Origin of the sequence: Pseudoscardovia radai (genome assembly GCF_002259605.1) — a bacterium.
In the GTDB taxonomy this organism is placed as follows: domain Bacteria; phylum Actinomycetota; class Actinomycetes; order Actinomycetales; family Bifidobacteriaceae; genus Pseudoscardovia; species Pseudoscardovia radai.
In genome coordinates, this window is sequence record NZ_MWWR01000017.1 from 1 (window position 1) to 57,671 (window position 57,671).

The 57,671-nt window shown below is 66.3% G+C and carries 37 protein-coding genes, 2 tRNA genes and 2 pseudogenes; 25 read left to right on the forward strand and 16 right to left on the reverse strand.

Annotation, left to right across the window (positions count from 1 at the left end; genetic code table 11):
• Positions 1–770 (reverse strand): annotated as a pseudogene (locus tag PSRA_RS07450) (hypothetical protein); the annotation flags it as partial.
• A gap of 275 nt (positions 771–1,045) precedes the next feature.
• Between PSRA_RS07450 and PSRA_RS07455 the strand changes: the two are divergent.
• The 3 genes from PSRA_RS07455 to PSRA_RS07465 all read left to right on the forward strand — a co-directional run bounded on the left by PSRA_RS07455 (position 1,046) and on the right by PSRA_RS07465 (position 6,409).
• Positions 1,046–1,342 carry a WhiB family transcriptional regulator gene (locus tag PSRA_RS07455; RefSeq protein ID WP_094661322.1) on the forward strand — a complete coding sequence of 99 codons (297 nt, stop codon included), beginning with the start codon at positions 1,046–1,048 and terminating at the stop codon, positions 1,340–1,342.
• 230 nt (positions 1,343–1,572) lie between these two features.
• Positions 1,573–4,707 carry a glycosyltransferase family protein gene (locus PSRA_RS07460; RefSeq protein WP_094661273.1) on the forward strand — a complete coding sequence of 1,045 codons (3,135 nt, stop codon included), beginning with the start codon at positions 1,573–1,575 and terminating at the stop codon, positions 4,705–4,707.
• Positions 4,700–6,409 (forward strand): DUF5719 family protein, encoded by a 1,710-nt coding sequence (locus PSRA_RS07465; RefSeq protein ID WP_094661274.1) that lies wholly within the window; start codon positions 4,700–4,702, stop codon positions 6,407–6,409. The genes PSRA_RS07460 and PSRA_RS07465 overlap by 8 nt, the downstream gene beginning before the upstream one ends.
• 60 nt (positions 6,410–6,469) lie before the next feature.
• On the opposite strand, the gene PSRA_RS07470 is transcribed toward PSRA_RS07465, so the two are convergent.
• Complete coding sequence (locus PSRA_RS07470) at positions 6,470–7,105, reverse strand: metallopeptidase family protein (RefSeq protein ID WP_338053282.1); 636 nt, start codon at positions 7,103–7,105, stop codon at positions 6,470–6,472.
• A 226-nt stretch (positions 7,106–7,331) separates the two neighbouring features.
• Between PSRA_RS07470 and PSRA_RS07475 the strand changes: the two genes are divergently transcribed.
• Together PSRA_RS07475 and PSRA_RS07480 are read left to right on the forward strand one after the other, a co-directional pair.
• Positions 7,332–8,144, forward strand: a complete 813-nt coding sequence (locus tag PSRA_RS07475; RefSeq protein ID WP_094661275.1) for an HAD-IIB family hydrolase — start codon at positions 7,332–7,334, stop codon at positions 8,142–8,144.
• A 459-nt stretch (positions 8,145–8,603) separates the two neighbouring features.
• Complete coding sequence (locus tag PSRA_RS07480) at positions 8,604–9,248, forward strand: ComF family protein (RefSeq protein WP_094661276.1); 645 nt, start codon at positions 8,604–8,606, stop codon at positions 9,246–9,248.
• 94 nt (positions 9,249–9,342) lie between these two features.
• Here the strand turns inward: PSRA_RS07480 and PSRA_RS07485 are convergent, their stop codons facing one another.
• The 5 genes from PSRA_RS07485 to glgB form a co-directional block, all read right to left on the reverse strand.
• Positions 9,343–10,659: a Y-family DNA polymerase gene (locus PSRA_RS07485; protein ID WP_094661277.1), complete on the reverse strand. Its 1,317-nt coding sequence runs from the start codon at positions 10,657–10,659 to the stop codon at positions 9,343–9,345.
• Entirely contained in the window at positions 10,656–11,183 is a 528-nt protein-coding gene (locus PSRA_RS07490) for a LexA family protein (RefSeq protein WP_094661278.1), read from the reverse strand. The genes PSRA_RS07485 and PSRA_RS07490 overlap by 4 nt, the downstream gene beginning before the upstream one ends.
• Positions 11,184–11,274: 91 nt before the next feature.
• Positions 11,275–12,390: a sensor histidine kinase gene (locus tag PSRA_RS07495; protein ID WP_094661324.1), complete on the reverse strand. Its 1,116-nt coding sequence runs from the start codon at positions 12,388–12,390 to the stop codon at positions 11,275–11,277.
• A gap of 145 nt (positions 12,391–12,535) precedes the next feature.
• Positions 12,536–13,273 carry a response regulator transcription factor gene (locus PSRA_RS07500; protein WP_094661279.1) on the reverse strand — a complete coding sequence of 246 codons (738 nt, stop codon included), beginning with the start codon at positions 13,271–13,273 and terminating at the stop codon, positions 12,536–12,538.
• 209 nt (positions 13,274–13,482) lie between these two features.
• On the reverse strand, positions 13,483–15,738 hold the full coding sequence (gene glgB / locus PSRA_RS07505) for a 1,4-alpha-glucan branching protein GlgB (RefSeq protein WP_094661280.1): 2,256 nt from the start codon (positions 15,736–15,738) through the stop codon (positions 13,483–13,485).
• Between the two features lie 457 nt (positions 15,739–16,195).
• On the opposite strand from glgB, the gene PSRA_RS07510 reads away from it, so the two are divergent.
• Entirely contained in the window at positions 16,196–16,810 is a 615-nt protein-coding gene (locus PSRA_RS07510) for a CarD family transcriptional regulator (protein ID WP_094661281.1), read from the forward strand.
• 56 nt (positions 16,811–16,866) lie between these two features.
• Positions 16,867–17,445, forward strand: coding sequence for a 2-C-methyl-D-erythritol 2,4-cyclodiphosphate synthase (locus PSRA_RS07515; protein WP_094661325.1), 579 nt, complete (start codon positions 16,867–16,869; stop codon positions 17,443–17,445).
• Between the two features lie 19 nt (positions 17,446–17,464).
• Here PSRA_RS07515 and PSRA_RS07520 read toward each other — a convergent pair whose 3' ends face one another.
• The 3 genes from PSRA_RS07520 to PSRA_RS07530 all read right to left on the reverse strand — a co-directional run bounded on the left by PSRA_RS07520 (position 17,465) and on the right by PSRA_RS07530 (position 20,564).
• Positions 17,465–18,295 (reverse strand): metal ABC transporter permease, encoded by an 831-nt coding sequence (locus PSRA_RS07520; protein WP_412155660.1) that lies wholly within the window; start codon positions 18,293–18,295, stop codon positions 17,465–17,467.
• Positions 18,292–19,272: a metal ABC transporter ATP-binding protein gene (locus tag PSRA_RS07525; RefSeq protein WP_094661282.1), complete on the reverse strand. Its 981-nt coding sequence runs from the start codon at positions 19,270–19,272 to the stop codon at positions 18,292–18,294. Before PSRA_RS07525 ends, PSRA_RS07520 begins: the two co-directional genes overlap by 4 nt.
• Before the next feature lie 236 nt (positions 19,273–19,508).
• Positions 19,509–20,564: a metal ABC transporter solute-binding protein, Zn/Mn family gene (locus PSRA_RS07530; protein WP_094661283.1), complete on the reverse strand. Its 1,056-nt coding sequence runs from the start codon at positions 20,562–20,564 to the stop codon at positions 19,509–19,511.
• A gap of 329 nt (positions 20,565–20,893) precedes the next feature.
• Between PSRA_RS07530 and PSRA_RS07535 the strand changes: the two genes are divergently transcribed.
• From PSRA_RS07535 to PSRA_RS07565, 7 genes and pseudogenes are all read left to right on the forward strand, one after another.
• A complete protein-coding gene (locus PSRA_RS07535; protein WP_094661284.1) occupies positions 20,894–21,796 on the forward strand; it encodes a bifunctional methylenetetrahydrofolate dehydrogenase/methenyltetrahydrofolate cyclohydrolase in 903 nt (300 codons plus the stop codon).
• Between the two features lie 163 nt (positions 21,797–21,959).
• Positions 21,960–23,447: a 30S ribosomal protein S1 gene (gene rpsA, locus PSRA_RS07540; RefSeq protein WP_094661285.1), complete on the forward strand. Its 1,488-nt coding sequence runs from the start codon at positions 21,960–21,962 to the stop codon at positions 23,445–23,447.
• A gap of 417 nt (positions 23,448–23,864) precedes the next feature.
• Positions 23,865–24,575, forward strand: coding sequence for a dephospho-CoA kinase (gene coaE / locus PSRA_RS07545; protein WP_245834949.1), 711 nt, complete (start codon positions 23,865–23,867; stop codon positions 24,573–24,575).
• A gap of 240 nt (positions 24,576–24,815) precedes the next feature.
• Positions 24,816–26,927, forward strand: coding sequence for an excinuclease ABC subunit UvrB (uvrB, locus tag PSRA_RS07550; protein WP_094661287.1), 2,112 nt, complete (start codon positions 24,816–24,818; stop codon positions 26,925–26,927).
• 45 nt (positions 26,928–26,972) lie between these two features.
• Positions 26,973–27,938: pseudogene (locus tag PSRA_RS07555) on the forward strand (TerC family protein); the annotation flags it as partial.
• Positions 27,939–28,431: 493 nt separating this feature from the next.
• Positions 28,432–29,877: a pyruvate kinase gene (gene pyk / locus PSRA_RS07560; RefSeq protein ID WP_094661289.1), complete on the forward strand. Its 1,446-nt coding sequence runs from the start codon at positions 28,432–28,434 to the stop codon at positions 29,875–29,877.
• A gap of 1,081 nt (positions 29,878–30,958) precedes the next feature.
• A complete protein-coding gene (locus PSRA_RS07565; RefSeq protein ID WP_094661290.1) occupies positions 30,959–31,378 on the forward strand; it encodes a hypothetical protein in 420 nt (139 codons plus the stop codon).
• 293 nt (positions 31,379–31,671) lie between these two features.
• Here the strand turns inward: PSRA_RS07565 and PSRA_RS07570 are convergent, their stop codons facing one another.
• Positions 31,672–32,334 carry an NUDIX domain-containing protein gene (locus tag PSRA_RS07570; RefSeq protein ID WP_094661291.1) on the reverse strand — a complete coding sequence of 221 codons (663 nt, stop codon included), beginning with the start codon at positions 32,332–32,334 and terminating at the stop codon, positions 31,672–31,674.
• A 1,059-nt stretch (positions 32,335–33,393) separates the two neighbouring features.
• Positions 33,394–33,467: transfer RNA gene (locus PSRA_RS07575), tRNA-Leu, on the reverse strand.
• 397 nt (positions 33,468–33,864) lie between these two features.
• Here PSRA_RS07575 and tnpB point away from each other — a divergent pair.
• The 4 genes from tnpB (at position 33,865) to PSRA_RS07600 (ending at position 38,732) form a co-directional block, all read left to right on the forward strand.
• The gene (tnpB, locus tag PSRA_RS07585) at positions 33,865–35,184 is read left to right on the forward strand and encodes an IS607 family element RNA-guided endonuclease TnpB (protein ID WP_094661293.1); all 1,320 of its coding nucleotides are present in this window, start codon (positions 33,865–33,867) and stop codon (positions 35,182–35,184) included.
• Between the two features lie 58 nt (positions 35,185–35,242).
• On the forward strand, positions 35,243–35,536 hold the full coding sequence (locus tag PSRA_RS07590; RefSeq protein WP_094661294.1) for a hypothetical protein: 294 nt from the start codon (positions 35,243–35,245) through the stop codon (positions 35,534–35,536).
• A gap of 154 nt (positions 35,537–35,690) precedes the next feature.
• Complete coding sequence (locus PSRA_RS07595; RefSeq protein ID WP_094661295.1) at positions 35,691–36,818, forward strand: hypothetical protein; 1,128 nt, start codon at positions 35,691–35,693, stop codon at positions 36,816–36,818.
• Positions 36,819–37,043: 225 nt separating this feature from the next.
• On the forward strand, positions 37,044–38,732 hold the full coding sequence (locus PSRA_RS07600; protein WP_143516414.1) for a hypothetical protein: 1,689 nt from the start codon (positions 37,044–37,046) through the stop codon (positions 38,730–38,732).
• Between the two features lie 361 nt (positions 38,733–39,093).
• On the opposite strand, the gene PSRA_RS07605 is transcribed toward PSRA_RS07600, so the two are convergent.
• The gene (locus tag PSRA_RS07605) at positions 39,094–39,780 is read right to left on the reverse strand and encodes an ANTAR domain-containing response regulator (RefSeq protein WP_094661297.1); all 687 of its coding nucleotides are present in this window, start codon (positions 39,778–39,780) and stop codon (positions 39,094–39,096) included.
• A gap of 515 nt (positions 39,781–40,295) precedes the next feature.
• Between PSRA_RS07605 and polA the strand changes: the two genes are divergently transcribed.
• From polA to glgX, 3 genes are all read left to right on the forward strand, one after another.
• Positions 40,296–43,268: a DNA polymerase I gene (gene polA, locus PSRA_RS07610; RefSeq protein ID WP_420820565.1), complete on the forward strand. Its 2,973-nt coding sequence runs from the start codon at positions 40,296–40,298 to the stop codon at positions 43,266–43,268.
• Between the two features lie 61 nt (positions 43,269–43,329).
• Positions 43,330–44,247, forward strand: coding sequence for a Nif3-like dinuclear metal center hexameric protein (locus tag PSRA_RS07615; RefSeq protein WP_094661299.1), 918 nt, complete (start codon positions 43,330–43,332; stop codon positions 44,245–44,247).
• 195 nt (positions 44,248–44,442) lie between these two features.
• A complete protein-coding gene (gene glgX / locus PSRA_RS07620; protein WP_094661300.1) occupies positions 44,443–46,560 on the forward strand; it encodes a glycogen debranching protein GlgX in 2,118 nt (705 codons plus the stop codon).
• 125 nt (positions 46,561–46,685) lie between these two features.
• Here the strand turns inward: glgX and PSRA_RS07625 are convergent, their stop codons facing one another.
• The gene (locus PSRA_RS07625) at positions 46,686–48,038 is read right to left on the reverse strand and encodes a hypothetical protein (protein WP_094661301.1); all 1,353 of its coding nucleotides are present in this window, start codon (positions 48,036–48,038) and stop codon (positions 46,686–46,688) included.
• A 130-nt stretch (positions 48,039–48,168) separates the two neighbouring features.
• On the opposite strand from PSRA_RS07625, the gene PSRA_RS07630 reads away from it, so the two are divergent.
• The 4 genes from PSRA_RS07630 to hisN all read left to right on the forward strand — a co-directional run bounded on the left by PSRA_RS07630 (position 48,169) and on the right by hisN (position 54,073).
• A tRNA-Pro gene (locus tag PSRA_RS07630) sits at positions 48,169–48,242 on the forward strand.
• A gap of 127 nt (positions 48,243–48,369) precedes the next feature.
• Positions 48,370–50,895, forward strand: a complete 2,526-nt coding sequence (locus PSRA_RS07635; protein ID WP_094661302.1) for an AAA family ATPase — start codon at positions 48,370–48,372, stop codon at positions 50,893–50,895.
• 810 nt (positions 50,896–51,705) lie between these two features.
• Positions 51,706–53,052 carry a 3-phosphoshikimate 1-carboxyvinyltransferase gene (gene aroA, locus PSRA_RS07640; RefSeq protein ID WP_211280512.1) on the forward strand — a complete coding sequence of 449 codons (1,347 nt, stop codon included), beginning with the start codon at positions 51,706–51,708 and terminating at the stop codon, positions 53,050–53,052.
• 193 nt (positions 53,053–53,245) lie between these two features.
• Positions 53,246–54,073, forward strand: coding sequence for a histidinol-phosphatase (hisN, locus tag PSRA_RS07645; RefSeq protein ID WP_094661303.1), 828 nt, complete (start codon positions 53,246–53,248; stop codon positions 54,071–54,073).
• 505 nt (positions 54,074–54,578) lie between these two features.
• Here hisN and PSRA_RS07650 read toward each other — a convergent pair.
• Both PSRA_RS07650 and pta read right to left on the reverse strand, forming a co-directional pair.
• The gene (locus PSRA_RS07650; protein ID WP_094661304.1) at positions 54,579–55,808 is read right to left on the reverse strand and encodes an acetate/propionate family kinase; all 1,230 of its coding nucleotides are present in this window, start codon (positions 55,806–55,808) and stop codon (positions 54,579–54,581) included.
• An 83-nt stretch (positions 55,809–55,891) separates the two neighbouring features.
• Entirely contained in the window at positions 55,892–57,586 is a 1,695-nt protein-coding gene (pta, locus tag PSRA_RS07655) for a phosphate acetyltransferase (RefSeq protein ID WP_094661305.1), read from the reverse strand.
• Positions 57,587–57,671: the final 85 nt, after the last annotated feature.

Here is a 57,671-nt window from a genome sequence, read left to right on the forward strand (position 1 = left end):
GTCTCGCCCCGCAGCTCGTCCGCCTCCCGGCGCAGGGCGTCGGCCTGCTCGCGCAGGGACGCGATGACCCGGAGCAGCTCCTCCACGTCCGCCGCCGAGACCGCCTCCCCGGCCCCGGCGGCCGGCTTGCCGGAGGCCTTTCCCGCCGCCTTCCCGGCAGGCTTTCCCGCCGCCTTGGCGGCGGTCTTCCCCGCGGCCTTGGCGGCAGGCTTTCCCGCCGCCTTCCCGGCAGGCTTTCCCGCGGCCTTGGCGGCGGGCCCTCCGGCCCCTCCCGTCCGCGCGGCGTCGGCCGCGCCGGCGCGCACGGCGCGCCCCGTCACGTCATCCATGGTCGGCTCCTCCAGTCCGCCGGGGTCCCGGCCCTCCAATCCTCTCACGGACCCCGCCGCCGGCGCCACCGGCACGCCGCCCGCCGCGGGAACCCGCCGCGACGGATCCGCACGGTCCACCCACTTGCGCAGCGTCCCGGGAGACGGATACCCCAGGCACCGGCACGTGCGCTGCACGCACCGGCCATGCGTCAGGAAATGCTCCACCGCCGCGCGCCTGAGCCCCTCGGGATACCCGCCCGCCGGCGCCGGCACCCTCGCGGGCGCGACCCTGCCCGGCACGCCCCCGTACCTCTCCAACGCGTACCGGCGGTACCACGCGCGCACCGAATGCCGGCTCGCCGGATACCCCAGCTCCCGCACCACGGCCGTCGCGCTCCGGTCCAGCCGCTCATACAACTCACACGCCCTGAGCCTCTGCTCCCGCGTATAACTAGCCATGACGCCCTCCAGTCAAAAGTCCAAGAAAACGTCACCACCTCGTTGCGGACATTTTTCGGCGGTTGCGGGACTCCGGGGCCCTGTTTTTGTCCGTAAGCCATCACATTGTTCCTGAGGAGATCCCGCGGCGGGATAGTGCCACACGGAAACTGGTTTTCCCTCATAAGTTACGTGGGTGTAGGCTTGAAGACGATGGAATGCTCACGGCGGCGATGCTGCTGCCGGGAACACGCGAGAGACATAAACAAAAACAGAGACAGGGAGACGAATACATCATGCTGGGAGTCCATACCAAAACCGAGGAGGCGGAGCAGTCGCTCATCGAGGAGATTCTGGGGCCTGACGAGCAGAAGGACACATGGCGAGGGGACGCCCTGTGCGCGCAGACCGATCCCGAGGCCTTCTTCCCTGACAAGGGTGGATCCACCCGCGACGCCAAGCGCATCTGCGCGCAGTGCGCGGTGCGTCAGAAGTGCCTGGAATGGGCCGTCGACCACGATGAGCGCTTCGGCATCTGGGGAGGCATGTCGGAACGCGAGCGCCGCCGCTACAAGAAGGAGCGCCGCGCCTGAGGACAGACGATTGCTTTCGTCCGGCGGGGTGAAGAGCCGCTCGCCCCGCCAACCGTGTCGCCGGCTCCGCTCGCCCGCCCGCCGCTCGCCCCGCCTAGATCCGGCGCCCGCCCCGCCAACCGCCCGCCCCGCCGCAATCGGGCGTTCCTCTTACAATGGGTTGCATTGCACAGACGATGGTGCGTCGGCAGATAGCAGATACGAATTGCAAGACGGCGAAGGAACTCTTCATGGATAATGCTCGCAGCGTGCGGCAGGCGATCGATTCGGCGATCATGGGCGCGGGGCTGCGGTCGGACAGGACCGTTGACCCGGAGGTGGCGGCGATCATCACCGTCGAATCCGACCTGCGGTATTTCAAAGACACCGTGACGGCCGTGTTCCGGCAGACGGTGCTCCCGGGAACCGTCATCATCGCCGATTGCGCGGACCGCTCCGGCGTCGTCGACACGCGTCGCATCGCCGTGACGTCCGACGGCCTGCGCTTCGTGCCCATGTCGAAGTCGTCCGCGTCGGCGCAGCCGCCGGCGCCCGAGCTTCCCGAGCGTTCCCTTTCGCGGTCCCGCGCACGCGCCGTGCGCGACATCACCGTGCATATCGTGTCGGTGACGGGCGCCGCGAGCTTCACCGACGCCGTCGGCCGCGCCCTCGATCGCGTGCAGCTTCCGCTCGGCGCCCATCAGATGTGGCTTCTTCACGATGACTCCCGCCCCGCCGACGACACCTGCCTGGCGGAGCTTCTGCGCGTGCGCCGCAATACGCCGACCGTCTCCGTCATCGGCGCCAAGCAGCTGGACTGGGAGGGCACAGCCCTTCACAACGTGGGCTACTACATGGCCCCGCACCATCGCATCGCCAGCCTTGTGGTGGACGGCGAGCCCGACCAGGAGCAGTACGACGCGCGCCAGGACGTGTTCGCCGTCTCGCTGGCCGGCGCCCTCGTCTCAGACACCGAATGGGAGCGCGTCTCCGGCGGCGACCGCCACGTCGGCACCTTCGCCGATTCGCGCGACTTCTGCCGCAGGATCTGCCTGTCGCGCGGCCGCGTCATCGTGGCGCCGAACGCGCGCATCGCGCACCGCCGCGCCCGCTACGAGGGCGTGCGCACGGCGGCCGGCGCCCCCGTCGCCGACGGCACCACCGTCCCCACCTACTCCGCCGTGCGCCGCGCCCGTGACCTGTACCTGTACTCCGACATCTCCCGCCCGTGGTGGGTCGTCGTCTGGCTGTGGCGCCTCCTGGTCGCACTCGTCCTGTTCGTGCGCCTGCTCGTCAACAAGCGCCCCTTCGCCGCCGCCTGCGAATTCATCGCCCCGTGGCGCAACCTCGTCGACGTCGGCTCCTTCTACGCCGTGCGCCGCAACGTCAGCGCCCAAAGCGTCATCTCCCAGCGCGACCTGAGCGTTCTCGCCGCCGACCGCGAGCAGCTCGAATCGTGGAACTCCCGCCGCCGCATCTTCGTCAGCGAGAAAACAACCGAACCCACAAACCAGCTCGTCGAGGATTACCTGCGCCAGCAGGCGCGCATCAAGCACCGCTGGGCCTTCGGCATGACGCTTGTCGCGCTCGTCGCCGGCATCGCCATCAACGGTCGCCTCTGGAGCGGCCTGTTCTCCGGCGCCCAGGTGGTTTCCGACACGCTCCTGCCCACCGGCACCGGCTACGCCGACCTCGCCCGCGCCGCCACAAGCACATGGAGCTTCGCCGGCGGCATGGGAACGAACGCCGCGCCGATGCCGTTCCTCCTCGTCCTGCTCGTGTTCTCCACCATCTGCCTGGGCCACGTCACCGCCGCCATCTGCGGCATCCTCCTGCTCGCCGCGCCGCTGTCCGCGCTCTCGTTCTGGGCCCTGACCGGCATCGTGACGCGCTCGAACCCCGTGCGCGTGCTCGCCGCCCTCTCCTGGGTGGCGCTCGGCGCCATGTCCGGCCTGTACGCCGACGCGAACCTGCCCATGCTCATCGTGTCGATCTTCCTGCCCGCCGGCATCGCCTTCGTTTTCAAGGCCGTCGGCATGTACCGCACCGAGGAGCGCGCGCAGGCCACGCCGTCCGCGCAGTCCGCCGCCTTCTCCGCGCTGTGCCTCGCCTTCGTCGTGGCCGCCGAACCGCAGTACGTGTTCGCGCTCGCGGTGTCGTTCGTGCTGTTCTTCGCGCTCGTGCGCTCCCACCGCAGCGTGCTGCTGCTCGTGCCGCTTCCCGCCGCGTTCGTCATCGCGCCGGCGCTCGCGCGCTCCGTGCTCGGCGTCGCCGACGGCAACTGGCGCCAGCTGTTCGGAGACATCATGCTGCCGACGGCGGCCGGCGAATCCTCCGGGTCGCTGCTGGGCGCCATGCTTCACGAATTCGGCTACGATGCCTCCGACGCGGTGTTGCCGCGCCTGGCGCTGTCGATGGGCCTGGCCGCGCTGCTCATCGTCACGATCCTCGCCATCGCCTCGCTGTGCCTGCCCTCCGTCCTGCGCATCTCGCGCATGATGTGGGTTATCGTCCTCAGCGGCATCGGCCTGGCCGTCGTCTCGCGCGCCGTGCTTATCGGCGTCGACGGCGCGGACGCCGTGCACGGCTCCGTGCTGCCCGGCCTGTTCCTCGCCGTCATGGGCCTTGTGATGTGCACGTGCATGCTCGCCGGAACCGCCGCCGAGCCCTTCGTCCGCTTCGTCAGCTCCGACGCCGAAAGCGTCAGGACCGCGTCCGTCATCGGGCGCGTGTTCCTGTGCGTGCTTCTCGCCCTGTGCACCGCCGCGTGGGGTGCCTCGGGCGCCGCGCTTATCTCCGGAGCGTCCGTGCGTGCCTCGGATGCCCAGCTGCCGATGGTCGTCACCGACTACCTGTCGCGCAGCCCCGAACACCGCGTGCTCACCGTGAAGGCCACGTCCGACACGTCGGTCGACTTCTCCATCATGCACACCTCGCGCGGCGACCTCGTCGACGAATCCGCCGCCGTCAACGTGCAGGAGGCGCTCCACGGCATGAACGACACCGACGCGCGCATCGCCTCCGACGTCTCGCAGCTGCTCGTCGGCTCGAACGCACAGGCCAGCTCCGACCTCGAAGGCCTGGGCTTCGGCGGCGTGTACGTGCTCGACGCCACCGGCGACAGCGGCCTTCAGTTTGTCTCGCACCTGCTGGCCAGCGGCAATACGCAGTCCGTCATCGACAAGGACGGCACCGCCTACGTGCGCTTCACCACCTACGCCGAGGAGGACCAGGGCGTCGATGCCTCCGCGCAGGACGCCGTCATGTCCAGCGGCTGGCGCAAGGCGTGGATCTGCAGCCTTGTTGCGATTCTCGTGATCTACTGCCTCGTGGCGCAGCCCTTCGGCCGCTCGCGCGAGGCGCAAGGAGGGGATATCAGTGAGTGAGCACCGCCGAGAAGGCCACTTCGACGATTCGAAATACGATTTCACCCAGACGATGCCCGCGATCGAGGGTGATTCCCTCGCCGACGCCCGCAGGGCGCGTCGTTCGCGCCGCATGCGCACGGCCACGAAGGCGACGCTCGCCGTGCTGAGCGCCATCGTGCTCGTGGGCGCCTCCGTGTACGGCGCCACGCTCGCCACGGCGCCCTCCGACGTGCAGGCGCAGTCCGGCGTGCATGTCGAGACCGTCGCGCGCAGCGAACTGCAATCGTATTGCCCCGAACGCATGCAGCTGGCCGACACCGCCGCCTACGGCGACAGCCAGTTCCAGGTCAGCGAGGGCAATATCTCCTCGCAGGCCGTGATCGCCGCGTCCGGCGATGTGCAGCTGGCCGCCGCCTCTTCTCTCGACGGCATCACCACCACGCCGCTGTCGGCCGGGACGGGCGCCGGCGCGCTTCTTGTGAACTCGCAGGCCGTCGACTCGGCGTCGCTGCTGGGCGACGCGTTCCTGACCCAGGCCACCGACGGCACGGGCCTGTTCGGCACGAGCGCCTCGTGGGCCACCGAAGGCGATCTGCGCGGCGTGGCGGCCGCGCAATGCGTCGCCACCGCCACGAAGCAGCGCGTCATCACGCCGTCCACCGGCTCGGGCTGGACCGAGCAGCTCGTGCTCGCCAACCCCGGCTCCATCGCCACCACCGTCACGCTTACCGCATGGGGCACATCGCGCGCCGGCTCGCTGAGCCTGGCCACCGCCGCCACCGTCACGGTGCCGGCCCGGGGCGAGACCACGGTGAGCCTCGGCGCGGCCGCCAACGGCGAGAACGCGCTCGTGGTCGACATCGACAGCCAGGCCATCCCCATCGCCGCCGTCGTGCGCTCCGTGTCGGCGGACGGCCTGACGCCGCGCGGCTCCGATTACGCCGTGGCCACGGCCGACGCCTCCACGCAGCTGCTCATTCCTGACGTTGCCTCCCTCGGCGACTCGCAGGCCACGCTGTTCTCCGAATCCGACACGACGGCCACCCTCACATGGCTGACGAAGGACGGCGTGAGCGACGCCACCACCGTGAGCCTGACGGGGCAGCAGGTGAAGGTCGCCGACCTCGGCACCGTGCCCGACGGCGCGTATGCGTTGCGCGTCACGGCCGGTGAGGCGCTGAACGCACAGGTGGTGGGAACGAAAAGCGGCGACGGGCAGTCCGATTTCGCCATCAGCGATGCGGTGGAGACCTCGCATGTGACGGGTCTGGCGATTCCTTCGGATACGCGCGCCACGCTTGTGTTGTCGAATACGTCGTCGTCCGACCAGGTGGCTTCGCTGAGCTGCTACGATGCGAGCGGCGCGCCCCTGGCGACGCATCAGGTGACGGTTCCCGCGAACGGCGCGACGACGGTGGACGTGTCGACGCTGGCCGGCGGGGCGGGGGAGAGCTCCGGTGACGGTGCGACTACCGACGGCACTTCTGGCGACGGCACGGCCCAGACCGCGACGCCCACCGTGGGCGCCATCATCGTGTCGGATTCCGCCGACGCCTCCCAGGCCTCCACGCTGCCTTCTACACTCGGCGTGGCGGCGACGCTGACGCAGCCCGACGTCGATGCGGCGTCGCTGCAGGGCATGTCCGTCATCGCCGGCACATCGCTCGAAGCGCCGTCCTATGACATCGAATCGACGCGCGACCAGCGACTTGTGAGCTGACGGCGCGGGCTGGCGGCCTGTGAGCCGAGCCTGCGCATTTTCCACGACCCGGACGGGCGGCTACATGCCCCAGTCCGGGTCGATGTCTTCGGGGTGCAGGCCGTTGAGATTGGCCAGCTGAAGCACGATTTCGTCGCGGATGAGGAACTCGAGGTCGATGCGGTCATGCGCCCTCGACTGGATCGGCATGCTGTACAGCACGATGCGCGCCGGCATGCCGTCCCGCGCGGGGAACGAGCGCGACAGCGGCACCGCGCGGTCCTCCCACTCCAGCGGATCGGACGGCGGCACGTCCTCGACCGCGCACTCCACATTGCACATGAGCTGTGGCCACGCCTGCTTCATGCGGCGCAGATACGAGACGGCCAGATCGTCGAAAATACCCGACTTCGTGCGGTAGCGCGGCATGCGCAGGCCGAACATCGGCTGGCGCTGCCCGCGTCCGTGGCGGTTGCGGTAGCAACGCCGCTCCCACGGCAGCGTGGAGCCCGGGCCGTAGGGTCGCGCAAAGCCGTAGGCACGCTGCTGAGACTGCTGCGGTTGCTGCGAGGAGGCCGACGATTGCGAGGATGCGGATGCCGGGGAATCCGACGATTCGGATGCCTGCGCCCCCTGGGTCTGCCGGGGCGTATGGGGGCGATGCGGCCGTCCGTCCGACTGCCAGTCCGAGGGGCGCTGCATGTTCGAGGATGTCATGATTCACAGCGTACAACGTCGGCTCGTCCGGGCAAGGGCAATGCGCGGGATTTCCGTGTGACACCGTACAATTGCCATGACCGGGGCGCTGCGCGCACCGTCATGCCGCCGTGCCCCGCACGCACGGCCGTGGCGGGCCCGCACGCCGCCCTATCGTGGTGCATATCGTCAACCAAGCCGCCATGCAGCGCACCTGACGCCGCGGCGGGGCAGCAAAGGAGGGTCCATGGGCGAGCTCACGCCGATGGCATGGGATGGAATCGACTACGGAGAGCTGGCCGCCCGCATCCGCGCCGTCGCCTTCGACCTCGACGGCACGCTGGCCCGCTCCAAGCAGCCCATGGCCCGGCCCATCGCCGGCGCCTTCGCCCGCCTCACGCATCTCATCCCCGTCGCCGTCATCTCCGGCGGGCGCTGGGAACTCGTCGACAGCCAGGTGCTCGCCATGGTGGGCGACGCCTCCGACCGCTCCAACCTCCACCTCATGCCCACGAGCGGCACGCAATACGTGCGTTGGGACGCCGCGGCCGGCAAATGGCACACGGTGTTCCGCCACGAGCTGACGCCCGCGCAGCGCGACGAGGCCATCGCCTCGCTCGAACGCCGCGCCCGCGAGCTCGGCAGCTGGGAGGAAAACACATGGGGCGAGCGCATCGAGGACCGCGGCAGCCAGATCACGTATTCCGCGCTCGGCCAGCAGGCGCCCGTCGACGCCAAGGAGGCGTGGGATCCGGACGGCAGCAAGCGCAAGGCGCTCGCGGAGGCCTGCCAGCGCGACCTGCCCGATCTCAGCGTGCGCGCCGGCGGCTCCACCAGCGTCGACATCTCCCTCAAGGGCATCGACAAGGCGTATGCCGTGCGCAAGCTCGCCTCGATCCTCGGCATCGAGGTGCCGCAGATCTGCTATATCGGCGACCGCATGGGCCCCGAGGGCAACGATTACCCGGCCGTGCAGGCGGGAACCGCGAGCATCCACGTGAACGGGCCGGAGGAAACGATCGAATGCATCGAGCGCCTTTGCGAGCATCTCGCGAAGTAGCGGATGCCCTGAAGCGGTTTTCCTGAAGCTGATTTTCAGCAGCGGATTTTGCCGAAGCAGCGAGGCGGCGGCAGGGCGCGGCGTCTTGTCGGCGCGGCGTGCGTTTGTGCGGCAGGGCGAACACCGCGAAGTTATCCACATTCTCCTGTCCGCCGGCGTGGCGCGCGCCCGATCCGATAGCCTCGGCACATGGGACGATTCATACGATTCTCCGTTTCCTCAGCCATCTCTTCCGCCATCTCCCGTCTGGCGGCGGGTGTCCGTCAGACGGCCGCCGTGGTGCGGGCGCTCGTGCATGAGGTCTCGCTGGTCCTTATGCCGCGCGGATGCGCCGGATGCGGGGCGGCCGACGAAGTGCTGTGCCCGGCGTGCACCGAGCGGTTCTCCGGACCGCAATGGCGGCCCCTTCCCGGATTGGCGACGGGACGCGTCTGGGCGTGCGCGCGGTACGAAGGGACCGTGCGCACCGCAATCCTGAGCTGGAAGGACCACGGCGATGTGGAGGCCGACCGACCTCTGGCCCAGGCCATGCGATCCCTCGTGCGCTTCTGCTGCGAGGACCTGGCGCTTGATGCTTTTTGCAGCGCTGTGGTGGGCGATCCGGCCACGGTGCTCGTCGTGCCCGCGCCATCCTCGGCGTCATCCATACGGCGGCGCGGACGTGTACAGGTCCAGCCCCTGGGGCAGGCCGTGGCTGACGAACTCCTGCGGATGGGCATCGATGCCGTCTATGCCCCGGCCCTTATCATGCGCGGCGTGACGAGGAAATCCGTTATGCGCTCCGGCATCCGCGACCGCGCCGCCCGTGTCCGGGACCACATCGCTGCCCGGCCCGTGCGCGTCCGGCTGGCGGGCGCAGGGCACGGGCGCGGTGGGGGAGCGGCTTGTCGGGTGCGTCGATTGTGTTGGCCGTGGCAGTTGCGGCGGCCACGGCGGTGCGAGATAACGGTCGAGGGGCGCCCCGTGCTGCTTGTCGACGATATCGTGACGACGGGCGCGACACTCGGCGAATGCGCCCGGGCCATCCGCGCCGCCGGCGGGATTCCCGTCGCCGGCCTTGCCCTTGCCCTCGTGCCCCGCCGTGGCCTGGACGAGGACGTCTGACGTCGCCAGTCAGGTTACGGACGGGCGGATTCCGGGTACCCGCACCGGCCAGACTGCACCGGGCAGACTGCGCCGGGCAGACTGGCTCCGGCAGTCAGGCGCGGACAACGGCCATCTCATCCCAACGCGTTGTACACCGGCGCGACATCATGGTCCGCTTCATGGTCCATGACGCTCCCGTGTCATCGTTCCACCGCCCCGTGCCGCGGATTCCGCTGTAGCCGATGCCGACGCGCGCAGGACCGAACTTATGCGTGATGCGTTCCAGCGTATCCCCGAGCCCCGTATCGCGCGTCGCCTCGAAACCCTCGAGCGGCTGGTACGCCTCGGCATCGCATAGGTCGCACAGCATGACGCCCGCCCGCACGTATCTCTCGCCGGGGATCATGCGCCCGCGCACGGCCTGGCAGGCGGCTTTGCAGATAACCACCGGGTCGTCCGACGGATTGTCCAGATGGCACAGGCCGGAGATATGCGTGCGCCCGGTGCCGTCCTCGTTCGTCGGCCCCGTGCCGCAGAACACGACCACCGTCGAGCACAGGCTGCCCTGCCGTGTGAGACGCCGCACGGCCTTCTGCGCATACACCTCCAGCGCCTGGCGCATCGTGGCCTCGTCGGCAACGGGGTGGGAGAACATGCGCGAGCACATGATCTGCGTCGTGCGCGTGCCATTAAGCGCACTGTTCTCGTCCTCGATGCACGGGGTGCCGCGCAGTTCGAGAACCGTGCGCTCGAGCCGCACCGAATACCGCCTCTGGATGGCCGCCGGGTCGCAGTCGCGCAGATCGGCCGCCGTCAGGATGCCGCGGCTCATAAGGCGCGGGGCCAGACGCCGGCCCACGCCCCAGATATCGGCCACATCCACGTCGCGCAGCGGGTCATGGCCCGCACGGTGCACGAGGTCGTCCCATGAGTCGACGCCATGGCGGGCGTCGTGCTTCTTGACCCAGTGGCTCGTGATCTTGGCCAGCGTTTTCGTGGGGGCGATGCCGACCGACACCGGCACGCCCACGCCGTGCAGCACGGCCGAGCGCATGGCGAGGCAGCGGTTAGTGAGCGCGACGTCGACGGGGGAGCGCGTTACGAGGAAGCATTCGTCGATCGAATAGATCTCCTGATGGGCGAAGAACCCAGACATCACCGACATCATGCGCGCCGACAGACTGGCGTACAGCTCGTAGTTCGAGCTGCGCGCCACCACGCCGTCGCGCTCGGCGCGGTCGCGGATCTTGAACCACGGGATGCCCTCGGGAATGCCCAGGGCCTTCGCCTGCGCGCTGCGCGCCACCACGCAGCCGTCGTTATTCGACAGCACCACCATGGGCCGTCCTATAAGCGAGGGGTCGAAAACGCATTCGCAGGACGCGAAGAAGCTGTTCGCGTCGGCGAGGATGAAGGTCGGGGCGCTCATGGCATGTCCCTTCCCGCCGACTGTGCCGCTGCCTGCGTCCTTGACTCCGTGCCAGCCACCGCGGGACGCCCGTACTGCGCGCGGCTGCACTGCCAGTGGTAGTTCCCGATGACGACGCCCCACACCGTCATGTCGTCGCCCGGATCCAGCCGGATATCCGGGTAGGCGGCGTTTTCCGGATGCAGGAACAGCCCTCCCTGCCTGTCCTGCGCCAGACGCTTAACCGTCAGCTCCCCGTCGACGGCCGCGATGACGATGTCATCGGGCCGCGGACGCAGTGACCGGTCGACGATGAGGATGTCGCCGTCGAAGATGCCGGCTCCCTCCATCGAGTCGCCGGCCACGCTGACGACGAATGTGGTGTCGGGGTGGATGATGAGGTTCTCGTCCAGCGAGAAATCACCCGTGAAATAGTCCTGCGCCACGGACGGAAAACCCGCATGGACCGCCTCGAGCGCCGCCGGCACCGGGTGCGGCGACACATCCAGCGGCCGTGGTGCGCTGACGATGCCATATCCAGCCATGGCCCCTCCTTTCGAACGTATGTACCAGTATAGAACACACGTTCGAAATAGGTGACCACTATCGTAAAAACGGCGGAACGACGCGCCTCGCTCAGCGTGTCGCGCCCTCCGCGCTGCCATCGGTCGCACCCTCCGCGTCATCGTGGTGGTGCTTCGGCAGCGTGATCTCGAAATCGGCGCCGCGCGGATCGTCGACCACGCGCACGGAACCGCCGTGCAACTGCGCCGCCCACCTCGCGATCGGCAGGCCCAGGCCCGTGCCGCCGGACTCGGTGCCCGGATGCCCTCCCTTGCCCTTGACGTAGCGGCGGAAGATATCGCCGCGCGCCGACACGGGGATCTGCGAGCCGTAGTTGATGACGTTCACCACCACCGTGTCATGCGGCTTGTCGACGCGCGCCTTGATAAGCACCTCGCTGCCGTCCGCCGAATGCTTGAGCGCGTTCGAGATAATGTTCGTGAAAAGCTGGCGCAGACGGTCGGGGTCGCCCTCCATCTCGATGTCGTCGGGAACGGTCATCGAGATGGTGTGGTTATGCCCTCCGTCGGCGATTTCGAGCGGCTCCGTCGTCTCCTCGATGAAATCCTTCAGGTTGAACGTCGTGATCTCGAGGCTCGCCGCGCCGGCCTCCATGCGCGAGAGATCGAGCAGGAAGGCGATGAGATCGCCCAGGCGCTGCGTTTGCGTAAGGATGCTTTCCAGATTCGCCTCGTTCGGCTCGATGATGCCGTCCGCCATGTTCTCGACCTGCGCCTGGAGTGCGGAGACGGGGGTGCGCAGCTCGTGGCTCACGTTCGCGATGAGGTCACGGCGCATCGTGTCGGAATGTTCCAGCTCCTCGGCCATGAGGTTGAAGGCGCGCGCCAGCTGGCCTATCTCGTCGCGGCTGCGCGTTGCGCCGTGCACGCGCACCTGGTAGTCGCCGTCCGAGACGGCCTCGGCCGCGTCGCGGATCTCGCGCAGCTGCGCCGTCAGGCCGCGGGAGAAGGCGTAGGTGATGGCCAGTGCCACCACCATCGTGATGGGGAAGGCGAACCATTCGCTCAGCCCGCATTTGAGCATGATCCACGACATGATGAAGACGATGATCGTGTCGATGATGATGAGGACGCTGAGCTCCACCTTCAGAGACGACAGCGTTCCGATGAGAACGGCGTGCTGGGCGCCGCGGCGACTGATATTCGACGCGGATGATGCCGTGCGCATGCGCGCGCCGCGTGTTTTCCTCTGCATTCGGTTTCCTCCCATGGCCGTCGGGCCCTCGGCCGCATTCGGCCGTCGTTCACATGGTATCGCGTCGGCGGCGGGGTACGAAAAAGGCGCTCCGACGGGGGAGCGCCTTGGCGTTTGTCTACTTCGCGGAGGGACGTGCTGGGGCACCCTCCGGCGGTTCGAAGGCGTAGCCGACGCCGTGCACGGTGCGGATCATCTCCGGGCCGAGCTTGTGGCGCAGCGCCTTGACATGCGAGTCCACCGTGCGCGTGCCCGAGGCGTCGACCCAGTCCCACACCTCTTCGAGCAGCGTCTCGCGGCTCAGCACCGTCTTGGGCTTGCGTGCGAGCGTGGCCAGAAGGTCGAACTCGGTGGGGGTCAGATGCACCTCCTCGCCGTGCAGCGTCACGATGCGCTGCGTGGGGTCGATGACGAGGTCGCCGTAGTCAAGGACCTTCTCGTTCTCCGAGTTCTTCGCGATGATCTTCGCACGCTCCACGCGGCGCAGAAGCGCCTTGCAGCGCGCGATGAGCTCGCGCATGGAGAACGGCTTGGTCATGTAGTCGTCCGCTCCCGCGCCCAGGCCGATGACCTTGTCGGATTCGTCGTCGCGGGCCGTCAGGATGAGGACGGGCACCGGGCGCGCGGCCGTGATGCGTCGCGTCGCCTCGAGTCCATCCATGACGGGGAGCATGATGTCCATGATCACCAGATCCGGCTTGATCTGGGCGGCCGTCTGCACGGCGCTCTGACCGTCGGCGCATACGCGCGCGGTCCAGCCTTCCGCGGCCAGTCGCTGGGCGATGGCCGTGGCGAGCGTCGGTTCGTCCTCCACCACGAGAACCGTGTAATTCTCTTGCCCGGCAGTAGTGCTCATAAATGTCGTCTTTCTATTTCAGGGCGGTGGCTTTCGCCGACCGCCCTGAAATCCTCATGAAGTCATAAGACCGCGAATGCCGTGCCGCGGGCGGGCGAATGCGATGCGATGTGCATATCGCCCGTCGTGTCAATCCGCCGAATGGCGAATCGGCAATCGTCTCGCCGAATCGTCAATCGTCGGATCTTCCGACCGCCCGCGGCAGGAACTCAGTCTTCCACCGGCTTCAAGAATATCGCACCGAGTGCGGGAACGGTAACCTTCGTGGAGAACGGACGCGAATGGTATTCGCCTGCGTTCGCCTCGATGTCATCGTTGTGGATGTTGGACCCGCCGTAGGCGAGGTCGTCGGTGGTGAGGATCTCCTTCCACTTGCCGCCGCGGGGCAGCGGCACCTGGTAGTCGCTCCAGGCGGTGCCGGAGAAGTTCACGACCACGACGAGCGGGTTGCCGGCCTTGTCGAGGCGCATGTAGCTCAGCGTGTTGTGGTCGGCGTCGTCCGAGGTCAGCCACTGGAAGCCGGCCGGGTCGTTGTCGAGCTCCCACAGCGCCGGGTTCTCGCGGTAGACGCGGTTGAGGTCGCGCACGAGACGCTGCACGCCCTGGTGGTCCTGCCAGTTGAGGGAATCCCAGTCGATGCTCCAGTTCTCGTTCCACTCGCCGAACTGCGCCAGCTCGTTGCCCATGAAGGAGAGCTTCTTGCCCGGATGCGTCCACTGGTAGGCGAACAGCGCGCGCACGCCGGCGAAGCGCTGCCAGTCGTTGCCCGGCATGCGGCCGATGAGGGAGCCCTTGCCGTGCACCACCTCGTCATGCGAGATCGGGAGCACGTAATGCTCGGAGTAGGCGTACACCATCGAGAACGTGATCTCGTCGTGGTGCCACTTGCGGTCGATCGGCGGGTACTGCAGGTACTGCAGCGTATCGTGCATCCAGCCCATGTTCCACTTCAGGCCGAAGCCCAGGCCGTTCGCGCTCGTCGGGGCGGTGACGCCCGGCCACGCGGTGGACTCCTCGGCGATCATCATGATGCCGGGGTAGTTGAGGTAGCACGTGCCCGTGGCCTCCTTGAGGAACTCGATGGCCTCGAGGTTCTCGCGGCCGCCGTAGATGTTCGGGCGCCACTGGCCGGGCTCGCGGCTGTAGTCGAGGTACAGCATGGACGACACGGCGTCGACGCGCAGGCCGTCCACATGGTACTCGTCGAGCCAGTAGCAGGCGTTCGCCACGAGGAAGTTGCGCACCTCGTTGCGGCCGAAGTTGAACACATACGTGCCCCAGTCGGGATGCTCGCCGCGCAGCGGGTCCGGATCTTCGTACAGCGGGGTGCCGTCGAAGCGGCCGAGGGCGAAATCGTCCTTCGGGAAATGGGCGGGGACCCAGTCCATGATGACGCCGATGCCGGCCTTGTGGAAGCGGTCGACCATGTACTTGAAGTCGTCGACGTCGCCGAAGCGGGAGTCGGGGGCGTAGTAGCCGGTCACCTGATAGCCCCAGGATCCGGCGAAGGGGTGCTCGGCGAGCGGCAGGAACTCGACGTGGGTGAAGCCCATGTCCTTGACATAGCGCACCAGTTCATCGGCGAGCTGGCGGTAGGTGTATCCCTGCTTCCACGATCCGGCGTGGACCTCGTAGATGCTCAGCGGACCGGTGTGGGGGTTGGTGGTGGAGCGACGCTGCATCCACTCCTCGTCCTGCCACTGGTAGTGCGAGTCCGACACGATCGACGCGGTCTCCGGCGGGATCTGGTGATGGCGCTCGTACGGGTCGGCCTTCTGCTTCCACTCGTTGTTCGCGTTGAGCAGTTCGAACTTGTATCGGTCGCCGCCCTTGAGGCCCGGGATGAAGATCTCCCAGATGCCGGAGTTGCCCAGTTCGCGCATGGCGTGGGTGCGTCCGCTCCATCCGTTGAAGTCTCCGACAACCCTCACGCAGTGTGCGTTCGGGGCCCAGACCACGAACGAGACGCCCGTGATCGAATCGGCGGACGAGCCGTCGGGGGAGCCCATCGGATCGATGTAGGTGCGCACATGCGCGCCCATGACCTCCCACAGGCGGTAGTGGCGGCCTTCGCCGAACAGGTACATGTCGACGTCACCCACGGTGGGCAGGTAACGGTAGGGATCGTCGAGAACCGTCTCGGACCCGTCCTCGTACGTCGCGTGAATGCGATAGTCGGGGACCGAGTGGGAGCCGTCCTTGGCGGAGGCTGCGGGGACGACGGCCACGAACACGCCGTTCCACTCATGCTTCGCCTCGTATTCCACACCATCGACCGTCACAATCGTGACTTCCTTCGCCATGGGGCGCAGGACGCGGACCGTGGCGTAGCGGTCGTTCGGCGCCGGGTTGAGGTGGGCGCCGAGAATCTGGTGCGGGTCGTAATAGACGCCGTTGCTGACACGGTCGAGTGCGTCGTGGTCGACTTCGATCGGTGTCGCATCTGTGATTACTGTCTTCTCCATATCACGAAGTTTACGAGACACTTTGAGCAAATTGCAACGTGAAACGCTGCCGATGCCGGAAATTGGCCCCATATTTGGACGAAGTCATCCTCTGTTCTGGCGATTCGCGGCGCTGCGGGAGGGGTGGGGTGGGTTTTGGGAGGGGGTGGCGTTCGGCGGGTGTGGCGGCACCCACTTTGGGCAGTTTGGGTGGGTTTGGGGCGTTTGGCGGGCTGGTTTTGGCGTTAAGTGGGTGTGGTGGTACCCGCTTTAGGCAGTTTCGGGCGGTTGGGAACGGTTTTGGGGCCCGAAATGGCGTTGAGTGGGTGTGGTGGCACCCACTTTAGACGATTTGGGGTTGGAATCGTGTTACGCATGCGCGTCGTCGTTCGTTTCGTTCGCTCTGGGAGTATTCGCCGGCAGGTCGAGGGGGCATGGCATACTATGACAGATCGGGCGACTCTGGAGGAATGCATTCATGGCTTATCATATCGGCGATACGGTTGTTTATCCCCGCCACGGCGCGGCGCGAGTGGAGGATATCCAGGACCGCAAGACGCCGGACGGCCAGACCCACACGTATCTCAAGCTCGACGTGCTCTCGACCGATGGACTCGTTATCTTCGTCCCGGAGGAGAACGTCGAAAGCATCGGCGTGCGTGACATCGTCGATGGCAACGACGTGGGCAAGGTCTTCGAGATCCTGCGCACCCCGGTCGAGGAGGAGAAGACGAACTGGTCGCGGCGCTACAAGCTCAACCAGGAGCGCATCTCTTCGGGCGACCTGCCGCAGATTGCGCATGTGGTGCGCGACCTGTCGCAGCGCGATGACGACGATCACGGCCTGTCCGCCGGCGAGAAGCGCATGCTGAGCAAGGCGCGCAAGGTGCTTACGGCAGAGATCTCGCTCTCGGAGAAGCTCTCCGAGGAGGAGACGCAGCGCCTGCTCGACGTCAACCTCGGCTTCGCCGATCCGCAGCCGGGCGACGAGAAGCATCACACGAAGGCTCCGGACGAGCCGGCGAGCGAAACGCTTGCGCGCATCGAGGCCCAGAACGCGAAGACCAAGAAGCGCACGACGAAGAAGAAATGAGCGACGATTCCATGATCGGCGGGTCGGCTGCGGCCGGCGGCGCCGAGTTTCCGGCGATGCGCATCGGGCAGGGGTTCGATGCGCATCGCTTTTGCATACGTGGCGGCGATTCCGCCCTCGGCGAGGCTGACGGCGCTGCGCCCGTGCCCAGCAAGGAGGCGCCTCGCAAGGAGGCATCTTGCGAGGAAGCGCCGCAGCGCGAGTTGTGGCTCGCCTGCATACGATGGACCGATGACGAGGCGCGCGGAGTGGCCGGATTCGAGGGGGATTCCGACGGCGATGTGGCGGCCCACGCCCTGATCGACGCCATGCTGTCGGCATGCGACATGGGGGATATCGGATCGTTTTTCGGCGTCGGCGCATCCAGCCGTGGGGCCGGGCTCCATGGCGCGCCCATGCTGCGGGAGGTGGCCGCCGCCTGCTCGAAGGAAGGGTGGCGTTTCGCGAACGGCTGCGTGACCATCGTGGGAAACGAACCGCATGTGTCGCGCCATCGCGATGATGCGGCGCGCGCGATGTCCGCCGCCGCCGGCTTCCCCGTGCGCATCACCGCCACCACCAGCGACGGCATGGGGTTCACGGGGCGCGGCGAGGGCGCGGCCGCCCTGGCCAGCGTCCTCGCCTATCGCGGGTAACGCCGCACCCCGGGCGCGCCTACCGCTGCGTCCGCCCGGTCGCGATCCGCGCCACGAGCCACAGCACGGTGCTGATCGTGACGATGACGAAGCTCGGCGGGAACGGGAACATGGCGGCGAGCACAAGCCCGCCCCAGATGCTCGCCAGGCACAGCACGCCCGACAGCAGCATCGCGGACATGGGGGAGCGCGTGAGCATGATGGCGGTGGCCGACGGCGTGACGACCAACGCAAACACGAGCAGTGTGCCCACGGCGGGCGCCGCCACGGTGATGACACCGGCCATCAGCGCCATGTACAGCATGCCCATGAGCCCGACCGGCACGCCCTTGGCGCGCGCCACCTGCTCGTTGAGGGAGCTGAACAGCAGCGGACGGTAGATGACGGCGAGCACCAGGAGCAGCACCGCGTCGAACGCGGCGAATCCGATGAGCTGCTCGTGCGAGATGGTCAGGATCGAGCCGAAGAGAATCGACTGCATCTGCTTGGTGGCAGCCGACGACATGCGTGCGAAGAACATGCCCAGGCCCGTGGCGAAGGCCAGTACGGTGCCGGTGGCGATTTCGCGCTGCGACGCGCGCTTGCCGAGCGCGCCGATGATCAGCGCGCCGATCAGCGAGAACAGTCCCATGCCCCAGGATACGGGCAGTCCGAGCAGCACGGCGCCGGTCGCGCCCGGCAGTCCGATGTCGGCGAGCGCGTGGGCGGCGAACGACGAATGCCGGGTGATGGTGAAGTAGCCCATGGCGCCGGCCGCGATGGCGATGAGCAGTCCGGCGACCAGTGCGTTCGACATGAACGAGCCCGTGAGCAGGCCCCACCAATCGTTGTTGAATGTGAAATTCATCATGCCTGCCTTTCCTCGCGCGCCGCGCCGTCCGCGCGATCCGTCCCGTTGCCGTCCCGGTAGTGCCGGCGGAAGAAGCTCGCCGCCTCGTCCGCTGCCAGTGTGCCGGTCCCATGCCCCTCGGGTTCGACGGCCGGGTTCGGCGTGACGAACATGTCGCCCTGCGGCGTCGTGACGATTTCGATGCGCGTGCCGTACAGATGCGTGAGCAGGTCGGAGTCGAGCACGTCGGACATGCCCGAGTAGTGGGGGTGCCCGTCGAGCAGGTACACCGCTCCGGTGAGGATCGGCAGCAGCATGTTGAGGTCGTGCGACACGATCTGGATGGTCATGCCCCACTCGCGGTTAAGCCGCGCGAACAGCTCGACCATCGCGTTCTGGCTGGCCAGGTCGAGGTTGGCGAGAGGCTCGTCGAGAAGCAGCAGCTCGGGATGCCCGACGAGCGCCTGCGCGATGGCCGCGCGCTGGCGCAGGCCGCCCGACAGCTCGCTCAGGCGCATGCGCTCCTTGCCGGCAAGGCCGACGAATTCGATGGCCTCGGCCGCGTCGGCGCGCTGCTCGCGCGTCACGCGGCGCAAGCCGAAGCGCGTGCCCGTCATGCCGAGGAGCACGGACTGGCCCACCGTCACGTTCGAATCGAGGTCGTCCATGTAGTTCTGCGGTACATAGCCGATGCGGCGGTTGTTGGCGCCGGCCGGCGCGCCGAGCACGCGCACGCTGCCGCGCGACAGCTCGAGCAGGCCGAGTTCGACGTCGATGAGCGTGGTTTTGCCCGCGCCGTTGGCTCCCACGATGGCCGTGACGGTTCCGCGCGGGATGGTGAAGGTGCCGTTCGACCAGATGACATGCCCGCCGCGCTCCACCGTGGCGTCGCGCAGTTCGATGCACGGCTGGGCGTCGGCATTCTCGACGATGGCGTCGGCATTCTTTACGATGGCTCCGCCTCTGCGCGCGGCGCCTGGTGCGTTGTGTGCTGTCATTCTCCGGTTCCTCCGATGGCCGGGCGCGCGTCGTGCGGAATGCGACGGCGTGCGTCTGTCTATTGAGAAACATTCTCAACTGACCCATGGACGTTCGGGCGGAGGTGCGATGAGACGGGGATGGGAGGGGCAGAGGCCGGGACGGGAGGCAGGGTCGGGAGGCGCGGAAAACAAACGGCGCCACGATGGTTCCTGCCATCGTGGCGCCGCGGAAAGATGCCAGCGCAATCGTCGTATCAGTTCGACGCGCTCGCGGATGCCGAATCGCTACCGTCGCCTGCGCTCGCCGATGTCGAACCCGGCGCCGACCCGCTCGCGCTCGCCGACGCCGACGCGTTCGCCGCCTTCTGGGCGGCGTCCAGCGCGTCGGATACATCGTCCACATACTGCGAAAGCCACTTATGCAGCGAGTTCTGCGCCAGGGGCATCGTCTCGGTCAGCGCCAGCACCTGCATGCCCTGCACCGTGCCGGCCGCCGCCAGAACCGTGTCGGTCGCGCTTGTCGGGCGCTGCGTATCGTTGAGCAGCAGGCGCGCGGACCCCGTCGTCACCGCCTTGGTCATGGCCGTCACCTGGTCCTCGTCCGGCGTCTGGCCCTTGGTCATGGACTTCGACCAGTCGTCCGGCGTGTCATCGGTCATGCCCGCCTCGGCGAGCAGGTAGTAGGCCGCGGGCGCAGTGGCGAGGTAGTGCGCGTCCTTGTGCTTTGACTTGAGGTCGTCGATCTTGGTGTCGAGCTCGTCCTCGGCGGCTTTCCACTCGTCGAGGTTCTTCTGGAAGATGTCGCTGGAATCCGGCGCCGCCTTCATCAGCGCGTCGGCCACGGCGTCGGCCACTCCGCGGCGCGTGTCGGACGACATCCACAGGAACGGGTTGTCGCCGTCGGTGGCGCCGACCGTGGAGGCGGCGTTGATGACGGTCTGGTCGCGCGTCGTCTGGTCGGAGGCCCAGGTGTCGTAGCCCGCGCCGTCCACGATCACGATCTGCGCGTCGGCGATCTGCGCCTTCTGGTCGGCGGTGGGCGCGAAGGAGGTCATGTCGGTGTCGGAGGAGTCCACGATGGACGTGACCTTCACCTCGTCGCCGCCAATGCTCTCGGCGATCGACCCCCACGTGTTCTCGGCGGCCACCACGGGGATGGGGCCGGACGGGGTGGCCGCGGACTGCTCGGATGCCGATGCCCCGCCGGATGCGGTGCCGGACGCGGGGCCGCATCCCGTGAGTGCGGCGGACAGGAGGACCGCGCAGCTGCACGCGGCGGCGATCCGGGACAAAGCGCTGGACAATGACATGCCTCTCCTCTTTCCGTTGGGAAGCCCCTCCGCCGGACGATTCGTTGAATCCGCGGGATCCGTGGATCCCGGATCGTCCGGCGAAGCATGGGGAAATCGTCGGAAAGCCGCGCCTTGCGCGCGCCTTCCCGGTTTGGTCGCTTCCCCAACCTGTTCTCAGGGTAGCCTAAAATGCGGAAAAGCATGCGGATTGCCGACGCCCGGGCGCGATTATGCGGGCCCGGACGTCGTTCCCCCGGCCGTTCGCACGCCCGACATGGCTTATGCATGGCCACGCGTATACGGCATGACGTATACGGTCATACGGCAACAACACGGCAAGGAGACACATGGCGCTGGTACTCGACGGCAAGGCCGCTGCGGCACAGATCAAGAAGGACCTGGCGGCGCGCGTCGCCAGGCTGCGCGAGGCGGGCCACCCGGTCGGCCTCGGCACGCTTCTGGTGGGGGATGACGCGGGGTCGGCCAAGTATGTGGCCGGCAAGCACCGCGACTGCGCCGAGGTCGGCATCGAATCCATCCGCGAGGACCTTCCCGGCGACGCATCCTTCGACGATATCGCCGCCGCCGTCCGCCGCCTCAACGAGAACCCCGCCTGCACCGGATACATCGTGCAGCTGCCGCTTCCCGACGGCATCGACTCCACGCGAATCGTGGAGATGGTCGACCCCGCCAAGGACGCCGACGGCATGCATCCGTACAACCTCGGCCAGATGGTGCTGCACACGAACGGCGACTCGCGCTACCCGCTGCCATGCACGCCGCGTGGCGTCATCGACCTCATGGAACGCAACGGCATCGGCCTCGACGGCAGGAACGTCGTCGTGCTCGGCCGTGGCGTCACCATCGGCCGCACCATCGGCCTATTGCTGACCAACCGCGGCGTCGACGCCACCGTCACGCTGTGCCACACGCATACGCGCGGCCTGCACGACATCATGCGCCGCGCGGACGTCATCGTGGCTGCGATGGGGCAGGCGCATTTCGTCAAGCCGGAAGACATCAATCCCGACGCCGTGCTCATGGACGTCGGCGTGTCGCGGGTGTATGACGAGCAGGCCGGACGCTGGCGCGTGCTCGGCGACGTGGCCCCCGCCTGTCATGACGTGTGCGCCGCGTATTCGCCGAATCCGGGCGGCGTGGGGCCCATGACGCGCGCCATGCTGCTGAGCAACGTGGTGGAGATGGCGGAGCGCCGCGCAGGTATTGTTTTTGGCGATGCCGAGGAGTAGGATATTGCTCTGTGTGCGTGGCGCAAGCCGCGTGCCACAGCCGCCCGAGTCAGGGAACCGTTCCGCAGTCGTTCGCGCGATGGCGACGGTTCGCGTGAGCCCGCGGTCGAATAACTGAAAAACGATTGTATTGTCCACCCAACTATCAGAAACAACCAACCATATGGCAGAAAACACGAACGAGGTCCCGCAGGTCGCCATCAACGATATCGGCTCTGTGGATGACTTCATCAAGGCAGTCGACGCCACCATCAAGAACTTCGACGATGGTGATCTGGTCGAGGGCACTGTTGTCAAGATCGATCACGACGAAGTCCTTCTGGATATCGGCTACAAGACCGAAGGTGTGATTCCTTCGCGCGAACTTTCCATCAAGAAGGATGTCGATCCCGATGATGTCGTTAAGGTTGGCGACACCGTCGAGGCCCTTGTCATCACCAAGGAAGACAAGGAAGGACGCCTCATCCTCTCCAAGAAGCGTGCGCAGTACGAGCGCGCCTGGGGCGAGGTCGAGAAGATCAAGGAAGCGGACGGCGTCGTCGAAGGCACCGTCATCGAGGCTGTCAAGGGCGGCCTCATCGTCGACATCGGTCTGCGCGGCTTCCTGCCCGCCTCCCTCGTCGAGATGCGCCGCGTGCGCGACCTCCAGCCGTACATCGGCCAGAAGATCAAGGCCAAGATCCTCGAGCTCGACAAGAACCGCAACAACGTGGTCCTCTCCCGTCGCCAGTACCTCGAGGAGACCCAGTCCGAGGTGCGCGAGACCTTCCTCTCGCAGCTCAAGAAGGGCCAGATCCGCGAGGGCGTCATCAGCTCCATCGTCAACTTCGGTGCGTTCGTCGATCTCGGCGGTGTGGACGGTCTCATCCACGTGTCCGAGCTCTCCTGGAAGCACATCGACCACCCGTCCGAGGTCGTCAAGGTCGGCGACAAGGTCACCGTCGAGGTTCTCGACGTGGATCTCGAGCGCGAGCGCATCTCCCTGTCGCTCAAGGCGACGCAGGAGGATCCGTGGCGCCGCTTCGCCCGCACCCACGTTCCCGGCCAGATCGTCAAGGGCAAGGTCACCAAGATCGTGCAGTTCGGCGTGTTCATCTCCGTCGACGACGGCATCGAGGGCCTGGTCCACATCTCCGAGCTCGCCAACCGTCACGTGGAGAACCCCGAGACCGTTGTCAAGCCGGGCGAAGAGGTGTTCGTCAAGGTGATCGACGTCGATCTCGACCGTCGCCGCATCTCCCTGTCTCTCAAGCAGGCCAACGATTCCGTGGATCCGAACTCCGAGGACTTCGATCCGGCTGTCTACGGCATGCCGGCCGAGTACGACGAGAACGGCAACTACAAGTACCCGGAGGGCTTCGACCCGGAGACCAACGAGTGGATGGAAGGCTACGAGAAGCAGCGCGAGGAGTGGGAGTCGCAGTACGCGGCCGCTCACGAGCTGTGGGAGGAGCACAAGGCGTTCGTCGCCAAGGAGCTCGCCAACGCCGACGCTTCCGCCGCCGCCGATGGCCAGACCGAATCCCGCCGTTCCCGCGAGGCCGAGGAAGAGCCGACCAACTACTCTTCTCCGGCGTCCGGCGAAGGCACGCTTGCGTCCGATGACAAGCTCGCCGCCCTGCGCGATGAGCTGCTGCACCAGTCCAAGTAAGACCTTTCTGGTTCTGTTCCGCGGGGAGTCCCGAGCGAGACGCCCTGCGGTTTCGACCCGGTTTCGCGCCGGGTTCGCGGATAACATCGCTTAAGCCCAGGGGCCCGGTTTTCCGGGCCCCTGTTTTTGTGTGCGGAGGGTGGGGCGGCGCGGTGCTGCGGGCGGTGCTGCGCTGTGGCGGCCGGAGAAATCGTTGTTCGTGGTGAGGATTCTTCGCCATGAGGGTTGTTTTTCTCTACGATTGCCTTGTCGCCGGGGCTGTTGGGCGTTCGTGGTGAGGATTCTTCGCCATGAGGGTTGTTTTTCTCTACGAGTGCCCGTTCGCCAGGCCATCTGGGTGTTCGTGGTGAGGATTCTTCGCCATGAAGCTCCGACGCGCGCCTCATCCGCGGGCAGAGGCCGTGGGATGATGGACGCATGGAACGAACGCGGGAAAATCGTGGAGACAACGCAAGCCCTGGCACCAACCTCAGCCCAAACCCCGACGCCGGACGCGCGCCGGATATGCGCGTCGGCCTCACGGGCGGCATCGGGGCGGGCAAGAGCACTGTTGCCGCGCGCCTCGCACACCTAGGCGCGCGCATCATCGACTATGACGCCATCTCGCACGCGCTCACGCGCCCGGGCGGCGCGGCCATCGCGCCGATTCGCGAGCAGTTCGGCCCGCACGCCATCGCGGACGACGGGTCGCTCGACCGCCCGTGGGTCGCCTCGCAGATCTTCGGCGCCGACCCAGCGCATACGGCGAACCGCGGGCGGCTCAACGCCATCATCCACCCGCTCGTCTACGCGCAGGCCGCGCGGCAGGAGGCGGGTGGCGGCATCGTGGTGCATGACATCCCACTGCTCACCGAAGTGCTCGGCGGCATCCCGTTCACGTTCCGCCACATCATCACGGTGGAGGCGCCGGACGGCCTGCGCGTGGAGCGGCTTATGAAGACGCGCGGCATGAGCGAGACCGAGGCCCGCGCGCGCATGGCGTCGCAGACCGATGACGAGGCGCGGCGGCGGTCGGCGGATATCACGATTCCCAACGATTCCGACCTCGTGTCGCTGTACCGCGCGGTGGACGAGGTGTGGTCGCGCCTGTGCACGGAGTGCGAGGGGAACGGCGGGCGAAAGCGGTAGGCGGGGGGCGCAGCGATACGCGGCGGCCGCCGCGAAAGTCTGACGATTGACGATTCGCCCGGCGCGTTCAGCCTTGTGCTAAAGACGAGCCGCGGATATCGTCGCGGTGAGACAATGCGATGAGATACGGACGCGCTGCGAACGGCGGTGCCATCGTAAGGTTTCGGGCAGCGCGACCCGCCGCGCCGCCAGCGCCACGCGCCGCCGCCCGCCGCGCACACATACTCGAATCGAGGAGCCATGGGATTCAGCATCGAACGCACGAACAAGCCGTTCGTCGTCAAGTCGCCGTACAAGCCGGCAGGCGACCAGCCCAAGGCCATCGCGGAACTCGCCGAACGCATCGAGAACGGGGAGAACGACGTGGTGCTCATGGGCGCCACCGGCACCGGCAAAACCGCCACCACCGCATGGCTTATCGAACGCCTCCAGCGCCCCACGCTGATCCTCGAGCCGAACAAAACGCTCGCCGCGCAGCTGTGCGCCGAGTTCCGCGAGCTCATGCCCGACAACGCGGTGAACTACTTCGTCAGCTACTACGACTACTACCAGCCCGAGGCCTACATTCCGCAGACCGACACGTATATCGAAAAGGACTCGAATATCAACGATGACGTCGAACGCCTCCGCCATCGCGCCACCGCCGACCTCCTGACGCGCCGAGACTGCGTGGTGGTGGCCACCGTCTCCTGCATCTACGGCCTCGGCACGCCCGAGGAATACGCGGGCCGCATGCTGTTCCTGCACGAAGGCGACCAGATGGACCGCGACGAGCTGATCCGCACCTTCGTCAGCATGCAGTACAAGCGCAACGACATCGCCTTCGCACGCGGCACCTTCCGCGTGCGCGGCGACACGGTGGAGATCATCCCCGTGTACGAGGAGCTGGCCGTGCGCATCGAGTTCTTCGGCGACGAGATCGACCGCATCACCACGCTCCACCCGCTGACCGGAGACGTCATCGAGCACGTCAGCGAGGTGCATATCTTCCCGGCGTCCCACTACATCGCCGGACCCGAACGCATGAGCCGCGCCATCGACTCGATCCGCGAGGAGCTCGACGCGCGCACGAAGGAGCTGCGCAAGCAGGGCAAGGAGCTCGAGGCGCAGCGCCTGACCATGCGCACCACCTACGATCTCGAGATGCTCGAACAGATCGGCACGTGTTCGGGCGTCGAGAACTACTCGCGCCACATGGACGGGCGCGCGCCGGGCACGCCGCCGCATACGCTGCTCGATTTCTTCCCCGATGATTTCCTCCTCGTCATCGACGAATCGCATGTCACCGTGCCGCAGATCGGCGCCATGTACGAGGGCGACGCGAGCAGGAAGCGCACGCTGGTGGAGCACGGCTTCCGCCTGCCGAGCGCGATGGACAACCGCCCGCTGAAATGGGACGAGTTCCTCGAACGCGTCGGCCAGACCGTGTACCTGTCCGCCACACCCGGAGACTACGAGCTGGGCCTGTCGGACGGGGTGGTGGAGCAGATCATCCGCCCCACCGGCCTGCTCGACCCGAAGGTCGAGGTGCGCCCGGTGGAGGGGCAGGTCGACGATTTGCTCGGCGAGATCAAGGACCGCGTGGCCCGCAACGAGAGGGTCCTCGTCACCACGCTCACGAAGAAGATGGCCGAGGACCTCACCGCGTACCTGCTCGACCGCGACATCAAGGTGGAGTACCTCCACTCCGACGTCGACACGCTCAGGCGCGTGGAGCTGCTGCGCGAGCTGCGCGAGGGGCAGATCGACGTCATCGTGGGCATCAACCTGCTGCGCGAGGGCCTCGACCTGCCGGAGGTGTCGCTGGTGGCGATCCTCGACGCCGACAAGGAGGGCTTCCTGCGCTCCTACCGCTCGCTGATCCAGACGATCGGCCGCGCCGCGCGCAACGTGAACGGCACGGTGATCATGTACGCCGACGACGTGACCGAGGCCATGCACAAGGCCATCGACGAGACGGAGCGCCGCCGCCGCATCCAGATCGCGTACAACAAGGAGCACGGCATCGACCCGACGCCGCTGCGCAAGAAGATCAGCGATGTCAACGACATGCTGGCCAAGGAGGACGTCGACACGCAGACGCTTCTCGCCGGCGGCTACCGCAACGCGGGCAAGGCCGGCAACTCGCATTTCGGCGTGCCCGAGGGCAACAAGGCGCAGGCCGACCAGGTGCGCCGCGACCTCGAGGCCGCGAACCTGCCGGCCAAGGACCTCGCCGACCTCATCCGCTCCCTGTCGGATCAGATGCACACGGCCGCCGAGCAGCTGCAGTTCGAGCTCGCCGCCCGTCTGCGCGACGAGATCCGCGACCTCAAGAAGGAGCTGCGTCAGATGAACGAGGCGAACAAGTAGGAGACCAATCCGCCGCCGGTGCGGGGCGTTGCGTAGACTGGAGGCATGTCTGAAACCCCGCTTGCATTCATGGTCGGCACCTATGTGGTCCTGGCCATCTTCTTCATCGTCGACATCCTCATCATCGGGCGCCGTCCGCATGTGCCCAGCACGAAGGAATGCGTGCAGCACATCGCGTTCTTCGTGGCGGCGGCCCTGGTTTTCGGCGCCGTCATGTGGTTCGTCGCGGGGCCGCAGCCGGCGGTGGAGTTCTACTCCGGATGGCTCACCGAATACTCGCTGAGCATCGACAACCTGTTCGTGTTCGTCATCATCATGTCGAACTTCGCCGTTCCCGCGAACCTCCAGCGCTACGTGCTGTCGATCGGCATCACCATCGCCCTCGTGCTGCGCGGCATCTTCATCGCGCTCGGCTCGGCCATCGTGACGCGCTTCACGTGGGTGTTCTTCCTCTTCGGCGCGTTCCTGCTGTACACCGCCGTCAACCTGCTGCGCGGCAACGGCGACGATGAGGAATACCACGAGAACGCCGTCATCCGAGGCCTGCGCAAGGTCATGCCGATCTCCATGCACTACGATGGCGAGAACCTGCGCACCACCATCGACGGCAAGCGCTTCTTCACGCCGATGCTCATCGTGTTCCTCGCCATCGGCACCACCGACGTCATGTTCGCCTTCGACTCCATCCCCGCCATCTTCGGCCTGACGAAGGACCCGTTCATCGTGTTCACGTCGAATATCTTCGCGCTTCTGGGCCTGCAGCAGCTGTACTTCCTGCTCGGCAAGCTCATCAATGAGCTCGTGTACCTGCCCATCGGCCTGTCCGCGGTGCTTGCGTTCATCGGCGTGAAGCTCATCATGGAGGCGCTGCACGGCAACACGCTGCCGTTCATCAACGGCGGCCAGGGCATCGAGTCGGTTCCCGAGATCCCGACGTGGGTGTCGCTGGTGGTGATCGTGCTGTGCCTGGGCGTCGCGACCATCGCCTCGGTGGTGAAGATGCGCAGCGTGGCGGCGGATACGGGCGCCGAGGACGCGGGCGTCGCACCCGGCGAGAGCAGCACGGTGAGCGCGGCAGAGGTGGGCGAGGAGCTGGAACACGATTCCTCCGCCACGCAGACGCATGACTCCTCCGCCGCGAAGCACGATTCCGCCGCCGCGCGGCCGTCCCGCGCCTAGCCGAGCCCGACACACACCCCTGTCTGACGCACGGCGCCTGGCACGCGCCCGACGCGCGCCCAGACACTTTCACGCAACCCGACACACGCGACGCGCGCCAGACGCCCCCACGGCGTGGCGCGCGTTTCGCGTTCCGACCAACACTCCCGGAACGCAAGCGGCGGCGCGCCATGACGAACCGCACGGACGCTTGCGTCCACCAGGGGATCGGGTTTGTGAGATACCTGTGACGGTCCTTGCGCCGTCGCGCGGAATCGGTACTATGAGCAACTGTGAATTGAGGGACATGCGTCCCATTCCGCAAGATAGAAATAGGCAGGTTTTTATGCGTAAGGCAAAGATCGTCGACACCATCGGTCCCGCGAGCAGCTCTCTTGAAGTTCTCACCGATCTCGTGAAGGCCGGCATGGATGTGGCGCGCATCAACCGTTCTCACGGCACCACCGAGGAACATAACGCCGTGTACGCAAACATCCGCGCGGCTGCGAAGGCCGCCGGCCGCAACGTGGCCGTGCTCGTGGACCTCCAGGGTCCGAAGATCCGCTGCGGTTGGTTCGAGAAGAACGCCGAGGGCGAGGACAAGGTCCAGCTCGAGAAGGGCCAGCAGTTCGTGATCACCACCGATGACATCACCGGCACCAAGGATCGCGTCTCCTGCACGTTCAAGGGCCTGCCGGGCGACTGCCATCCCGGCGATCCGATTCTCATCGATGACGGCAAGGTGCGCCTCGAGGTCACCAAGGTCGAGGGCAACGACGTGTACACCAAGGTTGTCGTGGCCGGCCCCGTGTCTTCCCACAAGGGCATCAACCTCCCCGGCGTGGCCGTGAGCCTGCCGGCCCTGACCGAGAAGGACCAGGCCGATCTGCGCTGGGCCATCCGCACGGGCGCCGACATCATCGCCATGTCCTTCGTGCGCTTCGCCACCGACATCGACCTCGCCCATAAGATCATGGACGAGGAAGGCCGCCGCATCCCGATCGTCGCCAAGATCGAGAAGCCGCAGGCCGTGGCGAACCTCGAGGAGATCGTCCAGGCCTTCGACGGCATCATGGTTGCCCGTGGCGACATGGCCGTCGAGATGCCGTTCGAGGAAGTCCCGCTCATCACCAAGGAATGCATCCAGCTGGCCCGTCGCTACGGCAAGCCGGTTATCGTGGCCACCGAGGTGCTCGGCTCCATGGTTCACTCCCCGGTGCCGTCCCGCGCCGAGGCCTCCGATTGCTCCAACGCCGTGCTCGACGGCGCCGACGCGACCATGACCTCCAACGAGACCGCCGTGGGTGACTACCCGGTCGAGACCGTTGCCACCATGGCCCGCATCTCCAACTACGCCACCGAGCATGGCTTCGATCGCATCCCGGCCATCAACGACATGGTCGTGACCGATTCCTCCGCCGTGGCCGACGCCGCCGTGCAGCTCGCGCGCACGATCAACGCCAAGTGCATCGCCGCCTTCTCCATGACCGGCGACACCGTGCACCGCATCTCCGCGCAGCGTCCGTCCTGCCCGATCTACGGCCTGTCCAACAACGAGTACACCACCCGCTGGCTGGCGCTCTCCTGGGGCACCGAGGCCTTCACCCTGACCACCGAGTACCACGGCCTCCTGCGCAACCAGCTCATGGATCTCGCCGACTCCGTGCTCAAGGAGCAGGGCAAGGTCGAGGACGGCGACACCATCGTGGTGCTCGGCAGCTCCGATCGCTCGCATATCCCGGGCAAGACGAACTCCATCTACGTGCACACCGTCGGCAACTCCGAAGAGTAAGCGCGTGAGCGTGCGTCTATGAGCGCACGTCGCATATGAAGCGGCCGGATGGCCGGGGGAGACCCCGCCGTCCGGCCGTTCTGCTTTTTGGGCTATAAGACCAATTGGGGTTATAGGACGAATTGTGTGTCTGGTCTCGTCCGGGGCTGTCTCTTGTTTTCGGGCGTGGCGAGTCAAGGAGGTTGCCGCGGGTGTCATGCCACGCGGCGCGGCCCGTCCCGTTTGATGCCGGTGCCGTACCCGTCGTTCCCGCCCTGCCCCCGCCGATGGCGTTGGGCGGGTGTGGGGATACCCGCTTTAGACGGTTTTGGCTGGGTTCTCGACGGTTTTCCCGCCGAGATGGCGTTAGGCGGGTGCGGCGGTACCCGCTTTGGGCGGTTTCGGCTGGATTGGCGGTGGTTTTCCCGCTGAGATGGCGTTGGGCGGGTGTGGCGACACCCGCTTTAGGCGATTTGGGGTTGGTTTGGGGTTGCAGGACACATTGTGTGTCCGGTCCCGTTTGAGACCGTCTCCTGTTTCCGGGCGTGCCGAGGCGGCCCCGCACACGGGGCGGTCCGGTGGGTTCGCCCGACAATCGTCCCAACCGAATTCGAGCTCCCCGCGGCCCCGGCGGTTCCGGACACGCATTCCGTCCGGGGTCCGAGTCCCAGCCGGAGGGACCCGAACCCACGACACGCCTACCGGATCAAGGCGGCCCAAACGAAAAGAGGCACACTTTTCGTCCTATAACTCTGGTTTTGGGGCATTGGCTTTGGTGCGGAAGGGAAAATCGTTGAGAATGCTGGGGTTTGGCATACGATTTGGACGATTCCGCGGATGGTTTTACCATGATAGGTGCATGAGGGAGATGTGCCGGGGTGGCGCGTGGGGGAAACTCGCACGACCTCGCATGGCATTCTCACATTCGTGTACCGCGGTCAGGGCGGTGTTGCACTGGCGATGGTACGACGAATGAGCGCCTTGCGGCAATGCCTTCAAGGTGCGATGCAGACCAATCACAGAAAAACAACACAGACAAAACAAACGCCACGCGCCCCGGCCCCAATGCCCCGGCGCACGGCATGACAGGAAGGCAGACAGCATGGCGACCTACTACGGCAAGACGCACGTCAGGGCCAAGTCGATGTATGACGATTCCGACGAGGACGATTACACCGTCCCCATCCCCGAGGGGCTGACCGAATACTTCGAACCCTCCAAGCCCGTCACCTATGAGCAGTCCCTCGCATGGCTGACCGACGGAATCGAACCCTACCCCGGCTACGCCGACGAGTACAACGAATGGGACAAGGCGTGGGAGATGGTCAACCGCGCGCAGGCCGAGGCCGACGGACACCCGTACCTCGTCCTGCCCACCGCGCACCCGCAGCCCGACTTCGATGACGACGGCCGGCCCGCCGACTTCGATGACCCCGAAATCGTCGTGAACCCCGACAGCGGCCTCGCCAAGCTCTACGTGGACGAGGATGTGGAGACTGAGGACGAGGACACTGAAGACTAATAGTCTTACGGTGATTCGCGGCACCCTAGCCGCGTTGTGATCCACACGCGGATGGTGGATTCCGCTGGCCTTCCCGAGAGGGAAGGCCGGCGGCGAAATTTTGGGGATTTTAGAAGGGATACAAAAGAGGAGACTGAAGGGGACGGAATAGGGGAGGGATGGTGCGGGGTCGACGCTGATGCCGCAAACCCGCAGCCGCATTACAACGCAATCGCATAACAAAACCGGCCGGATCGCGATGATCCGGCCGGTGGAGGGCCAATCGTTAGCCAAGCGTTGCGCGATGGCGGAACTCAGATCACGCCCTCTTCGAGCATCTTGATGTGCTCGTGCTGGATGGCGATGACGGACTTCGCGTCCACAATCGTGCCGTTGAGCACCATCTCGTAGGCCTCCTGCACCGGCACCAGGCGCACGTTTGAAACCGGGGACTCGGGGCCGATCATCGTGCGCTCGACCTCCTTGAGGCCGGTGGCGCGGTAGACCACGGTGTGCTGCGTCGAGAAGCTCGGCGTGTTGACGAAGCGCACGAACTGGTCGAACGACTCCGCCTCGTAGCCGGCCTCGTCGCGCAGCTTGCGGCGCGCCACGTCGAGCGCGCGCTCGTTCTTCTTCACCGCGTGGCCGGCGGGCAGCTCGAGCGTCCAGGAGTGGTTCGGGATGCGGTACTGCTCGACGAGCGGGATGCGGCCGTCGTCGGTGATCGCGAGCACGGCCACGGTGTCGCCATCGTTCTCGCGCAGCACATAGCGCGCGAAGTGACCGATGTTCTCCGCCTCGAGCGAGACGAGGTCCACGTCGAAGTAATGCGTGGAAAGCACCTGCTTGCGGCTCTCCTCCTTGATGGGGGCGGTGCGCCAACGGTCGAAGGGGCGATAGGTTTTCGCGCGGTCGATGAGGTCGCTGGCGGTCTGCTTGATCTTCTTGGTCTTCTTCTTGATCGAGTCCTTGTCCATGGCTATCTCTCCTTTGAAATAGTGTGTACACGGTTGAGGGGCGGCAGGGCTGCCCTGGTGCCGTGCACGGATGTGGTTCTTACTCTGGTTCCATAGTAGGAGATAGGGGGCACAGTGCCGGCGCCTACGGCGTTTTTAACAGTTGCAGGGCAGACGAAAACGGTGCGGTGTGGAGTGAGGCTTCACGGAAGTGCTCCTTCGGTGGGGGTCGTGGGTGCGGTGGTCACCTGGGCGGGGCCTTATCGGCATCGAGGGTGCGCGGGAGTGCGCCCTGGGTGGGGGTTACCGTCTCGATTGGGGCTTGGGCGGGGCCTAATCGCGGTCGAGGGTGCACGATTGTGTACCCTGGGTGGGGGTTGTAGGTGCGGTTGGGGCTTGTGGTCGGCCTAACCGTGGTCGAGGGTGCGCGATTGCGTACCCTCGACGGGGGGTTACCGTCTCGATTGGGGCCTGGGCGGGGCCTAACCGTGGTCGAGGGTGCACGATTGTGTACCCTGGGTGGGGGTTACGGCTTCGGATGGTGCCCCAGAGGTGTCTAATCGTGGTCGAGGGTGCGCAATCGTGTACCCTTCGGCGGCAGAAGTCGCCGCTTCCTGCGCCGCCCGCATCCAGCGTCGCCCGCCGTTCGTCCTCTGCGCCATTTGCCGCCGCCCCCGCTTTACGCACCTTCCGCGCTCCCGCCGTTCGACCGCAGGGGAATGGCAGAGCCATGGGTTAGGGGTGACGGAAAGAACGAGTGGGGAACCCGCCACTGGGAGAGGGAACCCGTATGGAGAAGGGGGCGAGCCTGAAAAGGGGACGAGCGTGGAGAAGACGTCGCGCATGGCACAGGGCGCGGCCATGTGATTCGCCGTGGTGCTGGTTGCGCCGCTGCTTGCTCTTTGCTTCAAGCGATATCAGCCAGTGTGCTGCGGCCGTGGATAATTCATCGGATCCCAAGATAGTGGCTCTGTTTTGGCGGCAAACGTGTCCGCATGCGTCGATAGCGTGACTCGCCTCGCGCAGGCGTCGGGATTTTCTGTTGCGGGAACGTGCAGGCAGCGGCGCTGTGAAAAAGTGTGCCCCGGGTGGGACTCGAACCCACACTGCGCAGATTTTGAGGCTGCTTCCTCTACCAATTGGGATACCGGGGCGTGCCGGGCGCTCGCGGGGATTGCCGCCCTCGCGAAATCACGACAATGACCAACTATACACTCATGGCTCTACCGAAGGCCATCTTGCTTCTGCAACGATCTGTGAACAACCTCTGCAACAACTTCTGCAACATTGGGATGGCTTGCGGACATTTTTCGACGATTTCGGGCGCGAAAATCGAGTTTTGGTCCGAAAGCCATCACATTGTTATGGGGGTGATGCGGGGTTGGGAGTGATGTGGGGCTTGGTCCGGCGGCTGCTGGGGCGGCATGTCGGCGGGGTATTCAGCTACTGTCTGATTTCTTAGTTTTTGTTTGGTCTTGTGCGCTATCATTGATACCGACAACACAGGTTCACGGACAGGCGAACCGCATGGAAAGCGTCAGGGGGTGTGCGATGACCGCGAATGAGGCTGTGAAGGTCAGGCTTGACCCCACGCCACGGCAGGAGCGAATGCTCATGTCGCATACCGGTGCGGCGCGCTTCGCCTTCAACGCGGGTCTCGCGCATGTGAAGGACATGCTTGACAAAGGCGAGGAACCCGAATGGTCGCATTATTCCTTGCGCAAGTGGTGGAACGCCAACAAGGCGACGCTCGCCGTGAACCCCGAGACCGGGGAACCGTGGTGGCAGGAGAACAGCAAGGAAGCGTACAGCAACGCACTTAAATCACTGGCGGACGGCTTGAGAAACTTCTCGGAGTCCCGGAAAGGGCAGCGGAAAGGCCCCAAGATGGGGTTCCCGCGTTTCAAGTCGAAGGGCAGGGCGGTTCCGCGTTTCGCATACACGACGGGCGAGTTCGGTCTCATCGACGGCGACCCGCATGCGCTGCGTCTCCCAAGGATAGGGCGCGTGCATTGCATGGAGAACGTCGCCAAGCGCGTCGGCGGTGCCAAGGTCGTCCGCATGACCGTCAGCCAGCGGGCGGGCGCATGGTATGCGGCGCTCACAATCGAAATCGAACGTGCCGACAGTGCCGTCCCGAAGCCCCCGAAGGGCGGGAGCGTCGGCATCGACGTGGGCGTGAAGGAGTTCGCCACCCTGTCGGACGGCACCGTGATACACAATCCGCGTGCGTTGGAATCGAACCTCCGGCGGCTGGGGGAAGCCCAACAGGATTTAAGCCGCAAGCAGGAGGGGTCCGGCCGTCCCCGCAAGGCGAAGGCGCGGGTCGCGCGGCTGTATGCGCGCGTGGCGAATCTGCGCGACGATTTCCTGAACAAGACGACCACGATGCTCGCCAACACCTATGAAGATATCAGCATCGAGGATTTGAACGTGGCGGGAATGCTCAGGAACCACAGTCTCGCGCAAGCGATACAGGACGTGTCGTTCTACGAGTTCCGCCGTCAACTTACTTACAAGACCGCACGCACCGGTGCGAAGCTTCATGTCATCGACCGGTGGTATCCAAGCTCGAAGACGTGTTCGAACTGCGGGACGGTGAAAGCCAAGCTGTCCCTGTCCGAGCGCGTCTATCGTTGCGATGAATGCGGGCTTGTCATCGACCGCGATTTGAACGCGGCCATCAACATCATGGTCGTCGGGAGTGCCCCGGAGACCCTAAACGCGCGTGGAGGGGATGTAAGACGGGCCGACGCCAAGCGTCGGGCAACGCGGACCCCCGTGAAGCGTGAACCAAGCGGGCGTGCGAACGCCGTGAGACTTGGAGCTGGCCTTGGTAACGAGGCCATGCAAGTGTCGTGTCAACGATAACAAACACACTTGCAACGGCGCGAACCTCGAGGGCGCGAACCTTGAGAAGGCGAACCTCATGGACGCCATGACGAAGGCGTATGTCATCCGCTGGTCGGAAATCGAACGCGGCAGTGAGACGGAAATCGACCCCTATGATGGTTTTCCCTGTGTCGTCCCGGACGCTGATTGGGACGAGGCGACGGCGACGTTGTATGAGGTCGCGGACGACGGCGACCGGGAGGAGATTGACTCCGAGACCATCCGGCTTTACAGCAGGGAGGAGGAGTCGGAGACGAAATGGGCGCAATGCGAACGCATGCTTGCGGAACGCAATGGTGTCAGCGAGTACGAGGTGGAGACACCTTGGTGATGCCATTGTCGTCATCGGCTGGCGTTGTCCGGCGTAGGGCGGCGCTTGACAACTGACCGGCGCTGTGCCCGTACGATGCTTACAACGGATAATAATGGTAGCGAATCGATCGGGCGTGGCCGTCGGCCGCGTCTAGGGAGAGTTAGGAGCCATCATGGACGGGAACATGAACGGTATGGGTGCGGGGCCGGTCGGCCCCGACCAAACGGAGACGCAGGCGTCAGCCGTGTCGGGCCGGCGTCGGGGTGGGCGTCGCCGCGTGCTGCTGGCCGCCCTGCTCGCAATCTGCGTGGCGGGCGCGGGCTCGGGGTTCGCCGTGTGGCGTCATGGCGTGCGCGCGGCGCAGGCGGAGGCCGTGCAGGCCGAGCAGACCCGGCAGGCCGCGTACGATGCGTGCGCGAAGGCACAGTCGGACGCGCAGACGGCGTTGGAGGCGTATCAGAACGCTGTCGCGGACAGCCAGCAGGTGGCCGCCACCGACCCGTCCACTCTCGCCGATTCATCCACTCTGGATGCGTTGAACTCCGCGCGTACGTCGCCGGCGGTGTCGCCGGACGCGTGCCGCGCGGACCTGGGCGCGGACGCGCTCGACGCACTCACGGATTCGTGGAAGTCGGCGGCTGCCGCATGGACGCAGGGCGCCGAGGACATCCAGTCCGCCGCGCAGGCCGTGTCGGACTCCCAGGCCGCGAAGGCACGCCAGGACCGCGTGGACGCGCTCAACGGGAAGATCCAGGAGGCGCGCGCCCTCCTGGACTCGTCGGATGGGAATGTGGCGGACGCGCAGACGAGGTTCACCCTGACGGATGCGATCAATGCCGCGCAGGGCATCGTGGACGACCAATCGAGCGCCCCGGACGCGTTTGACCAGGCCTCCTCCGGCCTGGATGCGGCCATGGGGGCCGTCAACGACAGCATCGCCAGGAAGCAGGCGGATGATGCCGCCGCCGCCCAGGCCGCCGCCGCGGCCGCGCAGGCGCAGGCGCAGCGGCAGGCCGCCGTATCGGGCTCCTCCACCGGCCGCCGCCAGACCACCGGCACGAGCCGCGCCACGACGGGCACGTCCGGTTCCACCGGCCGTTCGACCACGAGCGGTGGCGCGGCGTCCGGTTCCGCGCCCGCCCCGCCCGCCAGCGGAAACACGGGCACGAGCGGCGGGTCGAGTTCGAGCACGTATGTGCCGCACGGCCGCGTCATGCACTACGGATGCGGAGATACACCAGAAGAATGCATAGCAAAGTACGGGGGAACTTATGATGGTACTAATCCGTTCATTGACTGACTGATTCTCCCCGGCTCCTTCTCTCTCCAAGGCTTCCGGCCTGCCTCCTCGCGGGGTGGGTCGGAAGCCTTTTCCGTTTTTTCCTGGTGTCTGTGGCTTATATAACCTGCGTGTCGTGCCCGCGCATCCATGGGTGAGCCGGACGAATGTCCGGACGGCCCCGTCCGACGGGACGCGGGTCGGAAGTGTTGAAGGACAAAGGACAGAGGAAGGATACGTATCCTTATGGCACTATTCACCAGAGCACGACACAAGGAAGGAAAGGCCGGGCACCCCAGGGCGCGCAAGGCCGTGGCCATCGTGGCCGCGCTTGCCACCCTGAGTGGTGGCGCGGCGGCCGTGTGGGCCGACGACAGTCAGCCGACGGAGTGGCATGGCGGCAGCGGCCGTTCGCTCGGCGTTGCCAGCCCGTCCGGCCCGAGCTGGCCGGCGGACATTGCGTGGATTTACGGGGACAGCGGCACGACGAGCGACCCGATTGCGGGTGCGTTCGGCCCTGCCGCGGACAACCCGTACGGCGAGCGGAACCCGAGCGTCCTCGCCTTGAAGAACCTCGGCATCACCGTCGGTAACGACGGCAGTGGCGTCGGCGGCGAGTACGACGGGTATGCGAAGATCCAGGCCGCGCAGGCCGATGCGAACCAGAAGTGCGTGGAACGCTTCAAGCCCGCGTATGACGGGGAGCAGGCCCAGTGCCGTATCGTCGCCGTCGGCGTCATCTACGCGCCCACCAGTCCCTATGGCAACGACCGTTTCAACGGGTCCGGCCACGGCGACCTCGAGGGCAGCGACCAGGCGGCCCGCAACTGGTGGACCGGCGTCTGGAACGCCGGCGTCCAACCCTATACCTACACGCACGGTAACCATCATTATCGGACAACTGATAAGTCGACGGTGTCGAGCAATTCGGTGGATGACTTGATGAAAGCGCAGCTGGAGAATAACCCGAAGTACGTGAGCGCTATCGTGATCGCCCTGGACCAGCACACGCCGCAGCCGCCGACGTATGATCTGACGGCGCGGACGGTGTCGTCACGTCAGGGCGTGGTGAAGGCCGGTGGCACGCAGGCGGTGCATGACCTGGTCGAGTCGCATTGCGCGTCCGCCTCCTGCGCGTCGGATCAGACGCTGACCGCGACGAGCACCCTGCACTGGAAGGCCTTCGACGGCCAGACCTACACCCTCAACGGGCAGGCCGGCCGGGCCGCGGCCGAATCACAGAAGTCGAGCACGGTGCCCGTGCCCGCTGCGGGCACTCCCGGCGGGCAGGCGGTCCTGCCCGACTTCACGCCGTCCGATCTCGGCATGCCGATGTGGCTGCCGGGCAACTACTGGTTCGATTTCGACTACGCCAAGCAGTCCAACCTCGCCCACCCCGTCCATGTGGACGGCCAGCCGGACGCGGCGGAATCGTGGAAGGCCCTGCTCGACCTGACCATCAGCACGGATGGCAGCGCGAACACGGGCGACATGACCGGCGACGGGAAGGATTCGGACGACACGGTCACGGACCTCGTCACCCTCTCCTGCGGTGACTCGTGGTGCCCGGACAACCAGGTGACCGTCCCCAGCGTGACGGTCATGCTCCACGACCCGGACGGCAACAGCAACAGCATCGTCAAGGACGTGACCCTCGGCGGCGATGGTCTTCACGATAACCACGGGAACACTGTGATGGCTTGCGGACATTTTTCGACGATTTTGGGCGCGAAAATCGTGTTTTTGGTCCGAAAGCCATCACATTGTTATGGGGAGGGAGGCGTGGTCTTGTCCACTGGCGTCTTCCGCCGTCGTGATTGCACACGAGGGTGCACGATTGTGTTCCCTCGGTGGCGGTTAGGGTGCGGGGAGGACGCTTGGGGCGGGGTAATCGTGGTCGAGGGTGCACGATGGTGCACCTTGGGTGGCGGTTAGGTGGGGTTTGGGTGGCGTTGGCGGGGGTAATGGCTGCCGAGGGTGCACGATGGTGCGCCTTCGAGGGCGGTTAGTGGGCTAGGAAGGCGGTTGGGGCGGGGTAATCGTGGTCGAGGGTGCACGATGGTGCACCCTCGGTGGTGAGTCGATGGCAACCGATGGTGTTATCGCGAGGTTGCGGGGATGGGAAGGTTGCGGAGGGTCGGGGAGGGAGAAAAAGGAAAGGGGCCGATTGCCATCTGGCAATCAGCCCCTGCGTCTATCGTGCGCTCACATTGCGTCTATCGTGCGCACACCGCAAGCACTCGCCGCGCTCACATCACGCATGCGCACCGCACACTCACCACAACGGAGACTCCGCTTACGCGACGGCGCCGTCTCCGTCAATCTGGGAGATCACGGCATCGGCGACCTCCTGCATGGTCAGTCGGCGGTCCATCGACGTCTTCTGGATCCAGCGGAACGCCTCCTGCTCGGTCAGGCCCATATGCTCCATGAGCAGGCCCTTCGCGCGATCCACATGCTTGCGGGACTCCAGGCGGCCCTTGAGGTCCTCCACCTGCTCGCGCAGCTTCTCGACCTCCTCGTCCGAGCCTTCCGCCTCGGTCTGCGTGGCGGGGATGCCGGACAGGCGGCTGCGCAGGGCGGTCATCTGCTGCCAGCGCTGCATGGCCACCTCGATGGTGGGGAAGAGCTTGCCCGGCACGAACGGCTTGACGAGATACGCCATCACGCCCGCGTCCACGGCCTCGGCCACGAGGTCCTTCTGCGAGAAGGCGGTGAGCATGACGACGGGGGCGATGAACTCCTCGTTGATCTCCCGCGCGGCGGTGATGCCGTCCTTGACGGGCATCTTGATATCCATGACGACGACGTCCGGACGCGTCTTCTTGACCAGGTCGACGGCCTCCTGGCCGTTGGCGGCCTCGCCGACGACCTCGTATCCGGCGGACGCGAGGGATTCGACGATATCCATCCTGTTGAGGGCCTCGTCCTCGGCCACCACGACGCGCGGTGCATCCTTCTTTTCCTCTTCAGCGGCGCTCATTGATCCTCCTCGGTCTGTCGCAGGTCCTGCACGGCATCGGGCGCCCTCATGGACCCCTTCTTTGGATCTCATTGTGCGGACGTCTTGTCGGATTCGTGCGGATAACGCTGTGAACCGGACGGTAACGGCTTCGCCCCGTCCCGATGCTTTCAATCCTGTTGCGATGATAGCACCCGCCCTGCCTCGACATCCGGCAGTGTCTGTAACTCCTCGCGTCGGGCATGGGAATGGCATACGATGTGGCCGCGGCCTCGGCGTGTCACGGCGTGTCACGCGGCGCGGCCACACGCCGGCGCGCGGTGCGGATAGGTGCGGATATGATGGCGGCAGGCATTCCGCCGGCGCCGCGCCGGACGGATGCGGGACGCAGACTGTGTATGCAGGCGACAGGCATGGGATCGGGAGGTCAGATGGCGCTGGATAACAAGACGGTACGGCCAAAGGGCGCGCCGCGGGGCAAGGGCGGCAGGAACGACGATGGCGCCGCCGTGCAGGCCGTGAAGACCGTGCGGGCCGTGAAGACAGGGAATTCCAACGATTCCGCCGCGTCGCGCCGACGGCTGCTCGTTATCGACGGCCATTCGCTGGCCTTCCGCGCGTACTTCGCCCTGCCCGTGGAGGGCTTCACGTCGTCATGGGGCCAGCCGACGAACGCCATCTACGGCTTCGCGCGCATGCTGTCGAATGTGGTGCGAGACGAGAAGCCCACGCATATCGGCGTGGCCTTCGACATGAAGGGCGGCACCTTCCGCCAGAAGATGCTCCCGCAGTACAAGGGCACGCGCGACGCGGCCCCCGAGGAGCTGCTCAGCCAGCTGCCGTTGATCCAGAAGATGCTCGACGCGTTCTCGATCCGCTGGATCGAGAAACCCGGCTATGAGGGCGACGACATCATCGGCACGCTTGCGCAGATGGGCGAGGACGCGGGCTGCGACACGCTCGTCCTCTCCGGCGACCGCGACGCCTTCCAGCTCATCGACGACTCCGTCACCGTGCTCTACCCGGGCCACCATTTCCGCGACCTCAAGCACATGACGCCCCAGGAGGTGCTCGCCAAATACAAGGTCACGCCGCAGCAGTACCCGGACCTCGCGGCCATGCGCGGCGAGCAGGCCGACAACATCCCCGGCGTGCCCGGCGTGGGCGACGGCTACGCCGCCAAGTGGATCAACCAGTACGGCGGCCTCGAGCAGATCATCGAGCACGCCGACGAGATCGGCGGCAAGAAGGGCGAGGCCCTGCGCGAAAGCATCGACCAGGTGCGCCTGAACCGCAAGGTCAACGCGTTGGTGCGCGACCTCGACCTGCCCGTGACGGTGGACGACCTCGCCATCGTGCCCCCGGACCGCCAGGCGGTGGGCGAGCTGTTCGACCGTCTCGGCTTCAGCGCCCGCACGCGCGACAATTTCCTCAAACCGTTCCCCGCCGGCGCGCCCGTGAAGAAGGTGACGCTCGACCTGAGCGACCTCGGAGGCGGTGAGAGCGACGCGCCGTCCGTCGACGCGGTGGAGGTGCGCACGCCGGTTATCGACGATGTTCCCGCCGCGCAGCTGCCGGCATGGCTCGCCAAGCATGGCTCCGCCGCGCTCGCCCCGCGCACTGCGGCACACGGCGATGGTGCCACCGCGTCGGCCGTGAGCAAATCGGCCGCGAAGAAGCCGGCAGCGAGCAAGTCGGCTGTGAAAAAGTCGGCCGCAAAGCCCGCCGAACCCGCCCCCGTCTGCGACCCGGACCTCGCCCTGGCCATCGACGACGACGCGGTGTGGGCGCTCGACATCGACGGCGACCCCACGCCCGGCGCCGTCCACACGACCCGCCTGACCATCATGGCGCCCGACTCCCATGTGGCGTCGGTGCCGACAGCCGACATCGACGAAGGCACCGCGCGGGCCATCGGAGGGAAAATCGTGGAGCTCTCCGGCTCCCTCGCGCTGCACGGGTACAAGGAACACCTGCATCTTTTCTCCGCACTCGGCCTCGAATGCCCCGAGCCGTGGATCGACACGAAGCTCGCCGCCTACCTCGAATCCGCCGGCTCCAAGCAGGACCTCGAAAGCGTCATCGCCCGCGTGCTGCCCACCGGCGCCCTGCCCGCGCCCGAGGAGCACGCCGCCGAGCCGCTGTCTTTGTTCGACGACCCCGCCGCCGACGATTCCGCGGCCGTCACAGCCGCCGCGCGCCGCGTCACCGCCATCGTGGCCATTGCGCAGACCCTTGTGCGCGAGCTCGACGAACGCCGCGAATCCGGCCTTCTGCGCGACATCGAATACCCGGTCTCGCGCATCCTCGCCCGCATGGAGGACACGGGCGCCGCCGTCGACCCCGCACGCATGGGCGAACTGTACGATTCCTTCGCCGCCGGGGCCAAGCAGGCCGAAAGCGCCGCATGGGACGCCGCCGGCCGCCAGATCAACCTGCAGAGTCCCAAGCAGGTGCAGGAGGTGCTGTTCACCGACATGGGCCTGCAGCCCATCGGCCGCACGAAGAAAGGCGGGTTCAAGACCGACAGCGATTCGCTGACCGAACTGGCCATCCGCAACGCCTCCGACGAGCGCGCGTCCGGCTTTATCACGGCCCTGCTGCGCTACCGCGAGATCAACAAGCTCAAGCAGTGCGTCGAAACGCTGCAGAAGGCCGTGAACCCGTCTGACGGGCTCATCCACACCACCTTCGAGCAGGCCGTCACCGCCACGGGCCGCCTGAGCTCGGCCAACCCGAACCTGCAGAACATCCCCAACCGCAACAAGGAGGGCCGTGAGATCCGCGGCGCGTTCGTGCCGGCCGACGGCTTCGTGGCGCTGCTGAGCTCCGACTACTCGCAGGTCGAGCTGCGCATCATGGCGCATCTGTCGGGCGACGAGGCGCTGATCGACGCGTTCCGCTCCGGCCGCGACTTCCACCGCTACGTGGCGAGCCTGGTGTACCAGGTGCCGGTCGAGCAGATCACGTCCGACCAGCGCAGCCACGTCAAGGCGATGAGCTACGGCCTGGCCTATGGTCTGAGCACCTACGGCCTGGCCCAGCAGCTGCGCATCTCGCCGGCCGAGGCCGACGTGCTCAAGGGCAAGTATTTCGCCACCTTCGGCAAGGTGCACGACTACCTTGAGTCGCTGGTGGCCGACGCGCGCAAGAAAGGCTACACGGAGACGATGTTCGGCCGCCGCCGCTACATCCCCGACCTCAACTCCAAGAGCTGGCAGCGCCGCGACGCCGCCGAACGCGCCGCGCTCAACGCGCCGATCCAGGGCAGCGCGGCCGACATCATGAAAATCGCCATGATCCGCGTGGACGAGGCGCTGCGCGCCGCGAAGGTGGCGAGCCGCGTCATGCTGCAGATCCACGATGAACTCGTGGTGGAGTTGGCGCCGGGCGAGCAGGAGCAGGTCACCGCCCTGGTGAAGGACGCGATGGAGCACGCCGTGACGCTCAGCGTGCCGCTTGACGTGTCGACGGGCGTGGGCGGCGACTGGCAGCTCGCGGCGCACTGAGGGCGCGGCGTGACACCACGACATATGACACATCACGACATATGACACAGGAGGATTGACGATGACGCAGACGCTGACGCTTAAGCAGGTGACGGACGTGCTGGAGACGCTGTACCCGCTCAAATACGCGGAGAGCTGGGATGAGCCGGGGCTGATCGTCGGCGGGCTCGACTGGCCGGTGCATCGTATCTACTGCGCCGTCGACCCCACCTACGCCGTCGTGCGCGAGGCGCTGGACTGGGGCGCCGACCTGCTGTTCACGCACCACCCGCTGTTCTTCCGCTCCGTGCACACGGTGGGCGGCGCGGGTTTCCGCGGCGACATCGTGAATATGCTCGTTGGCGCACGATGCGGCCTGTGGGTGGGACATACGAACGCCGACGCGGCCTACCGCGGGCAGGCGCAGTCCGCACTCGACGCCTTCGGCCTCGTGGACGAGGGCGCCATGGTTCCGATCGACGACCCCGACGCGCGCGGGCCGGTCGGGGAGGGGCGCGTGGGGCATCTGCCCGAGCCCATGACGCTGCGCGACTTCGCCGTGCGTGTGAGGGACGCCCTCATTCCCACCGAGCTGGGCGTGCTCGTCGCCGGCGACCTCGACCGGACGGTGAGCCGCGTGGCCGTGCTGCCCGGCTCCGGAGATTCGCTGATCGACACGGCGCGATCGCTGGGCGTGGACGTGTACGTGACCAGCGACCTGCGCCACCATCCGGTGACCGACGCCTATCAGCAGGCCGCCTACGAGGCGCGTCTGCGCTCGCAGGGCATCGCGGTCGGCACTCCGGGCGATGCAGCGGCCGGCACGCTTGACTCCACGCCGCGCCCTGCGTTCATCAACACGCCGCATTCGGCCATCGAACGCATGCTGTTCCGCTACGCCGTGCCCGACGTGCGCGAGGCGCTGCACGCCCGCTATGGCGCCGACGTCGAGATCGCCATGAGCCCGACGAACACCGATCCGTGGACGCTGCGCCTGTAGCGCCAAACGCGGGCGAACCCGTTCGGCGCATCCGTCCGGTGTGCCGGGGCGGTGCAGCCGCAATAGCACCAAACGCGGGCGAACGCCACCATGTGGACGTGTTTGTGGACGTCGATTTCCGCCATACGGACGCCTTTCCGGCGTGTTTTGGGCCGAAAGGAATCGCATGGGGCCACTCCGTGAGAGAATGGGGGCATGCGAATTCAACCAGGGTCCATGTTTCCGCTTGGGGCGACGTATGACGGCGCGGGTGTCAACTTCGCACTCTTCTCACAAGCCGCCGAGCGCGTCGAGCTGTGCCTCTTCGACGATGACGACAACGAGACGCGCGTCGAAATGACCGAGCAGAACTCGTACGTATGGCATATCTATCTGCCGGGAATCCAGCCGGGGCAGCGCTACGGCTACCGCATCTACGGCGAATACAACCCCGACAACGGCAACCGGTGCGACCCCAGCAAGCTGCTGCTCGACCCCTACGCCAAGGCGATCGACGGCATGATCGACTCCGACGCGAGTCTGTTCTCCTACGACATCTACAATCCGCAGGACCCCGAGGGCCGCAACCGCGAGGATTCCGCGCCGCATATGATGAAGTCGGTCGTCGTCAACCCCTTCTTCGACTGGAGCAACGACCAGCACCCGAACATCGCGTACAACGATTCCGTGATTTACGAGGCTCATGTGCGCGGCATGACGAACCTCAACGAGAACGTCCCGCCGCAGATCCGCGGCACCTACGCCGGCCTGGCCTACCCGTCGGTCGTGAAATACCTCAAGGACCTCGGCATCACCGCCCTCGAGCTCATGCCGGTGCACCAGTTCATCGACGACACCATGCTCCAGGAAAAGGGCCTGAGCAACTACTGGGGCTACAACACCATCGGCTACTTCGCCCCGCACAACGCCTATTCGAGCTCCGGCTCGCGCGGCGAGCAGGTCAACGAATTCAAGTCCATGGTCAAGGCCTACCACAAGGCGGGCATCGAGATCATCCTCGACGTCGTGTACAACCACACCGCCGAAGGCAACGACATGGGCCCCACGCTCAGCTTCAGGGGCATCGACAACAAGCGCTACTATCGTCTCGTCGAAGGCGACCTGCGCCACTACTTCGACACCACGGGAACCGGCAACTCGCTTCTCATGCGCTCGCCGCACACCCTCCAGCTCATCACCGACTCCCTGCGCTACTGGGTTACCGAAATGCACGTCGACGGCTTCCGCTTCGATCTGGCGGCCACCCTCGCGCGTCAGTTCCAGGACGTCGACAAGCTGTCGGCCTTCTTCGACATCGTGCAGCAGGACCCGGTGCTCTCCCAGGTCAAGCTCATCGCCGAGCCGTGGGACCTCGGCAACGGAGGCTACCAGGTGGGCGGCTTCCCCTCGCTGTGGAGCGAATGGAACGGCCGCTACCGCGACTGCGTGCGCGATTTCTGGCGCTCGCAGCCGTCCACGATGCCCGAGTTCGCCTCGCGCCTCATGGGCAGCTCCGACCTGTACCAGACGAACGGCCGCAAGCCGGTGGCGTCGATCAACTTCATCACCGCGCATGACGGCTTCACCCTCAACGACCTCGTGAGCTACAACAACAAGCACAACGAAGCCAACGGCGAGGGCGGCCGCGACGGCACCAACGACAACCGCTCGTGGAACTGCGGCGTGGAGGGCCCCACGCTGATGCACGATATCAACGAGCTGCGCGCCCGCCAGATGCGCAATTTCATGACCACCCTCATGGTCAGCCAGGGCATCCCGATGATCTGCGGCGGCGACGAGGTGGCGCGCACCCAGCGCGGCAACAACAACGCCTACTGCCAGGACAACGCCATATCGTGGACGAACTGGGACTTCGACAAATACCAGAAGCAGTTCCTCGCGTTCACGAAGAAGGTCATCCATATGCGCCTCGAGCACCCCGTGCTCCACAGGCGGCACTTCTTCACGGGCCGCGCCGCGGGCGACTCCTCGTCGAAGATCCCGCAGGCCGAGTGGTTCGGGCCGGACGGCGAGATCATGGACCGCGCCGATTGGGCGAACACGCACGCCATGTCGCTGATGCTGTTCCTCAACGGCCATGACATTCCCGAGCCCGATATCAACGGCTTCCATCAGGATGACAACGACTTCCTGCTCATCTTCAACGCGTACTACGAGTCGATGGTGTTCACGCTGCCCGACGAGTCCTACGCGCGCAAGTGGGTGCTGCTCATCGACACCTCGGATTCGGACGCGCCCCAGCTGGCGTACGAGGCGAAGTTCTCGATCACGGCCGATCCGCGCAGCCTCATCGTGCTGATGAGCACGGACTGAGGCGTGGGGTAGCCGGGCGCGGACTCGGTACGCGGCATAGGAAACCGGCGGTGGGCGTTGTGCCTGCCGCCGGTTTTCGTATGCGTGGGTGGGCGTGCGCTGTGTGAGCTGTGCGCGGGGGAAGATTACGACGATTGCGGGGTTGCGACCTGCGTTACGTTTCCCTGCGTCACGTTTCCCTGCGTCACGTTTCCTTGTGCGAGTGCGATGATGCGCGTCTGGATGCGGTCGGCCTGCATGGCGGCGATCTGGCGGGCGAAGACGATCATCCACGCGAACAGCGTCAGGCACGCCAGCGCCTCGACGGCCGTCAGCGTGATCTGCCCGCGCAGCCAGGCGAGCAACGCCACCGCGTCGGCCACGAGAATGAGGTCGGACACCACGTACACGATGCGTGACATGCGCGGCATCGCCCACGGAAGAAGAACAAGCAGCAGACCGATCGGCACGCACATGCCGCGCGCGAACACGTTATGCAGCACCGGATGCGGCGTGTAGCGGAAGCAGCCCACGCCGATCAGGCAGACGCCGGTCAGAGACAGCAGCACGGCGAGCGTGGCGGTGCGCGCCACGAAATGGGTGGTCTGGTCCGATCCGGACCGCGCCGTGCTGGCTGGGTGCGGCGCATCCGCCGTTCCGGCGGCCTTCGCCGCATCGGTTTTCGTCACGTCGGCCGCCGTGGCCGCCACGGCCTCGGACGGCGTGACGGAGGGGGAATCGTGTGTTCGCGCCGCGTCTGCGGCGCCTTCCGTATTTCCAGCGCCTTCCGTGGCATCGGACGGCGCGGAATCGTCGGGAAGCGCCATGTACTGCGACGTGACGAGCTCGAACACGGCGAAATACGCCACGATGATGATGCACACGCCTGCGAAGATGAGCGTGGTGTTGAACAGGCGGGCGGCGAAGGTGGTGCGGTCGCCCAGCTGGGAGAAGTTGTTATGCCACCACCAGGGGTCGTCGCTGGTCAGCGCGGCCACCGTTACGCCGGAGATGACGAACAGGGGGAGCATGGTGGCGATGGCCTTCGCGCTGAGCGCCGAGGCCTGGATGAAGCCCAGGTAGGCGGCGACGGCGGCGAAGGAGCCTACGATCAGCGGCGTGAACTGCTCGAACAGCTCGCGACCCAGCGCCACATTCGCGGCCGACAGCAGCGCGTAGGAGGTGAAGAACGTGGTGGCCGCGAACACCGTCGACAGGGCGGCGGCCTCGATGATGCGGCGGATGACGTTGATGGCGCCTGGCGCGCGGCGTGCCATGGCATGGGGGAGCGGCGTCGGCGGGGTGCGCGCGTAGCCGATGGCGAACATGACGAACGAGGAGATGGCGATGATGGCGGCGGATGCGAGGAACTTACGGCCCGACACAAGCCAGATGGCGGGGGCTTTCGACATATACTCGTTCATGGCCGTGTAGCCGATGGCGAGGCTGATCATCGAGGCGAGAAGCGCTCCGGTCTCCGATCGCTGATGCGTCCCCATCCGCGTCCTCATCTGTGGCCTCCTCCCTGGCTCGGGCTGCGTGCCCCGGGCCGCGTTCATTATCCTGTTTTGGCTCGACAGCGCACGATTTTCGGCTATCATGGTTCAGGTGCGCGGCGTGTCCGCGCATCGGGCTGTAGCGCAGCTTGGTAGCGCGCCTGCTTTGGGAGCAGGATGTCGCGGGTTCGAATCCCGCCAGCCCGACGAATGCGTTTCCGGCGGCGGTCGCCGGAACCCGCCCTTTCAAGTGGGGCACCCTTTCGCGTGGGGACGTTTTTGGGGGGTCTATATTGGTGGAAGCGCGGATCGTCCGCGAAAGACAAGGAATGCGATGAAGCTCTCCCACCTATCCATCGAGAACCACAGCCGGCTCATGCATGACATCGACATCGAGGTGCGCCGCCATCTCGTGCTCGTCGGGCCCAACGACTCGGGAAAATCGTCGGTTATGCGATGCCTCGACCTCCTGCTCGGCGCGGCGCCCGAGGAACTCGCGCTGCGCCTGAGTCCCGACGACCTGCGCGACAAGTCGGCGCCGTTCATCGTGCGCTGCCGTCTCGACGACCTGACGCCGCAGGAAGCCGGTGTCTTCGGCGACGCCCTCGAATGCGGTGGCGTCTCGATACGCCTGCTCGTCACCCAGGATGGGCACGGCGGCGTCACGGCCGCGCGGCTCGTGTGGGAGCGCAATGCGCGCGGCATACTCGGGGAACGCCTGCTGCGCGACGCCGAGCTGAGCGCACTGCGATGGCGTTTCGCGAGCTCCCAGCGCCGGCCCATGTACGCGGCGCCGTCGCCCGAGGAGAAGGTGTATATGCAGTTGCGGCGCCTGCACGGGCTGAGCATGCCGGGCGATTCGTACCTCAACACCGCCGTGTCGAGCGTGGATCTGGGCAAGGATGCGCGGAAGATCGCGGCATCGTACCGCTCCGTCGACAACGCGCTGCACCAGTCGCCGGAGCTGCGCCTTCTGCGCGAGCAGATCGCGCAGAAGCTGTCGCAGATCTCGCCGCGCACCGTGCGCCCCGAGGACGTTAGCTTCGCGTACACCGGCCTGCCCGAGAACTCCTCGAACCCGATGGAGGGCGTCGACCTACGCGTCAACACGGGGGATATGCATTCCGAACGCTCCGAGGTGATGGGCTCCATCGCGCAGTTCGTGCTTGCCATGCGCGGCGCGGGCATCCTCGCCATCGACGAGCCGGAGCTGCACCTGCATCCCAGCTCGCAGCGCAGCCTAGCCAAGATGCTCGCCGCGAACGACACACAGTGCATCGTGTCCACTCATTCGGCCGACATCGTCAGCGCCTTCGACCCCGATTGCATCGTGGCCATGAAGAACGGCGAGGCGCGCCAGCTCGAACCCGGCGCGCTCGATTTCGACGCGCGCGTGCGCATGAAGCTGTGGACGCATGACCGGCTCGAGCCGCTGACCGCCACCAAGCTCATCCTCGTCGAGGGCATCACCGACCGGCTTCTCGTGCAGCGCGTGGCGGAGCTGACGGGGCGCGACCTCGACCGACTCGGAGTGTCTCTGGTTCAGACCGACGGCGTGGGCAAGATGATCCCGTTCGACAGGCTGTTCGGGCCGCGCGGGTTCAACGTGCCCATGTTCCGTCTCATCGACCAGGACGCGGCCGAGGAGGTGGCGAAGAAGCTCGGCGTGCCCGTGGAGCAGCTGTCTTCCAGACATGTGTATGTGAGCCGGCGCGACCTCGAGGAGGAGTATGTCAAGGGCCTGACGCCTGGATTCGTGTGGAAGGCGATGCGCGAGGGCGGCAATTTCTCGAAGGCCGAGATCGACGCGTGGCAGCGCAAGTGGGGCGGGGTGCAGACTCCGTCGAAGCTGCAGGTGGCGGAATTCTGCCGCGCGAACAACAACAAGGTGCCCGCGTGCATGTCGGTGCTCGATGTGCTGACCCCGGCGAACGCCGGGAAGATCAAGTCGATCAATGCGTTGCTCGACGCGGCCGTGGGGGTTGCGCGTGAGGGTGACGGCGGTGACGGCGGTGACGGCGGCAGTGACGGCGTAAACGGCGGCGGTGTCCATGCGGGTGTTGGTGCGGCGACGGGCGCTGCAGGTGCAGACGCTTCGGACGCTGGCACGGGTGCGGTGTCCGGTGTCGGATTCACGGAGAACGCAAGGACCATCGAGGATATTCCCCAGGGCGGATCCGTGCGCGTCGTGACATATGACGGCGCGGGGTCCACTGCGGAGCAGGCACCGGATGATATCGTCGCCGCCATGACGCGCGCCGCCGTTACCCTCAGCCGCGTCCCGAAGAAGGCCGCGGTGGCGAACGATTCCGAGGCGATTGAGAAGAAGGCAGATTCCGGGTCCAAGGCCGGGAAGAAGGCGGAGAAGAAGGCCGCCAAGAAGGCCGAGAAGAAGGAAAAGGCCGACAAGAAGGAGAAAAAGGACAAGAAGGAGAAGGCCGGGAAGAAGGGCGGGAAGAAGCAGAAGGGCGGGAAGGACGAGAAGTCCGGCAAGGCGGCGAAGGCTGATAAGAGTTCCGAGCCCGACAAGACGGCGAACGATGCCGAGATGCCGAAACCCGCAAAAGCCCCGAGACCTGCACCGATCCCGAAGGCAGCACCGGTTCCGAAGCCTGCGACGGCTTCGCAGTCGGCAAAGCCGACTCCGAAGAAGCCCGTTCCCGCCGCGCCCAAGCAACCGGCTGCCAAGAAATCGGGTGCCCAGAAGCCGATCGCCAAGCCTCAGAAGAATCAGCCTCAGAAGAATCAGGCTCAGAAGAATCAGACTCAGAAGACCAAAGTTCAGAAGAAGCCGGCTCCGAAGAACCCGGCGCCAAGGAAGCAGACGAAACCCGCCTCCGGGAAATCCACGACCGCTTGACCAATCGCGCCCCTATCGGATCCTCGCGGTCCGGTGGGGGCGCGATCGTAAGCCCTCCAGGATCCCGAAATGGCGTTCGACGGGTGTGACGGCACCCACTTTGGGTGGTTTTGGTGGGTTGTCGGGGCTGTGGGTGGCCAAAATGGCGTTCGACGGGTGTGACGGCACCCGCTTAAGGCGATTTAGGATGGTTTCCGGGGTGTTGGGTGGCTGGAATGGCGTTAGGCGGGTGTGAGGACACCCGTCTAAGGCGATTTGGGGTTGGTTTTCGATGGTTTTCCGGTTGAAATGTGCTTAGGCGGGTGTGGTGGCACCCGTTTAAGGCGGTTTTGGGTTGGTTCCGGGGTGTTGGGTGGCTGGAATGGCGTTAGGCGGGTGTGAGGACACCCGTCTAAGGCGATTTGGGGTTGGTTTTCGATGGTTTTCCGGTTGAAATGTGCTTAGGCGGGTGTGGTGGCACCCGTTTAAGGCGGTTTTGGGTTGGTTCTGGGGCGTTGGGTGGCTGGAATGGCGTTAGGCGGGTGTGGTGGCACCCGTTTAAGGCGATTTCGGGTGGTCCGGTCCGTCGTGGGTGCTTGGCGGGTTGTCTGAGAGGTGGCGGTTCGGCGGGTGCCGGAGTGCGGAGTCGCTACGATGGGAGGCATGACGAATCCGCTCACCGCCGCACAGAACGATTTCGAGAACAATCCCGACCAGAACGCAACTCCGCGCCAGACCCACGCTCCGGCCCAGTCTCCGGCCGCGGCCTCCTCCGGTGCCGCGGTCGCCACGCCGAAGGCGCCGTCGTATCCCGATCCGTGGCCGGCGCCGATGGCCGCGGGGCCGCTCGACGCAATCGTGGAAATTCCGGGAAGCAAATCGTTGTCGAATCGCTACCTGATTCTCGCCGCCCTCGGATCACGGCCGGTCACGCTCGTCGGCCTCCTGCGCTCGCGCGACACCGACCTCATGATGGGCGCGCTGCGCTCGCTCGGCGTCGAATGCGACGTCGACCCGGCGAAAAGCACCACGGTGCGCGTCACGCCGCCCGCGTCAGGCACCTTCCGCGGCGGCCAGACCGTGTACTGCGGCCTCGCCGGAACCGTCATGCGCTTCGTTCCCGGCCTTGCGCTCTACGCCGACGGCCCGGTGCGCTTCGACGGTGACACTCAGGCATACGAACGCCCCATGAAGCCGGTGCTGGACGGCCTCGAGCAGCTCGGCGCTCGCATCGAGTACGAGGGCGAGCCCGGATTCCTGCCGTTCACGCTGACGCCGCCGACCGCACTGACCGCTGACGCCCCCGCATCCGCCCCCGCCCGCAGCATCACCATCGACTCCTCCGGCTCCTCCCAGTTCGTCTCCGGCCTTCTCCTCGCCGCCGCCCGCCTCGGCGCGCCGCTCACGCTCACGCACGACGGCGCGCATCTGCCGAGCCTGCCGCATATCCGCATGACCATGGCCGACCTCGGGGCCTCCGGCATCGGCGTCACGATGGCCCAGGGCGAGCGCGGCGACGGCACCGTGACATGGCATGTCACGCCCGGCGACGTGCAGCTTCCCGAGCGCGTGGTGGTCGAGCCCGACCTGTCGAACGCCGCCCCGTTCCTCGGCGCCGCGCTCATCGCCGGCGGCACCGTGCGCGTGCCCAACTGGCCGGCGAGCACCACGCAGCCGGGCGGCCTGCTGCCCGAATACCTCCACGATTTCGGCGCCGACGTGCGCCGCACGGACGACGGGGTCATGACCGTCACCAGCGACGGCGTGCGCAGCGGTGCCGTGCACGGACTGGGATCGTTCGACCTGTCGGCGGCCGGCGAAATCGCGCCGTCGCTCGCGGCTATCGCAGCCCTCGCGTCGTCCGACACCGACCTGCACGGCATCGCGCATCTGCGCGGCCACGAAACGAATCGCCTCAAGGCGCTCGTCACGGAGATCACACGCATCGGGGGAGAGGCGGAGGAACTCGACGACGGCCTGCATATCGGTGCCGTGGGGCTCGACCGTCTGCATGGCGAGGTGATGGAGACCTACGCCGACCACCGCATGGCCACCTTCGCCGCCATGATCGGCCTCGTCGTGTCTGGCGTGCGCGTGACAAACGTCGCCACGACGCGCAAGACAATCCCCGATTTCCCCGGCCTGTGGGCGTCGCTGCTCGCACAGAGCGCGCACTGACCGCGCAGTCTGGGCAGCCTGCGCGCTGAGCGCCGGTGGCACGCGGCGCGAAGAGGCGGAAAAATCGTGGATTCTCCGAACTCGCCGCGCCGACCGCCCGCCCGTACTACCACCACGACACGCCGCATCCAACCGCCCCGTCACCAAAACCCGTCACCAACAAGAAACCGTCACCGACAAGAAAGAAGACCCCATGACCGCAACCATCTACGACACCCGCTCCTACCGCGCCGAGCTCAGCGCGAACCCGCTGTTCGCCGACCTCGAGAACGCGCTCGCCATGGCCGACCGCGCCGACGCCATCAGCGCCGCGCGCTTCGGCGCCCTCGACCTGCACGTCGAATCCAAGCCCGACAACACGCCGGTTTCCGACGCCGACCGCGCCGTGGAGCGCGCCATCCGCGAGACCATCGCAGAGCGGTGCCCGGGCGACGCGGTGTACGGCGAGGAGCTGGGCAAGGCCGAATCCACCGGACGCCGCTGGATTCTCGATCCCATCGACGGCACGAAGAACTACGTGCGCGGAGTGCCCGTGTGGGCCACGCTTATCGGTCTGCAGGTAGGCGACGAGATCGTGGCGGGCGTGGTGTCGGCGCCAGCGCTGCACAACCGCTGGTTCGCGGTCAAGGGCGGCGGCGCGTACATGGGCGCCGGGGTGGACGAGGCGGTGCGCATCCACGTCTCGCATGTGGCGAAAGTCGAGGACGCGTCGATGTCGCTGTCGAGCCTGACCGGCTGGAAGGAGCGTGGCGACCGCCAGCAGCTGCTCGACCTGACCGACTCCATGTGGCGCTTGCGCGGATTCGGCGATTTCTGGCAGTACATGCTTGTGGCGCAGGGCGCCGTCGATGCCGCCGCCGAGCCCGAGCTCGACCTGTACGACATGGGCGCGCTCGTGCCGATCGTGACCGAGGCCGGTGGCACGTTCACCGACCTCGACGGCAACCCCGGCCCCTGGGGCGGCTGCGGCCTGGCGACGAACGGTCTGCTGCACGAGGAGATCCTCGCGGCGCTGCGGTAGGGCGTGCGGCGAATCCACGATAGACGGTTCGGGCCGGTTGGGGGAGAGCCGGGACGGCTGGGGAGGCGGAAATGCGCTTAGGCGGGTGTGCGGACACCCGCTTAAGACAATTTCGGGCTGTCGGGTGGCGGTTTTGAGGCTGAAATGGTGTTCGGCGGGTGTGGTGGCACCCGCTTAAGGCGGTTTCGGGTAGGGAATCGTTGGGATTTGCCTCGGAATGGCGTTCAGTGGGTGTGGCGGCACCCACTTTAGACGATTTTGGGATGCTGGGGTGGTGTTTCCGGTCCGGAATGGCGTTGGGCGGGTGTGCGGACACCCGCTTAAGGCGGTTTCGGGTGGTTTTAGGGGTGCTGGGTGGTTGAAATGGTGTTCGGCGGGTGTGGTGGCACCCGCCGAAGACGATTTCGGGTATGGAAAGGGCCGGCCCCCGGAGGGAACCGGCCCCTTGCGCTAAGCGGCGGCGGCACCGCGGTGCCACCCGCGTCGTGGCACAGGCGGCGAAACCTTACTCGCCGACCTTGTTGCCGTAGGAATCCACGCCGGCCTCGGCCAGGGCGGTGACCTTCTGCGCGATGGCGAGCTCTTCGTTCGTCGGAATCACGCAGATGAACACGGAGGAATCCGGGGTGGAGATGATGCGCGGATCCTTGGAACGCTTGGCGTTCTCCTCTTCGTCGATCTTCACGCCGAACGGAGCCAGGCGGTCGCACACCATCTTGCGCACGATGTCGTCGTTCTCGCCCACACCGGCGGTGAAGGTGATGGCGTCCACGCCGCCCATCTGGGCGGTGAAGTCGCCGATGTACTTGATGATGCGGTGCACGTACACGTCGAGCGCGAGCTTGGCGTCCTTGTCGCCCTCGGCCACGAGCGCATGGACTTCGCGCATATCGGAGTGGCCGCACAGGCCGGCGAGGCCGGACTTCTTGTTGAACAGCTCGTCGAGCTGGTCAACGTCCATGTGGGCGTTGCGGATGAGGTGGAACACCGCGGCCGGGTCGATGTCGCCCGTGCGGCCGCCCATGACGAGGCCCTCGAGCGGGGTCAGGCCCATGGAGGTGTCGATCGGCTTGCCGGAGATCTGGGCGGAGGCGGAGGCGCCGTTGCCCACGTGGAGCACGATCTGCTTGAGGCCCTCGGCGGGCTTGCCGATGAGCTCGGGCACGAGGCCGCCCACGTATTCGTGGGAGGTGCCGTGGGCGCCGTAACGGCGGATGTGGTACTGCTCGGCGACTTCCTTGTTCAGCGCGTAGGTGCTGGCTTCCTCAGGAAGCTGGAAGAAGTAGGAGCTGTCGAACACGAAGGCCTGCGGCACGTCCGGGAGGAGCTTGACCATGACTTCGGCGCCGATGGCCTCCGGGCCGTTGTGCAGCGGGGCGAGCACGGCGAGGTCCTTGACCTGCTGGATGGTCTTGGCGTTGACGAAAGCGGGCTTCGGGAACACGGAGCCGCCCTGGACCACGCGGTGGCCGACGGCGACGATGCCGGCGTTCTTGAGATCGGGACCGAACTCCTTGAAGAAGCCGAGGACGCGCTTGAGACCGGTCTCGTGATCCGGAATCGGCTCCTCGAGCTCATGCTTCTCACCGTTGTACTTGTACACATAGTGGCCGTCGCCCTGCTCGCCGATCTTCTCGACGAGGCCGGAGACGATTCCCTCCTGGGAGTCGAGGTCGACGAGCTGGTACTTGATCGAGCTGGAGCCCGAGTTGATGACAAGAGCGGTTTTCGCCATTGTTGGATTCCTCCATCAGATTTGTCGGAAAATTCTGCTTTCCACGTGCCAGACTAGTCGCGGCACGGTACAGCCGTCCGCGCTCACTCGCCGAGCGAATGCGGATTGTCCTGCGCCACGACGGCGGTCAGGGCGATCGTGTTGATGATGTCGGGCACCGTGGCGCCGCGCGAGAGGTCGTTGACCGGGCGGCGCAGACCCTGCAGCACGGGGCCGATGGCCACGGCGCCGGAGGAGCGCTGCACCGCCTTGTACCCGATGTTGCCGGCAGACAGGTTCGGGAACACGAAGACGTTGACATGCCCGGCCACCGGGTTGCCCTTCGCCTTCGTGGCCGCCACCTCGGGCGACCACGCCGCGTCGAACTGGATCGGCCCGACCACCTGCAGGTCCGGCGCCTTCTCGCCCACGAGGCGCGTCGCCTCCTCCACGAGCTCCACATCGGGGCCCTGGCCGGAGCCGAGCGTGGAGTAGGAGAGCATGCCCACGCGCGGGTCGATGCCGAAGGAGCGTGCGGTCTGCGCCGACTGGATGGCGATATCTGCCAGCTGCTCGGCCGTCGGGTTCGGCGTGATGGCGCAGTCGGCGAACACGGCCACATGCGTCGGCAGGCACATGAGGAACGCGCCCGACACGATGGAGGCTCCCGGCGCCGTCTTGATCACCTGCAGCGCGGGGCGCACGGTGTTCGCGGTGGAGTTGACGGAACCCGACACGAGGCCGTCGGCGAGGTCGAGCTGCACGAGCATCGTGCCGAAATACGTGGGGTCCTTGAGCGCGGCGCGCGCCTTCTCGGGCGTCATGCCCTTCTTCGCGCGCAGGCGCACGAGCTCGTTGACCATCGGCACGAGCAGGCGCTCGTCGTCGAGGGAGTCGAATTTCGCCATCTCGAGATGCTCGAGGCCCAGTTCGGATCCGGCTGCGAGAATCTGCTCGCGCTCGCCGACGAAGAGGATGTCTGCCACGTCGCGCTCGATGAGGTAGTCGCAGGCGCGCAGCATGCGCGGTTCGAGGCTTTCGGGAATCACGATGGTACGGTGCTGGCGGCGCGCACGGGCGATGAGGTCGTTCTGGAAGAAGAACGGGGTGACGGGCAGGTCGCGCTTCTTCGTGCAGGCGGTGAGCACATCGCGCGTCGGGGCCTTGCTGAGGAACACAGGCAGGCTGTCCGCGGCCTCTTGGGAGGTCTGGCAGTCCATGGGCGGAATGGTCCACACCGGCACGCCGATGTCCTGCAGCGCCTCCTCGCTGGACGCCTCCTTGGCCGGCTCGCAGCCGGTGACGAACACGCCGGCCAGATGCACGCCGGCGCGGCGGTAGAGCGCCTGGTAGGCGTTGACGGTGGCTCGCAGCTGCACGGCGTCGCGGTTGAGAGTACACACGGCGAGCATGACGACGGACTGCGTGTCGGCGGCGAAGCGGGCGTCCATGACGGCGGCCTCCGGGTCGGCGACGGGGGAGGCGTCGCGGCCGACGAGCACGCAGGCCTCGGGCTGGGTGGCGTCGCAGAATGTGTGGTAGCCGCGGGCGACGTCGCCGCGCGCCAGCGTCTGGTCGGCGCGTACGGCCGCGGTGCTGGTGGCGGTGGCCTGTTTGGCGGAGATGGCGGAGCCGACGGTGTTGAGAAGAACCGAGGTGAAGCGTTCGCCGGGGTCCGTGGCGGGGCGGTAGATCAAGGTTTTGTAGGCGGTCGCCAGGACTGCGGCGATTCCGTTCGCCACCACGTTGCGGCCGTTGCCGCCTTCCGGACTTGCGACGAAGACACTGATAACGGACATGTCCATCTCCTCGGGAGTTCAGGTGGCCGGCGACGATGCCGGCGTGTACGACGCTCTCATTCTACGCCCGACGATATTCGCGCCT

Coding starts and splice junctions, on each gene's coding strand:
- PSRA_RS07455 (WP_094661322.1), top strand. CDS start 1,046: ATGCTGGGAGTCCATACCAAAACCGAGGAGGCGGAGCAGTCGCTCATC.
- PSRA_RS07460 (WP_094661273.1), top strand. CDS start 1,573: ATGGATAATGCTCGCAGCGTGCGGCAGGCGATCGATTCGGCGATCATG.
- PSRA_RS07470 (WP_338053282.1), bottom strand. CDS start 7,105: ATGACATCCTCGAACATGCAGCGCCCCTCGGACTGGCAGTCGGACGGA.
- PSRA_RS07475 (WP_094661275.1), top strand. CDS start 7,332: ATGGGCGAGCTCACGCCGATGGCATGGGATGGAATCGACTACGGAGAG.
- PSRA_RS07485 (WP_094661277.1), bottom strand. CDS start 10,659: ATGAGCGCCCCGACCTTCATCCTCGCCGACGCGAACAGCTTCTTCGCG.
- PSRA_RS07490 (WP_094661278.1), bottom strand. CDS start 11,183: ATGGCTGGATATGGCATCGTCAGCGCACCACGGCCGCTGGATGTGTCG.
- PSRA_RS07495 (WP_094661324.1), bottom strand. CDS start 12,390: ATGCGCACGGCATCATCCGCGTCGAATATCAGTCGCCGCGGCGCCCAG.
- PSRA_RS07500 (WP_094661279.1), bottom strand. CDS start 13,273: ATGAGCACTACTGCCGGGCAAGAGAATTACACGGTTCTCGTGGTGGAG.
- glgB (WP_094661280.1), bottom strand. CDS start 15,738: ATGGAGAAGACAGTAATCACAGATGCGACACCGATCGAAGTCGACCAC.
- PSRA_RS07510 (WP_094661281.1), top strand. CDS start 16,196: ATGGCTTATCATATCGGCGATACGGTTGTTTATCCCCGCCACGGCGCG.
- PSRA_RS07515 (WP_094661325.1), top strand. CDS start 16,867: ATGCGCATCGGGCAGGGGTTCGATGCGCATCGCTTTTGCATACGTGGC.
- PSRA_RS07520 (WP_412155660.1), bottom strand. CDS start 18,295: ATGATGAATTTCACATTCAACAACGATTGGTGGGGCCTGCTCACGGGC.
- PSRA_RS07525 (WP_094661282.1), bottom strand. CDS start 19,272: ATGACAGCACACAACGCACCAGGCGCCGCGCGCAGAGGCGGAGCCATC.
- PSRA_RS07530 (WP_094661283.1), bottom strand. CDS start 20,564: ATGTCATTGTCCAGCGCTTTGTCCCGGATCGCCGCCGCGTGCAGCTGC.
- PSRA_RS07535 (WP_094661284.1), top strand. CDS start 20,894: ATGGCGCTGGTACTCGACGGCAAGGCCGCTGCGGCACAGATCAAGAAG.
- rpsA (WP_094661285.1), top strand. CDS start 21,960: ATGGCAGAAAACACGAACGAGGTCCCGCAGGTCGCCATCAACGATATC.
- coaE (WP_245834949.1), top strand. CDS start 23,865: ATGGAACGAACGCGGGAAAATCGTGGAGACAACGCAAGCCCTGGCACC.
- uvrB (WP_094661287.1), top strand. CDS start 24,816: ATGGGATTCAGCATCGAACGCACGAACAAGCCGTTCGTCGTCAAGTCG.
- pyk (WP_094661289.1), top strand. CDS start 28,432: ATGCGTAAGGCAAAGATCGTCGACACCATCGGTCCCGCGAGCAGCTCT.
- PSRA_RS07565 (WP_094661290.1), top strand. CDS start 30,959: ATGGCGACCTACTACGGCAAGACGCACGTCAGGGCCAAGTCGATGTAT.
- PSRA_RS07570 (WP_094661291.1), bottom strand. CDS start 32,334: ATGGACAAGGACTCGATCAAGAAGAAGACCAAGAAGATCAAGCAGACC.
- tnpB (WP_094661293.1), top strand. CDS start 33,865: ATGACCGCGAATGAGGCTGTGAAGGTCAGGCTTGACCCCACGCCACGG.
- PSRA_RS07590 (WP_094661294.1), top strand. CDS start 35,243: ATGGACGCCATGACGAAGGCGTATGTCATCCGCTGGTCGGAAATCGAA.
- PSRA_RS07595 (WP_094661295.1), top strand. CDS start 35,691: ATGGACGGGAACATGAACGGTATGGGTGCGGGGCCGGTCGGCCCCGAC.
- PSRA_RS07600 (WP_143516414.1), top strand. CDS start 37,044: ATGGCACTATTCACCAGAGCACGACACAAGGAAGGAAAGGCCGGGCAC.
- PSRA_RS07605 (WP_094661297.1), bottom strand. CDS start 39,780: ATGAGCGCCGCTGAAGAGGAAAAGAAGGATGCACCGCGCGTCGTGGTG.
- PSRA_RS07615 (WP_094661299.1), top strand. CDS start 43,330: ATGACGCAGACGCTGACGCTTAAGCAGGTGACGGACGTGCTGGAGACG.
- glgX (WP_094661300.1), top strand. CDS start 44,443: ATGCGAATTCAACCAGGGTCCATGTTTCCGCTTGGGGCGACGTATGAC.
- PSRA_RS07625 (WP_094661301.1), bottom strand. CDS start 48,038: ATGGGGACGCATCAGCGATCGGAGACCGGAGCGCTTCTCGCCTCGATG.
- PSRA_RS07635 (WP_094661302.1), top strand. CDS start 48,370: ATGAAGCTCTCCCACCTATCCATCGAGAACCACAGCCGGCTCATGCAT.
- aroA (WP_211280512.1), top strand. CDS start 51,706: ATGGCCGCGGGGCCGCTCGACGCAATCGTGGAAATTCCGGGAAGCAAA.
- hisN (WP_094661303.1), top strand. CDS start 53,246: ATGACCGCAACCATCTACGACACCCGCTCCTACCGCGCCGAGCTCAGC.
- PSRA_RS07650 (WP_094661304.1), bottom strand. CDS start 55,808: ATGGCGAAAACCGCTCTTGTCATCAACTCGGGCTCCAGCTCGATCAAG.
- pta (WP_094661305.1), bottom strand. CDS start 57,586: ATGTCCGTTATCAGTGTCTTCGTCGCAAGTCCGGAAGGCGGCAACGGC.